Raw genomic sequence first — 57671 nt, 5'->3', positions numbered from 1 at the left:
CTCAGGTTTTTTCTTCTTGTCATCTTCGGTCAGCTCCAGGAAGATCTCTTCGAGGGATACTTTCTTGGACTGCATTTCAAGGATCGGATAATGATGTTCTGCCATCTTAAAGAAAACTTCCTCACGGATATCTGTACTTTCTTCTGTGGAAAGTTTCACTTCCCAGCCTTCCTGATCCTTGGCTGCGTTGATCGCGATCTCCTTGATCCCCTCGATCTCTCCAAGCAGAATACGGATCTTGTCCTTATCTCCTTTGACAAGAAGTGACAGATTGTTGGAACCCTGCGCGAGTTTCCCCAGGTTATCCGGCGTATCGCTGGCAACCAGTTTGCCATGAGAAATGATCAATACATAATCACATACTGCACTTACCTCAGAAAGAATATGAGAACTCAGGATAACGGTATGTTTCTTTTTAAGGCTCTTGATCAGATCGCGGATCTCTATGATCTGCTTCGGGTCAAGTCCTACTGTCGGCTCATCCAGGATGATAACTTCCGGATATCCTAGGATCGCCTGTGCAAGTCCAACTCTCTGTCTGTAACCTTTGGACAGATTTTTGATCAGGCGGTTACGCATATCTGAGATCTTGACCATCTCCATGACTTCTTCAACCATGGATTTCTTTTCGTTTTTTGGGATTTTTTTGAGATCAGCGGCGAAATTCATATATTCGAGCACTGTCATATCGAAATAAAGAGGCGGAATTTCCGGCAGATAACCGATACATTTCTTTGCCTGTTCCGGTTCTTCCAGTATGTCATGACCGTCAATGGTTACCGTTCCTTCCGTAGATGCTATATAACCGGTAATCATGTTCATAGTCGTTGATTTACCAGCTCCGTTCGGCCCGAGAAAGCCGTAGATTTTTCCCTTCTCTATCTTAAAAGAAAGGTGGTCAACTGCTGTATGGTCGCCATAACGTTTGACCAAATTGTTTACTTCAATCACAAAATTCTCCTCCTTTTCTTTACAAACAGAAGATGCTTCCGGGCGAAACAGAGATAGGGGGGGTACCCGGAAACATCTTTTATTACAGAGCGGATCTTACATCCGCTCCTTGAAATATTCTATGAGAAAGTTGTGATAAAAATTGGATAAATCTGTGAGGATTCTGTGAAAAGGAATTTGAGAAATTCAGGATAATTTATGACAAAGGTTCTTTAAGCGGAGTACCCGCTTTGCGTGGATAACGTCCCGGGGTCGCTTTGACCTTCTCGATCACAACGAGGGAGCGCTGGATCTCTGAATCCGGAAGCTGGAAATAGACAACATCCTGGATCCTGCCGCCGAGGATCTTGACTGCTTTCTGTGCCTGCTCTACTTCTTCCTGTACAGTACCTGATTTATAGGAAATAAAAAATCCACCTGTCTTCACATATGGAAGACAGTATTCTGATAAAGTTGCCAGATTGGATACCGCACGGGAAACACAGAGATCATAAGTTTCGCGGTATGCTTTGTTTTTGGCAAATTCTTCGGCTCTGCCGTGGATCGCAGTGATATTCTCCAGTTTCAGAAGCTGGAAAGTCTCCTCAAGGAAGTTCACTCTTTTTTTGAGAGAATCCAGAAGGCAGGCTTCCAGATGCGGGAACGCGATCTTGAGCGGAACGCCCGGAAAACCTGCACCTGTTCCGATATCCATGATCCTGTTTACCTTGCTCATATCCACTGCTTTTACGCAGGCAAGGCTGTCCAGGAAGTGCTTTACCAGCACTTCCTGAAATTCTGTGATACCGGTCAGGTTCATGACTTTATTTTTTTCTACAAGATATTCGTAAAAATCTGTAAACTGCTTTTTCTGGACTTCATCGAGAGTGATGCCAAGTTCCTGGCAGCCTTCTTCCAGTATTGTTAAATCATATGCCATTGATCTGCTCCTTCTTTATGCATTTCGTCTGTACTGTTCCAGATATACAAGAAGCACAGAGATATCTGCCGGAGATACGCCGGAAATTCTGGACGCCTGTCCGATAGATACCGGGCGGTATTCTTCCAGTTTCTGTCTTGCTTCAATACGGAGGCTTCCGACTTTTTCATAATCCAAGTCCTCCGGGATCTTCTTTGCTTCCAGTTTCTTGAACTGTTCTACCTGTTTCATCTGACGCTTGATGTAGCCTTCGTATTTCAGATTGATCTCAACCTGTTCTTTTACGTCCCATGGAAGTTCCGGACGTTCTTTGTCGATCGGCGCAAGGTCTTCATAAGTGAGTTCCGGTCTGCGAATCAGTTCTGCGATGGTTGTTCCGGATTTCAGAAGAGTGCTTCCTTTTTCTTCAAGGAGCTTCTGCACTTCCGGATTTCCTCCGATCGTCGCATGTTCTGTTCGCTCAATTTCTCTTGCGATCGCTGCTTCTTTTTCAAGAAGTTTCTGATAAGTCTCCTCGTCGATCAGACCGACCTGATAACCTTTCTTGCGGAGACGTAAATCTGCATTATCCTGTCTGAGAAGCAGACGGTATTCTGCACGGCTTGTCATCATACGATATGGTTCGTGGTTTTCTTTCGTAACAAGGTCATCGATCAGAACGCCGATATATGCCTCGGAACGGTCAAGGATCAGCTGTTCCTGTCCCTTAACTTCCATAGCCGCATTGATTCCGGCGATCAGTCCCTGTGCAGCTGCTTCTTCATATCCTGAGCTTCCGTTGAACTGTCCGCCGCTGAAAAGTCCCTTGATCTTCTTGAATTCCAGTGTCGGATAAAGCTGCCGCGGATTGATGCAGTCATACTCGATCGCATAGGCGTTCTTTACGATCTTTGCATGCTCCAGTCCCGGTACGGAGTGGTACATCTCATCCTGAACATCTTCAGGAAGGGAGCTTGACATTCCACCGACATACATCTCGTTTGTATAAAGTCCTTCTGGCTCGATAAATACCTGATGGCGTTTCTTATCAGCAAATCTTACTACTTTGTCCTCGATGGACGGGCAGTATCTCGGTCCTGTTCCCTCGATCATTCCGGAATACAGAGGGGAACGGTCAAGGTTTGCACGAATGATCTCGTGTGTTTTTTCGTTTGTGTAGGTAAGCCAGCAGGATTTTTGCTCGATCTGCACGCTTTCCGGGTCTGTGAAAAAAGAGAACGGTACAACTCTCTTATCACCAAACTGTTCTTCCATCTTGGAATAGTCGATGGTATTTCCTGCGATTCGTGCCGGTGTTCCTGTCTTGAAACGGAACATTTCGATTCCAAGTTCCTTGAGTGAATCCGTCAGATAGTTTGCCGCCTGCAGTCCGTTCGGACCTGTATAGTTGCTGACATCACCATAAATACAGCGTGCCTTGAGGTAAGTTCCTGTGCAGAGTACGACCGCCTGGCAGTGATAAACTGCACCTGAATATAATTTTACACCTGTGATCTTTCCATCTTCTACAAGAAGTTTGGTTACTTCTCCCTGTTTGATCGTAAGGTTTGACTGGTTTTCCAGAGTCTTACGCATCTCTGTGCTGTATGCCTGTTTGTCTGCCTGCGCTCTGAGTGAGTGAACTGCAGGTCCCTTGGACTGGTTCAGCATTTTGGACTGAATAAAAGTCTTGTCAATATTTTTGCCCATTTCCCCGCCGAGTGCATCCAGCTCTCTTACCAGATGTCCCTTGGAGCTGCCTCCTACGTTCGGGTTACACGGCATCAGTGCGATACTGTCCACACTGACTGTAAACATTACGGTATCAAGTCCCAGTCTTGCACAGGCAAGAGCTGCTTCACATCCTGCATGACCGGCTCCAACTACAACGATATCACAGTTTTTCTCCAGTCTTCTGTCCTCCATTTTTATCTTCCCTTCTTTTCTAAATTGCGTTTATTTTCCTGTACAGAATTTACTGAAGATCTCATTGACCAGATCCTCCCCTACGGATTCTCCCACGATCCTTCCGAGGCTTTCGTAGGCATTCATAAGGTCGATGGAAAAGAAATCTTCTGCCATTCCCATATCAATACTGTTCTTCACAAGTTCCAGGCTTTCTTTCGCTTCTTCCAGTGCAGCTTTGTGTCTTGCATTTGTGATGTATACTTCATCATTAAAAGAAAGTTCTCCCTGGAAAAACATGTTCTTGATCTCATCTTCCAGTTTACGGATCCCTGTTTCTTCCACTACAGAAACAGGGATCACCGGACTTCCGGTACGCTGCTTTATTTTCTCCATATCTACGACCGGCTCAAGGTCTGTCTTGTTGTAGATCACGATGCTTTTTCTTCCGGAAAGTAATTCTATGATCTCTTCATCGTTTTCGTCAAGTGGTCTGGATGAATCTACAACATACAGGATAAGGTCTGCGTCCTCTGCCATCTGTTTGGCTTTGCCGACTCCGATCTTTTCCACTACATCCTCGGTTTCGCGGATTCCTGCGGTATCGATCACGCGAAGTGTAATTCCGTTCAGAGAAATGTATTCCTCCAGGATATCCCTCGTTGTGCCTTCGATCTCTGTGACGATCGCGCGGTCTTCGCCTACCAGGAAATTGAGGAGGGAAGATTTGCCGGCATTTGGTTTACCGAGGATAACTGTCTTGATCCCCTCCTGGATCATTCTTCCGTCGTCGGCAGTTTTCAACAGGTCCTGGATCTCTTTGGTCTCTTTATCCACAATGACTCTTAATTCCTGTGGATAGCCGGTGAGATCGTAGTGCTCCGGATCATCCAGGGCAGATTCTATATATGCGATCTGGTAGAGCAGTCTGCTCCGGATCTCTTTTACGGCACGCTGTACGGAGCCTTTGAGCTGTTCTACGGAGCTCTTGAGTGCCATGGAGTTTTTGGCCTGAATGACATCCATGACAGCCTCCGCCTGCGACAGATCCAGCCTTCCGTTTAAGAAAGCTCTCTTTGTAAATTCTCCTGGTTCTGCGATCACGGCTCCGTTTTTGAGCACGGTTTCCAGAACCTTCTTCATGGCATAGACTCCGCCATGACAATCTATTTCTACGGTGTCCTCACCAGTATAAGTGTGAGGTCCTCTCATGATCATAACCAGAACTTCATCAACCACATCTTCTCCATCATAGATGAAACCGTAATGGATCGTGTGGCTCTGTACTTCCCTGATATTTTTCTTTCCGTTTTTGGAACGATAGATCCGGGAAATCACATCCATTGCTTCATCTCCGCTGATACGGACGATCCCGATTCCGGACGCACTCATAGCAGTTGAGATCGCAGCGATCGTTTTTTCCATAATTCCTCCTTATAAAAAAAATGTTATCCCAGAAGAAAGCACACGCCAATCACGTGTTATTCACGCTTTCACCTAGAATAACATTTTATATTTCAGTTGTGAACTGTTTTCACTGCTGATTTAATGTTACTGTTCACTTCGTTCACAGTAACTTGGTCAAAATCCATTCCAAATCACCTACGGTGATGGGATTTTGCCCTGTATGTCTCGGGATTTTGCCATATTCATGGCAAAACACCTCGCGGGATACTACCTGTGAGCAGTAACACTTTAGTATCTCTTTAATTTGACAACTACGTGACGGTATGGTTCTTCACCTTCACTTACTGTCTCTACGAATTTATTTCCCTGAAGTGCAGAATGGATGATTCTTCTCTCGTAAGGATTCATTGGCTCGAGAACTACAGATTTTCTTGTTTTCTTGACCTTGTAGGCGATTCCCCTTGCCAGGTTCTCGAGAGTTTCTTTTCTGCGTCTTCTGTAATCCTCTGTATCGAGTTTTACTCTGATATAGTCGGATTTGCCTTTGTTTACAACGAGGCTTGTAAGGTACTGGAGAGAATCAAGTGTCTGTCCTCTCTTACCGATCAGGATTCCCATATCCTGGCCTTCAAAATCGACTTCCAGACAGCCATCTGTTGTGTTATATTTGGATGTGATCTGGACTTCTCCGAGATCCATGGATGCAAATACATCATGAAGGAAAACAGATGCTCTCTCTTCGATCTCTTTGATCTCTGCCGGATCAGTGATGATCTCGATCGGCTTGGATACTCTTACCGGTTTTTCTTTGGCCGGTTTCAGCTCCCTTACTGGTTTCTCTTTGTAAACTCTTTCTTTCGGCTGTTTCTCTCTGACCGGTTTTGCAGGTTTTTCTTCTCTCGCTGCCTCTGGCTTTACTTCTTGTTTATTAGAAGTTCTGGCAGGTGCCTTTGGTGCCGGCTTCGGTGAAGATTTCTTCTGTTCCGGTTTCGGCTCGTCCTTGAATGCATCCAGTTTGACAGAAGCTACGATTTCCTCGAGTTCCTTTTCTTCTGAATGATCCTCTACTTTGCGAGCTTTAATGATCGCAGGCTTACTTCCAATTCCGAAAAATCCGGAACTTCCTTCGCTGATTACCTGAATGTCAAGCTGATCACTGGTCACGCCCAGTTCAATACATGCTTTTGTGATTGCTTCATTTTTGGTTTTTGCTGAAAACTGCATATATTCATTCATGATAAAACCCCGACCTTCCCTCTCTATTTCTTCTTGTTTTTCTCATCAAAAGCTTTGACCATATTTGCTTTTGCGGTAATGCTGCCTTCTTTTGCATGGGAAGCATTCTGGTAAGCTTCTTCTACTTTCTTCGCACGGTTTGCTTCATCAGAACCGCTCATACCTTTGTCGATCTTGTTGATATTCTTTACGCTCTGATGTGCCTGGTTTGTGATCTTCTGCGGCGGAAGTCCTTCTTTTGCACGTTTGGCTTCCATCTTCTTCATATTCTCGTTTACGAGATCATCAATGTTCATCTTGTTCAGGTGACGGTTGATGAGAAGCTGCTGGATACTTCTTACTACGGCACTTGCGATCCAGTAAATACCAAGACCTACCGGGAATGTGAAACAGAAAAATGCAGACATAAGCGGCATTACTGTATTCATAGTCTTCATGGAGCTTGCCATTGCATTATTCTCGCCACCGCCCTGTGTTGCTGCCTGTGGCATAAGCTTCAGGTTGAGCATCTGTGTTGCCCATGACAGAACCGGAATTGCAAGAGCTGCAATGATCAGGATCAGGGATCCTGTTTTGATATAGCTCAGCGGCTGGTCTGCGATGTTGAGCACACCAAAAGTCTGCATCTTCTGGATCTCGGAAGCAGTTTTGCTGATCTGATCTGAGAATCCGGAGAACTGACTGATATCCTGTAAGGATTTCCACTGGGATGGAGACAGAGCATACAGGAAATCTACGATAGAATCTGCATTATCTGTGACCTGTCTTACTCGTGTCATCTTGTTGTCTGTGATAAAGTTATTGACGATATCTGCAAATCCATCTACTGCAAGGATCTGTGTGCAGACACCATTGAACACATTATATACACTGCTTACATAAGCAGGGATATTCTGGATTACCTGATACAGAGCATACAGGATTGGGAGCTGGATAGCGAGCTGAACACAGCTTCCTGTAGGGGATACACCGTATTTCTGATATACCGCCTGGGTTTCCTCCTGCATCTTCATCATTGAATCCTGATCTTTTTTACCCTGATATTTCTTCTGGATTTTCTGGATCTCCGGCTGCATGATCGCACTCAGCTTAGAGAATTTCTGCTGTTTGATCTGCAGAGGAGTCATAAAAAGATAGATCAGAATACTGAAAATAATAATACAAAGGCCAAGGTTCTGAATTCCAACCATATCCAGCACTTTGTAGATACCGTTCATGATCCAGCCCATCACGATTGCGACCTGGCCGATGATCGGGGTACCACTTTTAGTAGCCAAAATCATACTTTCCAATTTACTTGTTCCTCCTGGATGATCTTATGGAACAACTTCATGATTGATCCATTTACCTTTATGGTACGGGATCATATCCCCCATGAGAAAAAGGATTACAACGTAATATTCTCCATATTGCCAGTAATCCTCCCCTGATTGCACCATATTTTTCGATTGCTTCCAAACCATATTGAGAACATGTGGGAATATAAGGACATTTAGTTCTCTTCATCGGTGATATATATTTCTGATAGAGACGAATCATTTTAATAAGAAGTTTCTTCATCAGTATGAACCTCTTCTATGATCTGATGTTTCCCTGCCAGATGCATGAAAGCACTCTCTATCTCCTGATAGCTCCTGCCCTTCGCTGCTGGTCTGGCAATTACAACAATATCAAGATTTCTCCTGAAAAGTTCTTCATTCAGACGATAGCTCTCTCTTACCAGTCTGGTGAGCCTGTGGCGAACCACACTATTCCCTACTTTTTTACTTACTGATATTCCCAGACGATTCTTCATGTACTGATTATCCAGTACGTACATCACCAGATACCGATTTGCTTTTGATGTTCCATGTCTGTATACCTGCTGAAAATCTTTGTTTTTCTTTAAGGACTCTGAATATTTCATCGAATCCCCTTTCTTTATTATAGAAGAAAAGACCACATAACTGCGGTCTTATATCTTAGGCTGATAACTGCTTTCTTCCTTTTAATCTTCTGGCTGCTAATACTTTACGGCCGCCCTTTGTGCTCATACGAGCTCTGAAACCATGAACTTTCGCTCTAGATCTTTTCTTTGGCTGAAATGTCATTTTCATAGGTAAAGCACCTCCTTTATCTATTATCCCTATTCATACTATTATCATAGAACATCGTTTTAATTATATTCATTCTGCACCCGTTCGTCAAGCAAAAATTCACAAAAAATCCAATAAAATTAAGTGTTTCCGACACTTTCAAAATAACCCACACTCAATTGTGGAAACATCTGGTTTACGTAAAGTTATCCACTTTTTGTGGATAACTTGTGGATAACTTAAACTTTTTCGGCTGTTTTATCCTCACATACCCCCATATTTTTACACATATTCCTAAAAAAATCCTTTATTTTACAGCATTCTCTCTGTGGACAAAGTTATACACATTCCACAGGGGTAATTATCCGCCTGTACGGATGTTATGTAAACTTACAGGGGCTTATCCACACTTTCCAACTTATGCACATGTGGATAAAGTGGATAACTTGTGGACAACACCCGATTTTAACCACACAAACCATTTTTTCAGGGGATAATTTTACACAAATAATGATTGATTAACCACTGGATTTATTATAATATATAAAAGGATATCTATGTCCAATTGACCAATTGTAACTGTGAAAGTACTGAACAGTTACGAATAATTTACACACATTCAAAGGAACCAGGAGTTTGAAATATGGATAAAGTTATAGAAAAATGGGATGAAATTCTTCAGACAGTCAAACGTGACTACAATATCAGCGACGTAGCCTTCAATACATGGCTCAAACCGCTCGAAGTCTACGATGTGACTGACAATGTCATCACAATTTTAGTCCCATCTGAACAGGTAGTTCTGATAAACCTTCTTAATAAAAAGTACAAACTTCTTCTCCAGGTTACCATCTGCGAACTGACTGGAATAAGTGAGTGCGATGTCAAATTCATATCTCCTGATGAAGCACCTCAGAAAGATGTTCCTTCTTATGATAATGCAGCACCTGCAATGTCAGATATCGAACGTCGCTGTGAAGATGCACATTTGAATCCGAAATACATTTTTGATACTTTCATTGTCGGAAATAATAACAAATTTGCTCAGGCCGCAGCCCTTGCTGTTGCAGAATCCCCGGGAGATACCTATAATCCGCTGTTTATCTACGGAGGTGCAGGACTTGGCAAGACTCATCTGATGCATTCCATCGCTCATTATATTATTGAACATGATGAAAACAGCAAAGTTTTGTATGTAACCAGTGAAGAATTCACAAATGAACTGATCGAAACGATCCGAAACGGAAATAACTCCGCAATGTCCAAATTCCGTGAAAAATACAGGAATATTGATGTTCTTCTGGTCGATGATATTCAGTTTATTATAGGAAAGGAATCCACACAGGAGGAATTTTTCCACACTTTCAACAGTCTGCACAGTGCCAAGAAACAGATCATCATTTCTTCAGATAAACCACCGAAAGATATGGAAATTCTGGAAGAACGCTTCCGTTCAAGATTCGAATGGGGTCTGATCGCAGATATTACCTTACCTGATTACGAGACCCGAATGGCAATTCTCCACAAAAAAGAAGAGCTCGAAGGCTACAATATCAGCGAAGAAGTCATTAATTACATTGCAACAAACATCAAATCCAATATCCGTGAGCTGGAAGGTGCCTTTAATAAGGTAATGGCAAGTTCCAAACTGGAGAAAAAGGAAGTAACCCTTGAACTTGCCGAGCAGGCACTCAAGGATATCATCTCCCCAAATGAGCAAAAAGTTATCACTCCGGATTATATTATTTCCGTTGTTGCAGAACACTATCATGTAACTGTAGCGGAACTCTGCGGAAACAAGCGTAGTTCCAAGATCGTCATGCCAAGACAGATCGCCATGTATCTCTGCCGTGAGATCATTGACACTTCTCTCAAGACGATCGGCAAAAATCTTGGTAACCGTGATCACACTACAATTATGCACGGAATTGAGAAAATCGAAAAAGAATTAGCAACAAATGATAACCTCAGAAACTCCATCGCTACCTTGAAGAAAAAAATTAATCCACAGGGTTAAGTGACTTATCCACACCCACTTTCAAAGTTATCTGGTAGTTTTACACGTAGTTATACAGTCCTCAAAACCTTTATTTTCAAGGTTTGAAAGACTTTTACACATAATCCCCATCCCCTAAGGCGGCTACGGCGGATATCTATATATTTATATATTTATAAAAGCAATTTTCAAACACGAAGGGAGTTATACACATGAAGATTATCTGTCCCAAAAATAATCTATTAAAAAGCGTAAATATTTCTTTGAAAGCTGTTCCTTCTAAAACAACCATGCCAATCCTTGAATGTATCCTTATGGATGCAACCACAAACCAGATCAAATTTACAACAAATGATATGGAACTGGGCATTGAAACAATCGTAGATGGACAAATCGAAGAAAAAGGAATGGTTGCACTTGATGCCAAAATCTTTTATGAAATCATCAGAAGACTTCCGGACAGTGATGTAACTATCAAAACTGACAACAACTATGTAGCAACGATCACCTGTGAAAAAGCCAAGTTTACAATTCCTGGCAAAGCAGGCGAAGATTTTGCATACCTTCCTGCTATCGAAAAAGACGAAGCACTGACCCTTTCTCAGTTTACTTTGAAAGAGATGATCCGTCAGACTATTTTTTCTATTGCAGTCAATGAAAACAACCGTTTGATGACTGGTGAATTGTTCGAAATCAAAGATAATTGTCTGAAGATTGTTTCTCTGGATGGACACCGTATTTCCATCAGAAAAATGTCATTGAAGCGAAATTATTCAGATCGCAAGATTGTCGTTCCAGGAAAGACACTCAGCGAGATCAGCAAAATCCTCTCTGGAGAAATTGACGATCAGGTTAGTATATATTTCACAAAAAACCACATTTTATTTGAATTTGATCGGACAATTGTGGTATCCAGACTGATTGAGGGAGAATATTTCCGAATTGATCAGATGCTTTCCAGTGATTACGATACAAAGATCAGTGTAAACAAGAAAGAATTCCTGAACTGTATTGACCGTGCAACACTTCTTGTAAGAGAAGGAGATAAGAAACCGATCGTAATTGAGATCAGTGATGGTAAGATGGAGCTGAAGATTGATTCTTCTATGGGATCTATGGATGAAGAGATCGACATTGAAAAAGAGGGTAAAGATATTCTTATCGGATTCAACCCGAAATTCCTGATCGATGCTTTGAAAGTTATTGATGATGAGACGATCCACATGTATCTGATGAATCCAAAAGCACCATGCTTCATCAGAGATGACGAAGAAACATATACTTATCTGATCTTACCAGTTAACATCAGTCAGAATCAGGCCAGATAAGGAGGAGGATTATTTTGGAAATTACGATCAGAGATGAATTTATCAAACTTGGACAGGCTTTGAAACTCGCCGGAGTTGTAGAGGACGGTGTTCAGGCAAAATATGAAATTCAGGATGGAAATGTAAAAGTAAATGGTGAAGTAGATCAGCGGCGTGGACGCAAAGTATACGTTGGTGATGTGATCACTTTTGAAGGTCAGGAAATCAAAGTTATAAAATAATTATGTATATTGAATCTGTACAACTTCAGAATTTTAGAAATTACCGTGAATTGCAGCTTGATTTTGACAAAGGTACAAATATTTTTTACGGAGATAATGCACAGGGAAAAACCAATATCCTGGAATCTGTCTATATCTGTGGAACGACAAAGTCCCACAAGGGCAGCAAGGATAAAGAACTGATACGGTTTGGGGAGGAAGAATCCCACATCCGCATGATGATCAAAAAAGACGGACTTTCCTACAAGATCGACATGCATCTTCGCAAAAACAAGGCAAAGGGAGTTGCAATTAACGGTCTTCCGATAAAAAAGGCAAGAGAACTGTTTGGAATCGTGAATCTTGTCTTTTTTTCACCGGAAGATTTAAATATTATCAAGAATGGTCCGGGGGAAAGACGCAGGTTTATGGACCTTGAACTCTGCCAGCTGGATCAGATCTATCTTACAGATCTGGCTGGATATAATCATATCGTGAACCAGAGAAATAAACTTCTCAAAGATATGTATCATAATCCGGCACTTAAGGATACGCTTGAAATATGGGATCTGCAGATGCTCCAGTACGGGCAGAAAGTCATCAGCAAAAGAAAAGAGTTCGTAAAAGATCTGAATACAGTCATAAAGGAAATCCACAGCAACCTGACAGGGGGAGAGGAACATATTGAAGTACTCTATGAGCCCAGTACGGAGGCTGAATTTTTTGAGGAAACTCTCAAAAAGAACAGAGACAGAGATATCCGGATGAAGATGACTTCCTCCGGACCTCACAGGGATGATCTTTGTTTTATGGTAAACGGGGTGGATATACGAAAGTTTGGCTCACAGGGGCAGCAGAGGACCGCAGCATTATCTTTGAAACTTTCAGAAATTTATCTTGTAAAAGAAAAGATCAAGGATACGCCGGTACTTTTGCTGGATGATGTACTTTCAGAGTTGGACAGCAACCGTCAGACCTATCTTCTTGACTGTATCCATGATATACAGACTCTGATCACCTGTACTGGACTGGATGATTTTGTAAGTCATCAGTTTCACCTGAACAAAGTTTTCAAAGTTGTCAAAGGAGAAGTGTTTGAGCCTGTTTAAAACAGAGTTCTATGGATAAACAGAAAACGTAAGAAACAGTTTTGACAAGGATATTAGTGTATGTTACACTGTTCATAATCTTGGAAAGTTGGTGAATATATTGGACAAAGAGGAATTTCGGATCAAACTTGAAGAAATTAACCGCCTTGTAGAGAAGAAGAACTACAAGGATGCCATGGAAGTTGTAGACAGTATTGACTGGCGTCGTGTAAAGAATGTTCATACCCTTTGTGTTGTTGGTGAGATCTATGCAGCAAACAAGCGGTATGACGACAGCAGGGAGATTTTCCTTCTGGCTTATCACAGAGCTCCTATTGGCAGAAATATTTTGTATCGATTAATCGAAGTATCCCTCAAGATGAAGGATATTGATGAGGCAATGGAATATTATGATGAATTCCTGGAAGTTGCCCCTAATGACAGTACACAGTATGTATTAAAATATAAAATCCGCAAAGCAGAACAGGCTCCGCTCGAAGAGCAGATCAGAATTCTCGAGGATTACAAAGAGAAAGAATTCACAGAGAGATGGTCATACGAGCTGGCTAAATTATATTATCAGAATGGAGATACCAAGAAATGCCTGGATCTCTGTGATGAAATGGTTCTCTGGTTCAGTGATGGTAAGTATGTCATGAAAGCCCTGGATCTTAAGAGTCGTATGGGAATGCTGAGTGGTAAAGAAAAAGAAAAATACGATAAACAGTTTATTCCGAATCTCAAGACAGTGGAGGATTCCGCTGAGAATAAAGAAGAGGTTCAGGATGGAGAAGCGAAAGAACCACGGGCAGAAGCAGCACCGGCAGCAGATGATGATGCACCTGTGATCGACAGCGTAGATATTGATGAGCGTGATGTTAATGGAGCAGAAAGCCTTCAGGAAAAAATCTCCAAGGGAATCCGCGATATCTTTACAGGAAAGAAAAAAGAATCCGAAGAGGAATTTATGAAGGAAGAGGAGGAAGCACCTGCTGAGGAGGTTCCGGAAGAAATGATCAAGGATATTTCTTCAGAAGCAGAACCGACAAATGCACCGGAACTTGAACCGGAAGATGCAGTGATCCCGCCTCCGGCAACACCTGGAACTTCTATTTTCAGCACGATCGAGGAGAAGATAGAAGAAGTTACAAATCAGGAGATCAAGGATGAACAGGAAGAGACACCGGAAGAAGTAACTGAGGAAGTCAGTGAAGAAGAACTTCCGGATGTAGTGATCGAATCTGAGGAAACAGATGCTGAAGAAGCAGAGGAGCTTCCGGAAGCTGAAGAAGAACCGGAAATCGAAGAGGTTGAAATTCCAGAAGAAGAAGTGAAACCGCTGGAGACAGAGGATGACTTTGTTGATTCGGCAGAGGAAGAGGAGACAAAACTTCCTGAACTTGAGATCCCGGAAGCAATGAAGAATGTTGGAATGGAAAATCCATTACATACAGAAATTCCGAAAGCACCGGATATCTGTCTTCCGGGAGCAGAAGATTCTGAGGAGACACCTGATTTTGAATTTAATCTGGAAGATACGATTCTTGCAGCAGCAACTGCACAGGGAATTGAAATTCCGGATGAACCGATAGTGAAAGAAGAACCGGTTCAGGAAGTAAATACTGCAGAAGAGGATGCTGAGGATTATATGTCTGAAGAGGATCTTCGCAGTGCAGAAGAAGAATTCCTGAACGGACCTGTCAAGAAGCAGGATCCGGAAGAAGAAATTTATGATGATCTGGATTCTTATAAGATGGAAGATGACTCTGATGAAGATTTCGGTGAGGAAGACGGCTACGAAGATGAGGATATCAGTGATCTTGAGAAAGAAGAATTCCTTGCAGATCAGTATGAGGATACTGTAAAAGCAGCCAAGACTCCTGAAAAGAAACCAACTCTCAGAAAATCCGGCAGGAAAGCAAAACAGCAGGAACCGGAAGATGACGACATGGAGCAGCTTCTCTATACTGTTGAGCCGAAACGCAAAGCCAGGGATATCATTCCGAGAGAAAAGAAGATGACAGCAGATGAGGAGAAACTCTTTACCTACTTTGCGAAAGTTCCGGGCTTAAGGGAACAGATCGTGGATGCACTTTATGATGCGCAGATCTGTGCTTCTGACAAGACTTCAAAGACAGGAAATATTATTGTGATGGGTGGCCGTGAGACAGGAAAGACAAGACTGATCTCAGGACTGATCCCGGCGATCTGCAAGGAACTGAACCTGGAGGCATCCAAGGTTGCCTATGTATTTGCGGATCAGATCAATGGCAAGAATGTAGCAGAGATTGTTCGTAAGATGTCAGGCGGTTTCCTGGTTATCGAAAACGCCAATCAGCTGGCAAAAGAAACAGTTAATCAGTTGAATAAGGCAATGGAGTTCCGGACTGACGGACTGATCGTGATCATTGAGGATGAAAAGATCGGAATGCGTAAACTGATCGCAAGATTCCCGAAATTTACATCCAAGTTTACATCTATGATCAATATTCCGGTATTTACCAACGATGAACTTGTTAATTTTGCGAAAATCTACACAAGAGAGAACGGATACACCATCGACCAGATGGCAATGCTGTCGCTGTATAACCTGATCAGCACAAGCCAGAAGGAAGATCAGCCGATGAATATCGGTGCGGTCAAGGACATCATTGACAGTGCGATCGCCAAATCAAGAGGAGGTCTTCGTAAACTGATCTCCAAGAAAAAAGTAAATCAGGATGGATACCTGGTACTTTACGAGAAAGATTTTAATTAGTGAGAGGAGAAAATATGGCCAGACCTTATCTTGGAAATCCTAAATATACCATTGAAGTCCTTCAAAAGTACGGTTTTGTATTCCAGAAAAGGTTTGGTCAGAATTTTCTGATCGATACCCATGTTCTGGAGCGTATCATCGAAGCTTCCGAGATCACCAAAGATGATTTTGTACTGGAGATCGGACCGGGAATCGGAACGATGACACAGTATCTTGCAGAGGCAGCAAGAGAAGTAACAGCAGTTGAGATTGACGATGCACTGATTCCGATCCTTAAGGATACACTTAAGGAATGGGACAATGTAACTGTTCTTCACGGAGATATCCTCAAGACAGATATCCGTAAGATCGCAGATGAGAAGAATCAGGGGCGTCCGATCAAGGTCGTTGCAAATCTGCCATATTACATTACGACACCGATCATTATGGGCTTATTCGAAAGCCATGTTCCAGTAGATTCGATCACGGTAATGGTACAGAAAGAAGTGGCAGACAGAATGCAGACAGGTCCTGGTTCCAAGGATTACGGGGCACTTTCACTGGCTGTACAGTATTATGCAGAACCAAAGATCGTTGCAAATGTACCGCCGAATTGCTTTATGCCGCGGCCGAAGGTTGGAAGTGCGGTGATCCGCCTGACGAGACATCAGAATCCGCCGGTAACAACGCTGGATGAGAAATTAATGTTCCGTCTGATTCGTGCATCTTTTAACCAGAGAAGAAAAACTCTGTCAAACAGTCTTAAGAATTCACAGGAACTGCCGTATTCCAAGGAAGAGGTAGAAGCTGCGATCACAGAATGTGGACTTCCGTTGAATATCAGAGGGGAAGCACTGACGCTGGAACAGTTTGCCAGACTGTCAGATACATTTTCGAAATTAAATAAATAAGCAAATAAAAAGCATCCGGTGGCTGGTCGGATGCTTTTTATTATTTATTAAATTTAAAAGGAAGGAGAGTTGATAACCATTTCAGGCTATCAACATATGAAAAAGAAAATTATAAAAATAATGTTGGCTGTATTATTTTTATGGTCTTAGTATAGCCAGAAAATATGATGGAATCGTGTTGAACTTATGAAAAAACAGTGAACAAAGGTCAAAAGTTTTATGAATGACAGCCAGATAAAAAATTTTTACAGCATAGCCGAAAAACTGTGGTATAATGGGCTCGCCTGAGAGAAAAAGCATCGAAACAGGTGTGAAATTCAGGCTGATACATGAGAATGCATGAATTCAGGAGGTAATTACAATGAAAATAAACAAAAAAATCAGTGTACTGGTACTTGCAGGGGCTCTTGCATGTACAACACCGGCGATGGTCTACGCACAGGACAGCTCAGATGTGGTTGACCAGGCCGTAGAGATCCTTCAGGATAACGGAGTGGATGAACTTCTGTCCGATCCGGACAAGGTGGTGGATCTGATCGTTCAGGCTAAGGAAATTCTCGGTCAGGTAGATGTAACAAATGATGAGATCGGCTCAGCTCTTGATGTGGCAGCAGAAAGTGCGGGAATTACACTTTCCGATTCTGAGAAACAGACTCTGATCCAGTTATATGATAAATTCAAGAATACAGATCTGGATGAGGACCAGCTGAGAAGTCAGGTAAATAAGGTTTATAACAAGCTGGATGAGCTTGGGATCACCAAAGAAGATGTCAAAGGAATCATTGGCAAACTGGTCGATTTTGCCAGAAGCATCCTTAACTGACCTCACAGGAAAGACACTAGTACGTTTGTGAAAAACACACAGGATAAAAAATAGAGGAGTCAGAAATTTATAGTATATTTGAATAAAAAAAATGAATATACAGAAATAAAATTGTGCAAATATACGGAAACTTCATTGTTTGTTCATAAAAAGTTCATAATCGACTGTTATTATAAGTACAGTTCGAAGAGAACTTCACTAACAGACGTTGTAATGTTCTTCATTACACATAAATTTTTTCATAATAATCGCCCCGGTAAACCACTGCCGGGGCACTCCTCGTTTATTGAGTCCCTTTTTGGGGACTTTTTTTATTTCCTCCTGCATATAAAATATGCTATAATGAGACTAACTATAGTAAAATGATCAAAAGTATAGACGATATAGATAGATTTTTATACGAGAGGAGAATTGCAGATCATGTCTGAGTCAATGAAAGATTATGAAAAAGAACTGGAAGCTTCCATGAAAACGATCGAGGAAGGCGACATTCTCACAGGAACTGTGATCAGTGTGGATGAAAAAGAAGTGATCCTCGATCTTAAATATTATGCAGAAGGTGTGATCCCGGCAGAGAATTTCAGCAGAGAGCCAGGATTTAACCTCAAAGAAAATGTCCAGGAAGGGGACGAGATTCAGGCTACCGTGATCCGTAAAGATGACGGAAATGGAAATATCCTGCTCTCAAGGGTAGAGGCAGTTGATGTCCTTGCATGGGATAAACTTAAGGAATTAAAGGAATCTGGAGAGGTTCTGGATGTTGTAGTAAAAGGAATCACAAACGCAGGCGTTATCGCTTATGTAGAAGGTGTCAGAGGTTTTATCCCGGCATCCAAACTTGCTCTTGGATATGTTGAGGATACAGAGGCATATCTGAACAAACCGATCCAGGTACAGGTCATCGACGTTGATAAAGAAAGTAAGAAACTGATTCTTTCTGCTAAGGAAATTCTCCGTGAGAAGGCAGAAGAAGAACGCAGAAACAAAGTTTCAAACCTTGAGATCGGGCTTATCACCGAGGGAACAGTAGAGAGCCTTCAGCCATATGGTGCATTTGTAGATCTTGGAAACGGACTTTCCGGTCTGGTGCATATTTCTCAGATCTGCGAGAAGAGGATCAAGAAACCGTCAGAGGTTCTTGCTGTAGGAGACAAGGTCAAAGTCAAAGTCACTGCGATCAAGGACGGAAAGCTCAGTCTCAGCATTAAGGAAGCATCTGATATGATGGCGAAGGAAATCGAAGAAGAAGTTTATGAAGTACCAGATGCAGGAGAAGAGGCAACCACTACACTGGGCTCTCTCTTTGCAAATATCAAACTGGATTGAAAGGACGGCTGGAATGAAAAATCAGGAAAAAATTTTTGTTATAGGACATAAAAATCCGGATACAGATTCTATCTGTTCGGCAATTGCATACTGCGACATCAAAAACAGGACAAGCCAGCACCAGAAATTTATTCCGAAGCGCGCAGGACAGATCAATGAGGAGACAGAGTATGTGCTGAGCCGTTTTGGAGTTCAGCCGCCGGGATATCTGAGTAATATCGGAACCCAGGTCAAGGACATGGATATCCGTATGAGCCCGGATGCAGACAAGGGAATGTCGCTGAAAGCTGCATGGGATATCATGCAGGAGAACAGCATTGTTTCTCTTCCAATCAGAGATAAAGAAGGTGCCCTGGAAGGTCTGATCACGATCGGTGATATTGCGAAGACCTATATGGATACGACTGACAGCTATCTTCTTTCCAGAGCAAGAACACAGTATCAGAAGATCGCAGAGACGATCGACGGAGAAGTGATCGAGGGAAATCCTCATGGATATTTTATCAAGGGAAGAGTTATGGTAGGAACTGCCAACCCGGATAAAATGAAAGAATATATCGAAGAAGATGATATGATCATCATGGGAGACAGAGAAGAGGATCATCTTCAGGCGATTTCCCAGAATGTAAGCTGTATTATCGTGGGACTTGGAATCCAGGTATCAGAGAATGTTATGAAACTCGCACATGAGAAGGATATCATCATTATTTCTTCCCCGTATGATACTTTTACGATCGCGCGACTGATCAACCAGAGTATTCCGGTCAGATATATCATGAAAACAGAAAATCTTGTAACTTTTAATACCGAAGATTTTACAGATGATATCCAGGATGTCATGATCAAGCACCGTCATCGTGCATTCCCGGTCATCAATAAGAAGGGCAAATGTATCGGTACCATATCCAGACGTAATTTCCTGGGCATGCACAAGAAGCAGGTAGTTCTTGTAGACCATAATGAGATCGATCAGGCAGTAGATAATATTGAGAAAGCTGACATTCTTGAGATCATTGACCATCATAAACTTGGAACACTGCAGACGGTTCAGCCGATCAGCTTCCGTAACCAGCCGGTGGGATGTACCGGAACGATCATGTATCAGATCTATGGCGAACAGAAACTTGAGATCTCGCCTAAGATCGCAGGACTTCTGTGCGCAGCGATCATTTCAGATACGCTGATGTTCCGTTCACCGACCTGCACACTGCAGGATAAGATGGCAGCAGGAGCACTGGCACTGATCGCAGATATTTCCATTGAGCAGTTTGCGAAGGAAATGTTCCGTGCAGGAAGCAACCTCAAGGATAAATCACCGGAAGAAATCTTTTATCAGGATTACAAGAAATTTATTGCAGAAGGTGATATCTGCTTTGGCGTTGGACAGATCAGTTCTATGGATTCAGAAGAACTCAAAGAGATCAAAGAAAGACTGCTGCCGTTCATGGTAAGCGAATGCGGACGCCATGGTGTCACCAGAGTTTACTTCATGCTGACGGATATTATAACACAGTCAACGGAACTGCTGTTTTATGGAGAGGGAAGCCGTGAAATGGCAGAAAATGCATTTAAGATGGAGCCGGAAAACGATGCATTCTATCTCGAAGGTGTAGTTTCACGTAAGAAACAGCTGATCCCGCCGCTGATGGAAGCAGCACAGATGTCCGGTGATTATGCATAAAACAAAAGCAAAAGACAGACAGGAGGATTTGTAAATCATGGCAAAACAGACCTGGAAAGCAGGGAATATGCTGTATCCGCTCCCGGCGGTTATGGTGAGCGTTACAGATGGCAAAGGACAGGATGATATTATAACAGTAGCCTGGACAGGTACGATCTGCACAAATCCTCCAATGGTTTATATTTCTGTTCGTCCGAGCCGTTTTTCCCATCATATGCTGATGGAAACGGGAGAATTTGTAATCAATCTGACGACAGAGAAACTTACCAGAGCTACGGATTACTGTGGTGTCCGCTCTGGCAGAGACGTTGATAAATTCAAAGAAACAGGACTTACAAGAGAAAAGGCAGAATTTGTCAAAGCACCTATGATCAAAGAATCTCCGGTATCTATAGAATGCCGTGTTACAGAAGTTAAGAAACTGGGATCTCATGATATGTTTCTTGCGGAAGTACTTGCAGTACATGCGGATGAGGAGTATATGGACGAAAACAACCGCTTTGATCTTAACCGTGCACGTCCGATGGTATATTCTCATGGAGAATATCTTGGTATCGGAAAGAAACTGGGCACATTTGGCTACAGTGTCAAAAAACGGAGAAAAAGTGCGAAAAAATGAGCCTTCCCAAAGAGGGATTGCAGAAAAAGGGCATTTATGCTAAAATGGGCGTTAAGCAATTTGTGAGAAATCAAACAGGAGAACGGACATTTTATGAATAATATAACATTGATAGGAATGCCTGGAGTCGGCAAAAGCACAATAGGCGTTGTACTGGCAAAGGTATTAGGCTATCAGTTCCTTGATTCGGATCTTCTGATCCAGAAACAGGAAAGAAGACGTCTGCGTGAGATCATTGAAGAAGAAGGATACATGGGATTCAAGGAAATTGAGAACCGTGTCAATGCGTCTATTGATGTAAACCATACTGTGATCGCGACAGGCGGAAGCGTAGTGTACTGTGAAGAGGCTATGAATCATCTGAGGTCGATTGGAACAGTTGTATATTTGAAATTATCTTTAGATTCCCTTGCAAAGCGTCTGGGTAATCTGCAGTGCAGAGGCGTACTGTTAAAGGATGGCCAGACATTAAAAGATCTGTACGAGGAACGTACTCCATTATATGAGAAATATGCAGATGTTGTTCTGGACGAAGAAGGGAAAGATTTGGAAGAAAGTCTGCACGATCTTTTGGAAATACTAGAAGAGAATTCAAAGTAACTATTGTTGAAAAGACAATGAAGCGGAAGGGGACAGAGTAAATTTTTATTTACAAATGGCAAATCTGTGTTATAATACAGACTTTGAGGATGAGATTTATCTCTGGCATTCGCTTCGACTTGCGGAGTGAAAATAATTATAGAGGTGCTTTATGGAACAGTATGTAATTAAAGGTGGCAATCCGTTAGTAGGAGAAGTTGAGATCGGTGGTGCGAAGAACGCTGCGCTTGCTATTCTTTCTGCTGCGATCATGACGGATGAAACCATTCTTATTGAGAATCTGCCTGACGTAAGAGACATCAATGTTTTGTTGGAAGCAATTGCCGGGATAGGAGCTCAGGTTGAGCGAATTGACAGGTCTACCGTTAAGATTAACGGATCTACAATTAACGATATCAGTGTAGATTATGAATATATTAAGAAAATCCGTGCGTCATATTATCTTCTTGGCGCATTACTTGGCAAATACAAACACGCTGAGGTTCCGCTTCCGGGCGGATGTAACATCGGAAGCAGACCAATCGATCAGCATCTGAAGGGATTTCGTGCATTAGGTGCAGATGTGAACATCCTTCATGGTGCGATCGTTGCAGAGACAGAGAACCTTCATGGAAGCCATATTTTCCTTGATGTTGTATCTGTAGGTGCGACGATCAACATTATGATGGCAGCTTCTATGGCATCTGGCCGTACTACGATCGAGAATGCAGCGAGAGAGCCGCATGTTGTAGACGTTGCGAACTTCCTGAACAGTATGGGAGCCAACATCAAGGGTGCGGGAACTGATGTTATCCGTATCAAGGGTGTTGAGAAACTTCATCGTACAGAGTATTCTATCATTCCGGACCAGATCGAGGCAGGAACTTTTATGTTTGCTGCTGCCGCAACTGGCGGGGATGTTACAGTTAAGAATGTTATCCCGAAACATCTTGAGGCAACAACTGCCAAACTTGAAGAGATCGGATGTGAGGTTGAAGAATTTGATGATGCAGTACGTGTACGTGCAGGCAAGAGACTTCACCGCACTCATGTCAAGACTCTTCCATATCCAGGATATCCGACAGATATGCAGCCGCAGATCGCTGTTACACTTGCCCTTGCAGAAGGAACAAGTATCGTAACAGAGAGTATCTTTGAAAACCGTTTCAAATATGCGGACGAGCTTTCTAGAATGGGAGCGAATATTAAAGTTGAGGGAAATTCTGCTATTATTGATGGTGTCCGCAAGCTTACAGGCGCAAGAGTCAGTGCACCGGATCTCCGTGCAGGAGCGGCTCTGGTAATTGCAGGTCTGGCAGCGGATGGAATCACAGTAGTAGATGATATTGTTTATATCCAGAGAGGATATGAGAATTTCGAAGAGAAACTGAGAAGTCTCGGCGCAGAGATCGAGAGAGTTTCCAGTGAGAAAGAAATTCAGAAATTCCGTCTTCGCGTAGGTTGATAAAATTTGTCATCCGAGATACTTGACAAGTATATAAAATAAGTTTATTGTATGTACTGCGATAACTTTATAAACGGCCTTTTATTCAGAGTGGTGGAGATACAAAGGATCTGTGAAGCCACGGCAACCCCTCCCTTGAGAGGAAGGTGCCAACCTGAGCGAGTGATCGAACAATAAGAGGATTGAAATCAAATTCAAGACAGTCCTATTGTTGGGGCTGTCTTATTTTGTTATGTACGCAGATAACTTATTGATCAATAGACCAGATAAAAAAGAAAGGAACCAATCATGGAGAAAGAAAAGATTTTATTTACATCCGAATCTGTAACTGAAGGTCATCCGGACAAAATGTGCGATGCCATTTCCGATGCCATTCTTGACGCGATCATGGAAAAAGACCCGATGGGCCGTGTAGCATGCGAGACCGCTACAACAACAGGTCTTGTACTTGTTATGGGAGAGATCACAACAAGCGCTTACGTTGATATCCAGAAAATCGTAAGAGATACAGTAAGAGAGATCGGTTATACCCGTGGAAAATATGGATTTGATGCTGATACATGTGCAGTCATCACTGCAATCGATGAGCAGTCAGCAGATATCGCTCTTGGTGTAGACAAAGCTCTGGAAGCTAAGATGGGAGAAGACGAGATCGATGCGATCGGAGCCGGAGACCAGGGAATCCAGTTCGGATATGCTTCCAATGAAACAGAAGAGTACATGCCATATGCGATCAACATGGCACACAAACTGGCTCGCCAGCTTACAAAAGTCCGCAAAGACGGAACTCTGCCATACTTAAGACCAGACGGAAAAACTCAGGTAACTGTTGAATACAGTGAAGAAGGCAAACCGATCCGTATCGATGCAGTTGTATGCTCTACACAGCATGATCCGGAAGTTACACAGGAGCAGATCCACGAAGACATCAAGAAATATGTATTTGATGAGATCATCCCGACAGACATGGTAGATGATGATACCAAGTACTTCATCAACCCGACAGGACGTTTCGTGATCGGTGGACCTCACGGTGACAGTGGACTTACAGGACGTAAGATCATCGTTGATACTTACGGTGGATCCGGACGTCACGGCGGCGGTGCTTTCTCAGGAAAAGACTGCACAAAGGTTGACCGTTCCGCAGCTTATGCAGCACGTTATGTTGCAAAGAACATCGTTGCAGCAGGACTGGCTGACAAGTGCGAGATCCAGCTTTCCTATGCGATCGGTGTAGCAAAACCGACTTCCATCAATGTAGAAACATTTGGAACAGGAAAACTTTCCAACACCAGACTTGTTGAGATCATCCGTGAGAACTTTGATCTCCGTCCGGCAGGAATCATCCGTATGCTCGACCTGAGAAGACCGATCTACAAACAGACAGCTGCTTACGGACATTTTGGACGTACAGATGTAGATCTTCCGTGGGAAAAACTGGATAAAGTTGACGATCTCAAGAAATATCTGTAAGACACGGTTTTTTCACCGTTTTTATAGAAAATTTAGAGATAGGAATATCGTGATATGATATAATGAACGCATATATAGCGGGTACAGACTCGTTATATGTGCGTTTATTTTTATACAGAGAAGCGGGGATGTGTTATGAAATTAAAACAGAGGATCATACTCGGTTTCCTGATGATCATATTAGTTCCAATGCTGCTGCTGGCGGCTACTTTATACGGGTTCAGCGAAGCGCAGCACAGGAGTACATCTAAGAATGAAGCAGTGCAGGAAGCAGATTATGATATTACGATCGGAGAGACCGGAGTTGACGGTTCGGGCTTACGGATCATGACGAAGGATCTTTTTTTTACGGCACTGGTCATCCTGATATTTACGAGTGTGTCCGTAGGATTGTGGATTTACAGAAGTGTTGCCACACCACTTGTTAAGCTGCGTAAGGCCACGCAGAATATCAAAGACGGAAATCTTGATTTTGTTCTTGATGTGGAAGGGGCGGATGAGTTTGCGGAACTTTGCCGTGATTTTGAGGAAATGAGGAGACGGCTCAAGGAATCCGCAGAAGAAAAACTTGTCCTGGACAAAGAAAACAAAGAACTGATCAGCAATATTTCTCATGATCTCAAGACCCCGATCACAGCCGTTAAGGGCTACGTTGAGGGTATCATGGACGGAGTGGCAGATACCCCGGAAAAGATGGATCGTTATGTCCGTACTATTTATAACAAAACAGTTGAGATGGATCATCTGATCAATGAGCTTACTTTTTATTCCAAGATCGATACAAACCGCATTCCATATACGTTCAGTAAACTGAATGTTGAGGACTATTTTTCAGACTGTGCAGAGGAAGTGGGACTGGAACTGGAAACGAGAGGAATACAGCTCTGCTATGCCAACTACGTAGACAGTGATGTGCAGGTGATCGCAGATGGAGAGCAGATCCGAAGGGTGATCCATAATATCATCAGCAATGCGATTAAATATATGGACAAGGGCAAGGGAATGAAGGGCATCATACAGATCCGTGTCAAGGATGTCGGTGATTTTGTCCAGGTTGAGATCGAAGATAATGGCAAGGGGATCGCAGCCAAAGATCTGCCATATATTTTTGACCGTTTTTACCGGACAGATGTTTCGCGAAATTCTGCCAAGGGAGGCAGTGGGATTGGCCTTTCCATCGTGCGTAAGATCCTGGAGGACCATGGAGGTAAAGTGTGGGCAACCAGCCGCGAGGACATCGGCACGATCATGTACTTTGTTTTGAGAAAATACCAGGAGGTACCTGTAAATGAGTAAAATACTGATTATTGAAGACGAAGAGGCAATTGCAGATCTGGAGAAAGATTATCTGGAACTGTCAGGATTTGATGTTGAGATCGCCACAAGAGGCGATGTAGGGCTTGAGAAAGCTCTGAAAGAAGAATACGACCTGATCATACTTGATCTGATGCTCCCTGAGGTAGATGGATTTGATATCTGCCGTCAGGTGCGCGAGGAGAAGAATATCCCGATCATCATGGTTTCGGCAAAGAAAGACGATATTGACAAGATCCGTGGACTGGGACTTGGGGCAGATGATTACATGACCAAGCCGTTCAGCCCAAGCGAACTTGTTGCCAGGGTAAAGGCACATATGGAAAGATATAACAGACTTGTAGGATCAAATGTTGTCAAGAATGATATTATCGAGATCCGTGGGATCAAGATCGACAAGACAGCGCGAAGAGTCTGGATCAATGGGGAGGAGAAGACATTTACGACCAAGGAATTTGATCTTCTTACATTCCTTGCGGAGAATCCGAACCGCGTATTTACCAAGGCGGAACTGTTCCGTCAGATCTGGGATATGGAATCTGTAGGCGACATTGCAACTGTTACCGTTCATATCAAGAAAATCCGTGAAAAGATTGAATTCAACACAGCCAAGCCGCAGTATATTGAAACCATCTGGGGTGTAGGTTACAGGTTTAAGGTATAAAAATTATGGAAAGATTATATAGAGCATTAGAAATTTACAGCCAGGAAGATTATTATCCATTTCATATGCCGGGGCACAAGAGAAATCCGGACACAGTCAATACAGACCTGCCGTTTGACAGGGATATCACAGAGATAGAGGGATTTGATAATCTTCATCATCCGGAAGGAATTCTAAAAAAAGCGCAGGAAACTGCTGCGAATGTGTATGGTACGAAGGAATGTTATTACAGCGTTAATGGCAGCACAGCGGCACTTCTTGCGGCTGTTTCGGCAGCGGTTCCGAGGAAGGGACAGATCCTTGTTGCGAGGAACTGCCACAAGGCTGTCTATCATGCTCTGTATCTGAGGAATCTGATCCCGACTTATGTCTATCCACAGATGGACCAAAAGTGGTGGATAAACGGAGGAATTTCACCGGATAAGGTGGAAAGAGCACTGGCGGAGAATCCGGAGATCAAGGCAGTGCTTCTCACATCGCCGACGTATGATGGGGTGGTATCAGATATTGAGAAGATTGCAGAGATCGTACACAGATATGAGATTCCGCTGATCGTGGATGAGGCACATGGAGCACATTTTCATTTTTCAAATTATTTCCCGACATCAGCAGCTGAACTGGGAGCGGATCTGGTTATCCAGAGTTTCCACAAGACACTTCCGTCGATGACGCAGACTGCGGTGCTCCATAACTGCAGTGACCGCGTGGACAGCAGACTGATCCGCAGATTTATGGGAATTTATCAGAGCAGCAGCCCGTCGTATATCCTTATGGCGAGTATGGATGCCTGCATGGAAAAAATGTCCTCCGACGGTAATGAGATGTTCCGTGAATTTACAAAGATCCTCGAAAAGGCGAGACGCAGGCTTTCAGAATGCAAGTATATCCGCCTGGTTTCACCGGAGATCGGAACGGCCGGAGTTTTTGATTATGATCGTTCCAAATTACTTTTTTCTACACGCTATGCGTCAATGACGGGAAGTGAACTGGCACAGATCCTTCTGGAGAAATATCACATTCAGGTGGAGATGGAAACGGGGCATTATGTGCTTGCACTGGCAGCAGTTGGTGACAGTGAGGAAGGCTTTGAGAGACTTTGCCAGGCAATCGAGGAGATCGACCAGGAAGAAGCACAGAAGAAAAAAGAAAAAAGAGAAGCAGAAGAACCGAAGGCAGGAAGAACAGCATACACTTCATTGAGCCAGTTCATGTCGATCACGGAGGCAATGGAATCGGAGAGTGAAATCCGCAAACTGGAAGAAAGTGTCGGACGGATATCGGCAGAGTTTGGATATCTCTATCCGCCTGGAATCCCGCTGATCGTACCGGGAGAACAGATTACTGGACAATTTATCCGTAATATGAGAATATACATGGAAGAGGGATTGTATCTGCAGGGACTGGAGGACTATACCAATGAGACCATCCGTGTAGTAGCCCAGAATACTACGAAGGAGCAGGAAATCTGATATTTCATGGGAAAGATTTTTTATATTATGGGAAAAAGTGCCGCCGGTAAGGACCGGATCTATTCTTTACTGGCAGGCAATAAAGAACTGAACCTGAAGAAACTGGTACTGTATACGACCAGACCGATCCGCGCGGGAGAGCAGGATGGAGTTCAGTATTATTTTACAGATGACAGCAGACTTGAGGAATTTAAGAAATCAGGAAAGCTGATCGAAGCCAGAGCCTACCATACTGTTCATGGCATCTGGACATATTTTACAGCAGATGATGGACAGGTAGATCTCTCAGAGGGAAACTATCTTGGAATCGGCACACTGGAATCTTATCAGAAACTTAAGCAATATTACGGGGAAGAACATGTGATCCCGGTTTATATTGAAGTAGAGGACGGAGAGCGATTACAGAGGGCACTTCTTCGGGAGCGGGAGCAGGAGAAACCGAAATACGAAGAGATGTGCAGACGTTTTCTGGCAGATCAGGAGGACTTTTCGGAGGAAAACATCCGGGAGGCAGGAATTAAATTAAGATTTGCTAATGAGAATTTAGAATTGTGTGTCGAAAATATTATAAAATATATAAATTCCCTTTCATAGACAAAAATAGTTTTGAATGGGTAACAAAGTATGCTATAATGTAGGCATGGCGAACAAAGATTCGTATACAGAAACAAGAGAGGTGATTCTGAATGGTTAGTTTCAACAATATTATCGGGCACGAGGAGATTATCAGGCATTTGAAGAATGCCATGACGACAGGAAAGGTATCTCATTCCTATATTTTTACCGGAAGACCTGGATCAGGTAAGAAACTTCTTGCGACGACTTATGCAATGACTCTTCAGTGCGAGGCTGGGGGAACGGAGCCATGTCAGAAGTGTGATTCCTGTAAGAAAGCCCTGGGTAAGAATCATCCGGATATCATCATGGTAAACCATGAGAAGCCGGGAACTATTTCGATAGATGAGATTCGTGATCAGCTGATTCACGATGTAGCAATTAAACCATACTGCAGTCCGCACAAGATCTATATCGTTCCGGATGCGGAGATGATGACAGTACAGGCGCAGAATGCTCTTCTCAAGACAATTGAGGAGCCACCGGAATATGCAGTCATCATGCTGCTGACCAGCAATGCAGATGCACTTCTTCCGACGATCCAGTCCCGTTGTGTCAGACTGGATCTCAAGGTAGTAGATGACAATCTGGTTAAGAAATATCTTATGGAACGTCTTCATGTGCCGGATTATCAGGCAGAGATCGATGCATCTTTTGCACAGGGAAGCATCGGCAAGGCACAGGAGGCAGCAACATCCGAAGAGTTTGGCAAGATGACAGAGAATGCTCTCAGGATCCTGAAGTATGTAAGTACGATGCAGACTTATGAGCTGACTGATGTGATCCGCGAACTTTCCGATGAGAAACAGCATATAGGCGACTATCTGGATATTTTTCAGTTCTGGTTCCGTGATGTTCTGATGTTCAAAGCTACAAGGGAAATAGACAATCTGGTCTTCAAGCAGGAAATTAATTATATAAAGGAACAGGCGAGCCAGCGTTCATATGAAAATCTCGAAAAGATACTGGAAGCACTGGAGAAGGCCAAGGTACGTCTGCGTGCAAATGTAAACTTCGAGCTTGCTCTTGAACTTCTGTTCCTGACGATCAGGGAGAGATAGAATGACAAAAATAGTTGGAATCAGATTCAGAAATGTCGGCAAAATATATTATTTTGATCCGAAGAATTATAAAATGCAGGTGGGCGATCATGTGATCGTAGAGACCGCCCGCGGAGTAGAATTCGGCAGAGTTGTACTTGGACCGAAGGAAGTTGGAGAGGACGAGGTTGTTCATCCGCTCAAAGAAGTCTTGAGAGTAGCGACTCAGGCAGATGAGGACAGAGAGCAGCAGAACCGTATCAAGGAGAAGGATGCCTTCAAGATCTGCCAGAAGAAGATCCGTGAGCATGGTCTGGAGATGAAACTGATCGATGCAGAATATACATTTGATAACAACAAGGTATTGTTTTACTTTACAGCAGATGGAAGAATCGATTTCCGTCAGCTTGTCAAGGATCTGGCGGCAATCTTCAAGACAAGGATCGAGCTGAGACAGATCGGTGTCCGTGATGAGACCAAGATCCTCGGAGGAATCGGAATCTGCGGCAGAAGTCTCTGCTGTCACACGTATCTGTCAGAGTTTGCACCGGTATCTATCAAGATGGCGAAGGAACAGAACCTTTCACTGAACCAGACCAAGATTTCCGGCGTATGCGGCAGACTGATGTGCTGTCTCAAGAACGAACAGGAAACATACGAGGAACTGAATAAGAAACTTCCGGGAATCGGGGACACTGTCACACTTCCGGATGGAATTCAGGGAACTGTACAGAATGTAAATGTTCTTCGCCAGAGAGTCAAAGTCGTTGTCGAAGTAAACGACGAAAAGGAGATTCAGGAATTTCCGGTAAATGAACTGAAATTCCGTCCCCGTAAGAAAAAAGTCAAAGTTTCCGAGAAGGAAATGAGGGAACTGGAAAAACTCGAAGACAGAGAAGGAGATAAAAAATCTCATGGAAAGAAATCCGCAAACTGATCTGGTACATCCGGGAGAGCGGGTCGATGACCTGCAGAATGGATTTTATGTAATTCAGAATCCAGAGAAGTTCTGCTTCGGAATGGATGCGGTTCTTTTGTCCGGCTTTGCAAAGATCAGAAAGAATGCAAGGGTCCTGGATATGGGAACCGGCACAGGGATCATTCCGATCCTGCTCAAAGGCAGAGGCAAGGGAGAACATCTCACAGGACTGGAGATACAGGAAGAATGTGCAGATATGGCCGCACGCAGTGTTGCGTACAATAGTCTGGAATCTGCAATTGATATTGTATGCGGAGATATTAAGGAGGCTGCTGGAATTTTTGGAGCAGCTTCTTTTGATGTAGTAACAAGTAATCCTCCGTATATGATCGGAGAGCATGGACTGCGTAATCCGTATATGGCAAAAGCAATTGCGAGACATGAGGTGCTCTGCACATTGGAGGATGTTGTCAGCCAGGCGTCCAGAGTACTCAAGGACAGGGGACATTTTTTTATGGTGCACCGTCCGTTCCGTCTTGCTGAGATTTTTCAGGTGCTGATGAAATACAAGCTGGAGCCGAAACGCATGCAGCTTGTGTATCCGTACATAGACAGAGAACCAAATATGGTATTGATCGAGGCCTGCAAGGGTGGAAACTCCAGAATCACGGTAGAGCGTCCGCTGATCGTTTATGAGAAGCCGGGAGAGTATACAAAGGCGATCCTGGAAATCTACGGGATGGTCTGATGATTCGGATAAGAATTCAAGAAAGGAACCTGATTTATGAGCGGTAAATTATATCTGTGTGCAACACCTATCGGAAATCTGGAAGATATTACGCTGCGTGTTCTGCGTACTCTCAAAGAAGTAGACCTGATCGCGGCAGAAGATACGAGAAACAGTATCAAGCTTCTGAATCATTTCGAGATCAAAACGCCCATGACCAGTTATCATGAATACAACAAGATCGACAAAGCTTATACACTGATCGAGAAGATGCAGTCAGGAATGAACATTGCACTGATCACGGATGCAGGTACTCCTGGAATTTCAGATCCGGGAGAAGAACTTGCTGCCATGTGTTATGAAGCAGGGATCGAAGTGACCTCACTTCCGGGACCTGCTGCTTGTATTACAGCACTTACTCTGTCAGGGCTTCCGACCAGGAGATTTGCTTTCGAAGCTTTTCTTCCAATGGACAAAAAAGAACGCAGGGAAGTCCTGGATGAACTGGTCAATGAGACAAGGACGATCATTATGTATGAGGCACCACACAAGCTGGTCCGCACACTTAAGGATCTCAAAGAAACTCTTGGCAACCGCAGAATGACACTTTGTCGGGAACTGACGAAGAAACATGAGACTGCTTTTCATACGACGATCGATGAGCTGATCGCTCATTATGAGAACGAAAAGCCATTAGGGGAATGTGTCCTTGTGATCGAGGGCAAGAGCCGCCAGGAACTCAAGGAAGAAGCTGTAGCTTCCTGGGAGGAGATCTCCATCGAGGAACATATGGAAATCTACGAAAAACAGGGGCTTTCCAGGAAGGATGCCATGAAGCAGGTGGCGAAGGACCGAGGGGTATCCAAGAGAGAAATTTATCAATATCTGATCCAGTAAATACGAGAACTGTATTTCCAAAAAATGTGAAATACAGTTCCTTTTTTTATACATTGTTTTTACAGAAAACCGGGATTTTTAATGGAAAGAGAGTTGTTTTTGTGTTATAATAAATTAGTATACGTATGTCCAACAGAGGATATACAACCAGTAATTTTTATATAACATTGAATGACAGGAGGCAGCACATGGGCGGAGAAAATACGGAGTACGGAGCGGACCAGATTCAGATTTTGGAAGGGCTGGAAGCGGTTCGTAAAAGACCGGGTATGTATATTGGAAGTACATCCAGCCGGGGTCTGCATCATCTTGTATACGAAATTGTAGATAATGCGGTAGATGAAGCTCTGGCAGGATATTGTACAGAGATCCAGGTAAGCATCAACCCAGACAACTCCATTACAGTTGTAGATAATGGTCGGGGAATTCCGGTAGGTATCAACCACAAAGCAGGAATTCCGGCAGTTGAGGTTGTATTTACCATTCTGCATGCCGGCGGTAAGTTTGGCGGTGGAGGATATAAGGTATCCGGAGGTCTTCACGGCGTAGGAGCATCCGTTGTAAATGCTCTGTCCGAGTGGCTGGAAGTTACCATATATCACGAAGGCAGAGAATACAAGCAGCGTTATGAGAGAGGACATACAATGTATCCTCTCAAGGTTGTTGGAGAGTGTGATCCGGAGAAATCAGGAACAACTGTTACATTCCTGCCGGATAAGGAAATCTTTGAGGAAACTGTTTATGATTATGATATCCTGAAACAGCGTCTTCGTGAGATGGCTTTCCTTACCAAAGGACTTCGCATTGTCCTCAGAGATGAGAGAGAAGACTCCAAGAAAGAAAAAGTATTCCACTACGAGGGTGGTATCCGTGAATTTGTAACATATCTGAACAAGAGTAAAGAACCTCTGTACCCAGAGGTTATTTACTGTGAGGGAGAGAAGGACGGCGTTTCTGTTGAGGTTGCGATGCAGCACAACGACTCCTATACAGAGAACAGCTATGGATTTGTAAATAACATCAATACACCGGAGGGCGGTACACATATCGTTGGTTTCCGTAATGCACTTACCAAGACTTTTAACGATTATGCGAGAAAGAACAAACTTCTCAAGGACAGTGAACCGAACTTAAGCGGTGATGATATCCGTGAGGGTCTGACTGCGATCGTAAGTGTCAAGATCGAAGAACCACAGTTCGAAGGCCAGACAAAACAGAAACTTGGCAACAGTGAGGCGAGAGGCGCCGTAGACTCTGTTGTCAGCAAGCAGCTTGAAATTTTCCTTGAGCAGAATCCATCTGTAGCCAAGGCTACTGTTGAGAAATCTGTTCTTGCACAGAGAGCAAGAGAAGCAGCACGTAAAGCACGTGACCTTACCAGAAGGAAATCCGCACTCGATGGAATGTCACTTCCGGGTAAACTTGCGGACTGCTCAGACAAGGATCCGAAGAACTGCGAGATCTATATCGTAGAGGGAGATTCCGCAGGCGGTTCTGCCAAGACAGCGAGAAACCGTGCGACACAGGCAATCCTTCCGCTTCGAGGCAAGATCCTCAATGTTGAGAAGGCACGTCTTGACAGAATCTACGGAAATGCAGAGATCAAGGCAATGATCACAGCTTTTGGAACAGGTATCCATGAAGACTTTGATATCAGCAAACTGCGTTATCACAAGATCATCATTATGACCGATGCCGATGTCGATGGCGCACATATTGCGACACTTCTTCTGACTTTCCTTTACAGATTCATGCCGGAACTTATCAAGCAGGGCTATGTATATCTGGCACAGCCGCCGCTGTACAAGGTAGAAAAAAACAAGAAAGTCTGGTATGCCTACGATGATGCGGAACTGAACCGCATCCTTGAGGAGATCGGACGTGATAATAACAACAAGATCCAGCGTTACAAAGGTCTTGGAGAGATGGATGCAGAGCAGCTTTGGGAGACAACCATGGATCCGGAGAAACGAATCCTTCTCAAAGTAACAATGGACGAATCTGCTACATCTGAGATCGATCTGACTTTTACCACTCTTATGGGTGACAAAGTTGAACCAAGACGTGAATTTATTGAAGAAAATGCACGTTTTGTAGAAAATCTGGATATCTAGGAGAATAAAAAATGGAAGACAATATTTTTGACAAAATCCATGAGGTGGATCTGCAGAAGACCATGGAGAAATCTTATATAGATTACGCCATGAGCGTTATCGCCTCACGTGCTCTTCCGGATGTAAGAGATGGTCTGAAGCCGGTACAGAGAAGGGTTCTGTATTCCATGATCGAACTGAACAACGGTCCGGACAAGCCGCATCGTAAATGTGCCCGTATCGTCGGTGATACCATGGGTAAATATCACCCTCATGGAGACAGTTCTATCTATGGAGCACTTGTAAATATGGCACAGGACTGGTCTACCAGATATCCGCTGGTAGATGGTCATGGAAACTTCGGTTCCGTGGATGGTGACGGTGCTGCTGCGATGCGATACACAGAGGCTCGTCTGAGCAAGATCTCCATGGAGATGCTTGCTGATATCAACAAGAATACCGTTGATTTCCAGCCAAACTTTGATGAGACAGAACGGGAGCCGGTTGTACTTCCGTCCCGTTATCCGAACCTTCTTGTAAACGGTACTTCCGGTATCGCAGTTGGTATGGCGACAAATATCCCGCCACACAACTTAAGAGAGGTTATCAATGCAGTTGTCAAGATCATTGACAACATTATCGAGGAAGACAGAGAGACAACGATCGAGGAACTTCTTGAGATCGTCAAAGGACCGGATTTCCCGACAGGAGCAACGATCCTTGGAACAAGAGGAATTGAGGAAGCATATCGTACCGGTCGCGGCAAGATCCGTGTCCGTGCGGTGACAAATATCGAGACACTGCCAAATGGCAAATCACGTATTATCGTCACAGAACTTCCATACCTCGTAAATAAAGCCCGTCTGATCGAAAAGATCGCAGAACTTGTCCGCGACAAGAAGATTGACGGAATCACAGACCTGAATGATCACTCCAGCCGTGAGGGAATGCGAATCTGCATCGACCTCCGCAGGGATGCCAATGCAAATGTTGTCCTGAACCAGCTTTATAAGCATACACAGCTTCAGGATACTTTTGGCGTGATCATGCTTTGCCTTGTTTCCGTAAACGGAAGCCTTCAGCCGAAGGTACTGACTCTTCCGGAGATGCTTAAGCAGTATCTTGCACATCAGGAAGATGTAGTGACAAGAAGAACCAAATACGACCTGAACAAAGCACAGGAACGTGCGCACATTCTGGAAGGTCTGCTCAAAGCACTGGACAATATCGATGAAGTTATCCGTATCATCCGTGCCGCAAGAAACGTTCAGATCGCAAAACAGGAATTAATGGATCGCTTTGAACTGACAGATGTTCAGGCGCAGGCGATCGTAGATATGCGTCTCAGGGCTCTTACCGGTCTGGAAAGAGAGAAGCTGGAAGCAGAATATGCAGAATTAATGGAGAGGATCCGCAAATTACAGGCAATTCTTGCAGACAGAAATACGCTTCTCCGTGTCATCCGTGAGGAGATCCTTGCAATTGCTGAGAAATATGGCGATGACAGAAGAACTGCCATTGGATTTGATGCATATGACATCTCCATGGAGGATATGATCCCGAGAGAAAATACAGTTATCACAATGACCAAACTTGGTTATATTAAACGTATGACCGTAGACAACTTCCGCAGCCAGAACAGAGGCGGCAGAGGAATCAAGGGCATGCAGACACTGGACGATGACTATATCGAAGAACTGATGATGACGACCACGCATCATTATGTGATGTTCTTTACCAATACAGGCCGTGTATACCGTCTTAAAGCATACGAGATTCCGGAAGCAGGAAGAACTGCGAGAGGAACTGCGATTATCAATCTTCTGCAGTTGATGCCGGGAGAGCGCATTACAGCAGTTATCCCGATCAGCAAGTTCGAAGAGGGACATTACCTGATGATGGCAACCCGTAAGGGACTCGTCAAGAAAACTCCGATCCAGGATTATGCAAATGTCCGCAAAGTAGGTCTTGCAGCGATCGCACTTCGCGATGATGATGAACTGATCGAAGTAAAGGCAACGGATGATAAGAAGGACGTTATCCTGGTAACCAAATATGGCCAGTGCATCCGTTTCAAAGAAACAGATGTAAGAAGCACAGGCCGAGTTTCCATGGGGGTTCGCGGTATCAATCTGCTGGATGGTGATGAAGTTGTAGCTATGCAGCTTAACACGCAGGGATATTATCTCCTTGTTGTTTCTGAGAACGGTATGGGCAAGAGAACCTCCATCAGTGAGTTCACCTGCCAGAACAGAGGCGGTAAGGGCGTGAAGTGCTACAAGATCACTGAGAAGACAGGCAATGTTATCGGTGCAAAAGCTGTAAATGAAGAAAATGAGATCATGATGATCACCACAGAGGGAATTATTATCCGTCTGCAGTGCGCTGATATTTCTATTCTGGGAAGAATTACCTCAGGAGTAAAACTGATCAATCTTTCCAAAGGAGTGACCGTTGCAAGCTTTGCGAAAGTCAGAGAGAAAGAAGAAGACAAAGAGAATCAGCAGACAGCAAAAGAACCTGTAAACGAAGCAAATGATGAAGTACAGGAGAGCACGGAAGAATAAAGGGGACGTTAGATCATCATGGAGAAGGAATATGTCACATTAAACAGCGGCAGCAAAACTGCTGCCAGGAGCAGTAAGAATACCAAAAGCCGCCGAAAGACCGGACATTCAAAATCCAACATCAGAAGATCTGCACTCGAAACAAAAAGAACGGGAAGTTCAAGGACTGGCATGCGCAAGGTAAATGGCAGCAGTAAGTCAACCAGTCCCAGAACTTCCAGAAGCAAAAAGAAGAGCAGATCCAGAAAGATGGATATTCCCGTACAGTATATTGCGGGAGGCGCAGTGCTTGTAATTTTGCTCATAGCGATCATTTTTGCTGTGAGAAGCTGCGGTATCAGCCACAAAACACCGGAAAGAGTTGTCAAAGCCCTGATCGAATCCTACGAGAGCGGCAATGAAAATAAGATTAAGAAATGCTATGGAGTGACCAAGGCAGATGACAATCTTCAGGCAGAGATAGATGCAAATATCAAGTATTTTGCAGCGCATTCTCCGGAGAAGATCCAGATCAACAAGTGCGATAAGATATACCAGGATGGTAATTATGCATTTATATATATTACGTATGATCTGGTACTCAAGGACGGACAGAGCTATCCGTGCATCAGTACTTATATGACTCAGAAAAAAGATGACAATAAGTACTATATACTTGCACCATCAGATGTTACCAATGATATGAACAAACAGGCAGCAGAGAAATATGCGCTGTTCATGAAGACAGATGCATATCAGGAATACACCGTTGCCTACGATAAATTTATCAAGAAGAATCCAGGATACGAAGAAAAAATCGCTTCAAAATTAAGTTAAAAGGATCCTGGGGAGGTGTAGCATGAAAAGAATCATAATGATGGTATTACGAAATCTTTTCTTTGTGCCTTATGGATGGTTTATGCTGAACTGGTATGCGGGACATGTGGATGATTATCCGGAAGAAAAGCGTTATGCGCTGCTCAAGAAAATCGACTGCAAGGCGAATACAGGCGGAAACATTACGATCAAGTCCTACGGAGTAGAGAATATTCCGTCGGAGAATGGATTTATGTTTTATCCGAATCATCAGGGACTGTATGACGTTCTGGCGATCCTGGATGCCTGCCCGGTGCCGTTTTCTGTTGTAGCCAAGAAAGAAGTGGGTAATGTTCCATTTCTGAAGCAGGTATTTACCTGTATGAAGGCTTTTATCATGGACAGAGAGGATATCAGACAGTCCATGCAGGTAATCCTCAATGTCACGAAGGAAGTCAGGAGCGGTCGCAATTATCTTATCTTTGCGGAGGGGACCAGAAGCAAGAATGGAAACCATCCGCAGGAATTTAAGGGGGGAAGTTTCAAGGCAGCTATGAAAGCCAGATGCCCGATCGTTCCGGTAGCACTGATCGACACCTACAAGGCGTTTGACACAGGCTCAGCGGCTCCGCTGACCGTTCAGGTACATTTCCTGAAACCGATGTGCTATGACGAATACAAGGATATGAAATCAACAGAGATCGCAGCAGAGGTCAGAAGAAGAGTCGAAGAAACCATTCAGGAATATGGTGGATGGGATTAACTGAATATTTGAGAAACAGACAGCCGGGAGCAGTTAAGCTTCCGGCTGTTTTTGTGTAGTGTGTCCAGATCATTCTTTTTCCCTGGCAAGTGCCTGTTTCATGAGAGTGCAGTCTTTGCTGTATTGACAGACCCCGTATTCGCAGCTTGAATCAAGAAGACGAAGCCCCTCTGGAAACTGCTCGAATTCACAGATTACAGTCTGTGTCATGTCAAAATTCCGACAGTATCCGTTAAAAAATTCCTCAATGATCTCACCCATAAAAATCCCTCTTTTCTTTTATATAGATTTACTTTTTTTTAAGATCCAGTCTATCATAGAATGCTTAAGTTTCCAACAGAAATCCGGGCTACCCCTGCCTTGCGTGAACAGCTGTTTTTTGAACGTCAACTGTGTTTGACTTTAAGCGTGGACAGCCCGTATAGTTAAAGTAGAAAATATATGATGAAAACAAACAAGATTTGGAGGAATCGGGAATGAGCAAAAGTTATTGGATCTGGTATCCGGGAGATTTTGAATTATATCATGGAATGAAGCAGAATTTCAGCCGTGTGGAGAGAGGCTTTGGCTGGCCGGCTTTCTGGAAAAGCGAAGGATTCCGCAACCGTGTGGCTTTTCGCCGTACTTATCATTTGGAAAAAGAAACTTCCTTTACTGTATATTCCAATGCAATCGGGCATGTACTGGCAGGAGAAAAGAAATACCCATTTGGAAAAAAGATCACCTGTGGACCGGGAGAAGTTGCAATCGCTGTTCACGCAGGATGTATTGAGGCTTTTCCATGTATTTATGTAGAAGGTGATGTGATCTGTTCAGACAAAGGCTGGATAGCAGAAGATTATGATCAGGAACCGCAGCCGGCAGGAAGAAGCAGATATTTCACCAGACCGGAACAGAATCCGACAGTCTGGGAATACAGCGAGAAAATATATGAACCAGTCAACGTAACAGAATACAACGGCGGAACGCTCTATGAATTTGAGACAGAGCTGAATGCAGTTCTGGAAGCAGAGTTCAAAAACGGATATCAGCCGATACTGATCTGCTGTGGCGAATCCAGAGAAGAGGCAATCGACCCTGTAAACTGCTACTATAGCTGGCAGCCGGACAAGGAGACTGGCAAATGTCCTTGCTGTGCAGTACATTTTGCATACATTCCGGATTGCAAACCGGGAGAGATCATACTGAAAGCAAATCATCAGTATGTCGACATTCCGGTGAAAGCTGCATTCCACTGCGGAGAGGAACGCCTGAACCAGATCTGGTCTGTGGCAGAGCATACATTCCGCCTCTGCAGCGGCATCTTTTTTATTGATGGTGCCAAACGTGACAAATGGATCTGGTCGGGAGATGCATACCAGAGCTTTTTTGTAAATCGTTATCTGATGGCAGATGCAGATATCGACCAGAGAACGATTCTGGCACTGCGCGGCAATGACCCGATGACGAGACATATCAATACGATCGTAGACTATTCTCTTCTGTGGCTTCTGGGGGTGAATTATCACAATGAAGGATACGGTGACAGGGATTTTCTGGAACTGGTTTATCCAAAGATGGTTTCCCTTATGGAATTCTGCAATGGAAGACGCGATGAACACGGTTTCCTGATCGGAAAGGAAAAAGACTGGATTTATATCGACTGGGCAGACATGGACAAAGATGGCCCGCTCTGTGCAGAACAGATGCTTTATGCGGCATGCTTCCGTGTGATGGCAGAGATCAGCGAAAAGCTTGGCAAGGACGGAAGTGCTTACAGACAGGAGTATGAGAAACTGGCTGCTGCCATTGAAGAGTTTTTTTGGGATGAGGAAAAAGGTGCGTACATCGATTCTTTTACTTCCGGGAAACGAAATGTGACAAGACATGCAAATATTTTTGCTGTATTATTTGCTATCGCAGATAAGGATAAGCAGGAAAAAATCCTCACAAACGTACTCGAAAACGATGAGATCCCGGCGATCACAACACCATATTTTAACTTCTTCGAACTGGATGTACTGTGCCAGATGGGAAAACTGACCGAAGTTTTGGACAAGATCCGTTCCTACTGGGGCGGCATGCTGGATCTTGGAGCAATTACCTTCTGGGAAGAGTACGATCCGTCTGTGCCGAAGGAAGAACAGTACGACATGTACGGTGATCATTTTGGCAAGAGCCTCTGTCATGCATGGGCAGCAAGCCCGATCTATTTCCTGGCAAAATATTTTGCCGGACTGGATCTCGTAAACAGAGAAGAGACGACTTATGTATTAAAACCACAGATGCAGTATTTTACAGAACTGGACTGCACACTCCCGGTGGGAAGCCATGGAACAGTCCGACTGCTCTGGGATGGAGAATATCTGGAAGTGACACCGGCTGCAGACGGTGGAGTTCTGGAACTCGGTGAACAAAAATTTTCTCTGGTCAGAGGAGAAACAAGAAGGGTAAAGATTTGATATGAAAAAAATAGATTTTAACAGAAATTGGACATGCAGATGCCTTACCAGAGATGAGGAACCGTATTCTGTGACACTTCCGCATGATGCGATGCGGAGTGAGCCGCGTACTGAGGAAAGTGTCAGTGAGGGAAACTCCGGCTGGTATCTGGGCGGCGATTACGAATATACGAAACATGTTTTTGTGCCATCAGAGTACAGCGGCAAAAAAGTTCTCATTGAATTCGAGAGTGTTTATCACAATGCGGAAGTTTATATTAATGGAACAAAAGCAGCATACAGACCGTATGGTTATACAAATTTTTATGTAGATACAGAAGGGCTTCTGAAATATGAGGCACAGAATGAGATCCGTGTGATCGCACGAAATTCTGATCAGCCAAACAGCCGCTGGTACTCCGGAACCGGCATCTATCGTCCGGTATATCTTTGGACAGGCGATAAGAAGTACATTCCGGTCAATGGAATCAAGATCCATACAGTAAGCTATGCCCCGGCAGTGATCGAAGTAGAAATCAAGACTTCCTGCCCGGGAATGGTGAAAGTTGAAATCCTGAACAAAGAGCAAAATGTTCTTACAAAAGAAATAGAAAATGATGGACACCCGTCGGTTTTCCGTATGGAGATCCCGAACGCAAAACTCTGGGACTGTAAGCATCCAAATCTTTATACTCTGCGTGCAACATTTGGAGAAGATGTTGTAGAGGAAACATTTGGAATCCGACTTCTTGAATGGAGCCCGGAAAAAGGCCTTACGATCAATGGTAAGAGAGAAATCCTCCGTGGTGCCTGTGTGCATCACGATAATGGTGTGCTGGGTGCCTGCACGTATCCGGAGGCAGAGGAGCGCAGAATCCGTATCCTCAAAGAGAATGGCTATAATGCGATCCGTTCGTCTCATTATCCATGTTCTAAGGATATGCTGGATGCCTGCGACCGTCTGGGAATGCTGGTGATGGATGAATATGTCGATGTCTGGTATATCCATAAGACAAAATATGATTATGTGAATTACCTTGCGAAATGGTGGCAGCAGGACCTCAAGGATATGGTGGAGAAAGATTACAACCATCCGTCTGTTATCATGTATTCTACGGGAAATGAAGTTGCAGAGACTGCACAGAAAAAAGGAATCGAACTCACCGGCAGAATGACTTCTTACCTTCATAAACTGGATCCGCACAGACCAGTAACCTGCGGGATCAACATTTTCTTTAACTTCTTAAGTTCTATGGGAATGGGCGTTTACAGTGATGATAAGGCAGAAAAAAGCGCCCAGTCTGCAAAGCAGGAAGCAGAGAAAAAAGAGAAGAAGAAACCAGTAGGAAGTGAATTTTATAATACCCTTGCCTGTCTGGTCGGAGATTACTTCATGAAGATCGGTGCGACCCTCCCGCCATGTGACTGGAAAACAAAGGATGCATATGCGAACATGGATATCGCAGGATACAACTACGGACTTTTCCGCTACAAACATGACCTGAAGAAATACCCGAAACGTCTGATCCTCGGTACAGAGACTTTCTGCAAGGATGCATACAGTTTCTGGGAAATTGCCAAGAAGAATAAGCGGATCCTGGGAGATTTTGTCTGGTCAGGATGGGAATATATCGGAGAGACCGGAGACGGTGCAGCTGAATACGAAGAATACAAAGGCAAGATGCCGCATACAAGAATGACTGGAAATAACGGAAGAATCGACCTTCTTGGAAAGCCGCGTGCAGAGGCAGCTTACACAAGAGTTGCTTTTGAACGGGAAACAGGTCCGTTTATCGCCGTGAAACCTGTTTATCAGAAAGAAAACCTGAACCTGACAGGATGGGCTCTGACCAAAGCACTGGAGAGCTGGTCATGGCGAGGATGTGCCGGAGAAAAAGCTGAAGTAGAAGTTTTTGCAAGGGCAGCAGAGGTGGAGCTTCTGGTCAATGGAAAGAAAGCTGCACGTGGCAAAGTAAAAAAATGCAGGACTAAATTCCACATTCCATATGAGGATGGCGAGATTACAGCAGTTTCCTATGATAAGAACGGACGTGAGATCAACCGCCAGACACTGATGACAGCAAATAAAGAAACCATGCTTCATATCAAACCGGAACAGGAAACTGTGGAAGCGGGCAGATTGCTGTTTGTTCCATTGCAGTACGGAGACTTTAACGGAATCTGGAAACCGATGGAAAAACATCACCTGAAAGTTACAGTAGAGAATGCTACGCTTGAAGGTCTGGGAAGTGCCTGCTCCTATGTGGAAGGTAACTATGCACAGGATACCGTCGATACTTATTATGGTGAGGCGATGGCTGTAGTCCGTGCCGGAGAAAGCGGATCCGTGAAGATCACGGTCTCTGATGAAGAAAAAACATATACATGTGAGATTCCGGTAACAACACAGAAATAAATTATCATATAGGCAATATAGACAAAAACAAATATCACAATTTGTGCAAGATTCCTTGAAAAATTTTGCTTGTGAAAATTCAATAAAAAAACGCTCCCATTTACGGCTGAAAAAGTGCAGTCTGCGAAAAAAATGGGAGCGTTTTTGGGATTTATGTTAAATTTAGGTCATGGAAATTATGGAAGCACTTGAGCGATGAGGCTTACCCATATTTCAGGGAAAGAAAGGAGATAAAATCATGAGCAGAAAAAATATCTGGCGTGGTATGACTACTCTTACAGCGTCTCTTCTGACCGTTTCTGTTGCGGCAGGACCTGTAGTAGACAGCTATCGTACAGACATCGACAAATTTCTTGGAACCAAGAGCAGTGCTATGGTAACAGACAGTACAGACGAGGATCTGTATACATATAAGTCTGACTATTCCAGCACTACAGAACTTCTGGAGTCCATCGAGGATCTCGGAGAACGTATGAGTGAGGAAGGAACTGTTCTGTTAAAGAACGAGAATAATGCACTTCCGCTGTCAAAAGATGAGACACAGAAGCTGTCCCTTCTTGGATTTTCCAGCTACTATCCGATACAGGGCGGTGACATGGGAAGTTCCTTGACTGAAAATGAAGGAACAGATGCAGATACTGTAGACTTTGTTGAAGCATTAGCTGCAAAAGGATTCAGCATCAATGAAGACCTTCAGAATCTGTACAAGAGTCTGGAATCAGAGTTCAAGACAGAGGTTAATATGTGGGGAAATATCGTAGAATACTACCACATTACAGCACCTGCAACAGACGGCGTATTTGCAAGCAAAGAGCCTTCACAGGAAACAATGGACAGTGTAGACAGCCAGTGGAAAGAATCTATGGATGATTACAATGTCATGCTGGTAACGATCGGACGTTCCTCTACAGAGAACGGAACTTACCTTCCGGGTGTGGACGGCGTAGATGCATCTCAGGATCTGAACCAGACCGATCCGCTTGGATTAAGTGATGATGAGCGTGACCTGATCAATGCTGCAGTTGAAGCAAAAGAAAGCAACGGCGGTAAAGTCATCGTTATGCTGAACAATGCAAACGCAATGGAGATTGATGAGATCAAAAACAATGACGGCGTAGACGCTATCCTGGAAGTAGGTCTTCCGGGAGGCTATGGTTTCTATGGTGTTGCAGATATTCTTTCTGGAGAGGCAAACCCGTCCGGTCATCTGACAGATACCTATGCTGTAACAAATGCCAACTCACCGGCAGCACAGAACTTCGGAAATTATGAGTGGATCAATGCAGATCCGACTGTAAATATCAATGCAGAAGAAGTTGAAGCAGAAGGTATTTATACAGGATATAAATATTACGAAACCAGATATGCAGACACTGTACTTGGACAGGGAAATGCAGATGCAACCGTAGGAAGTTCTACAGGAAAAGCATGGGATTATGATAATGAAGTATCTTATCCATTTGGATATGGTCTTTCCTATACAACCTTCGAACAGACTCTCAAGAGTGTAGATGTAGACCTTGAGAACAGAACGGTAACTGCTGAGGTAGAGGTTAAGAATACCGGTGATGTTGCAGGTAAAGATGTTGTACAGCTTTATACTTCTGTTCCTTATACAGACTATGACATAGAGAACAAAGTAGAAAAATCAGCAGTTCAGCTTCTGGATTATGAAAAAACAGATATGATCGAGCCAGGAGAAAGCCAGACTGTTACCATCACAGCAGATGCACAGGATATGGCAAGCTGGGACAGCACCTGTGATAACGAAGCAGGTACAACCGGTAACTGGATCCTGGACAACGGAACTTATTACTTCACTGTTGGAAACGGTGCACATGAGGCTGTAAACAATGTCCTTGCCGCACAGGATCAGAAAGTTGACGGAAATAAAGACAACGTACAGACATGGGAACTTGGCGATTTTGATTCTTCTTCCTTCGCTGTAACCTTAAATGGTACACCAGTAGAAAATCAGCTCCAGGATGCAGATCTGAACAACTGGATGGAAGACACAGTTACTTATCTCAGCAGAAATGACTGGGAAGGAACCTGGCCGGAAACATACAAAGACCTGACAGCTACAAACGAAATGATCAGTACTATGGCTGATGACTACAGTGATATCGAAGCAAACGGAGATCCGTCTTCTGTAACCTTTGGTGCAGACAATGGAATGACTCTGGCTAACCTCAAAGGAGTAGACGATATTACAGATGAAAGATGGGATGATCTGATGGATCAGATCACTCTGGAAGAATGCCTGATTCGTACAGGACTTGGCGGAACCAGTACAAAAACGATCGAATCTATCACTTCTCCGGAAGCTATCCAGAACGACGGACCGAACGGATTCAACTCCTATCCGCTGGGACAGTATGCAAACTCAGACGATTCCACAGGAGATCCATGCGTGATCGCAGAGGATGATCCGAACCGTGATTACAAAATGGGTGTTATGGCAGTTGAAACTGTAATTGGTCAGACATTCAGCAAACAGCTGGCAGAAGAATGGGGCAAAGTAATCGGTAACTATTCTCTGTGGGCAAACACAGCAATCTGGTGGGGCGTTGGAACAAACCTTCATCGTACACCTTACAATGCACGTAACCACGAGTACTTCTCTGAAGATGCAGTTCTGACAGCTGGTCAGGGTGCAGCAATCATCGAAGCCGGACATGAATATGGCGTACTGATCGCACCGAAACATCTGGCATTCAATGACACTGAAATCAACCGTACAGGTATTGCCGAGTTTATGACAGAGCAGGCTGCCCGTGAAAATGAACTGCGTGGTGTACAGTCCTGTATCGAAGATGCAAATGCGCTTGCTGTAATGACTGCATACAACCGTGTCGGCTGTGTGACAAGTAATGCACATACCGGACTGCTTCTGAACATCGTTCGTAAAGAATGGGGATTCAAGGGTCTGATGTCTGAGGACTTCATTCAGGATCCGACTTATACAAAGATCCGCATGGCAGTACATAATGGTGTAACCATGACATGTAACACCGGTGATAACACAATGGCAGCAGTAGAAGCAGTATGGCCATACTGGAGTGTAGAGAATGCAAGCAAGAGTGAAGAACTTCTGACAGACCTGAAACAGGCAATGCTGTATCAGAACTATGCACTTGCAAATTCCAATGCAATGGATGGCATGGCAACTACTACACATATTGAAAAACTGAATACATGGTACGATAACCTGATCACAGGTCTTCGCGTTGGATTCGGTGTACTGACTGTACTCTGTGCAGCAATGTATCTGCTTGGACTGAAAAAGAAAGAGCAGTAAGGAGGAAAACGAAACTATGGCTGAAAAGAAAAAAATGGGCGCAGGACTGGTCTTAAGTGTAATCACTGCTCTTGTGACTGTTGCAGGACTGGTTCTGTACATGATGAACTGCAAAACAAATTATTTTATAAACAGTGGCGTTAACAATGCGGTTGTAGCCTGCCTGGCTGCAGCTGCGATCCTTGAGATCGTTATGATCGCAGCTTCTATGAGAATGGGAGCAAAACCGGTTCTGGATATCCTTCCAGTAGCGTGTGGTGTACTGACAGCATATGCACTGATTCAGTTTATCAGCAGCAGGATCGCTGCGATCGGATCGATCATGACTTTTGAGAACAACGCTCAGAATATGGCGGATTTAAAGGGTGCAATCATTGGAATGATCGTGTGCGCGGCTGCTCTGATATGTACAATTATTTCTTCCTTCTTCAAAGTAGTAAAGGATTGATTTTATGAGCAAGACAAAGAAAGATTTCTGGAACGGTCCCCTGACCGGTTCCAGGATCAAATCAGATGATGTAAAACTTCCGGAGATGTTGATCGGATATTTTATCGGACCGTTCGGAGCACTTCTGGCTTCCGGTATCTTTACCAGTATCCTTCAGAACTATTTTACAGATGTCCTGAAACTGAACCTGACATTTCTGACAACCTTACAGCTGTTTTCGACCATCCTGATCGTGGCGGCAAACCTGATCGTAGGTCAGCTTATTGAACGCACGAGAACAATGGCAGGAAAGGCAAGACCGTGGATCCTTCTGTCCGCACTGACCCTGTCTATTGCCTCTGTTCTGATGTTTGTAGTTCCTTTTGAGGGAACTGCCAAGATGGTATGGATCGCGATCGCGTACAACCTGTTTTATGCAGTCGCTTATCCGATCTATAATACAGCAAACTCCACACTGATCCCTGTATCTACAAGAGACAGTAAGCAGCGAGGAGCCCTGGCTTCCTTTACCAATGTGGCAGGACTTGCCGTTATGGGTGCAGGTTCCATGGTATTTCCGATCCTGGTTTCTTTCGCCCTGAAAGAAAATCAGCATTTGTGGTTTGTAGCTATGACTGCGATCGCCATTTTCTCTGCACTGACGATCTTCTTACAGTTCAAGTTTACACGTGAGCGTGTAACAGAAGAACAGATGTCTGAGGGAGCAACAGAGGAAGCAAAGGTTAAAACTGCTTCTCTGAAAGAACAGCTTTCTGCAGTTGCCAGTGAAAAAATGTGGTGGATCGTTATGCTGTTCTACATGGGATTCCAGTGGAGCGGCGCGATGAAAAATGGCTCAATGACTTATTTCTGTAAGTGGGTAATGGACAATACTTTCTTCGGTACAGCAGATGCATGGGGCGCTTCACAGTCACTCCTGAGCATCATGGGTGCGGTTCCGATGGCTGTGGCAGCAGTGGTGATCGTACCTCTCTGCAACAAATTTGGAAAACGTATCGTATGTATGGTCGGCATGCTTCTGGGATCTGTCGGCGGTGTAATCGCTATTATGGGTAACGGACAGATCGTTCCTGTAGCAATTGGCGTCGCGCTTAAATGTCTCGGATCCGCTCCGGCATGCTACATGATCCTTGCAATGCTTGCGGATGTTATCGACCATATCGAATACAAATCCGGAATCCGTACAGATGGACTGACAATGTCTATCTACAGCTCCATCATGGTAGCTGCAACTCCTGTATGCAACTCTATTTTCAGTGCGATCTTAAATGCCAGTGGATATGACCAGGCAGCAGATATCGCACTTGGTACTGCGGCACAGACAGCTGCAGCACAGACAGCAATCTCTGTCGGATATATCTGGGTAGAGACAATTGCTTATGTGATCTGTGCAGTTCTGATCTTCTTCTTTACAATAGAGAAGGATCTGACGGAAGAGCAGAAAGCAATTGCAGCGAGAAAAAACAAATAAATAAAGAGCCTAAAAGGGCTGTTACAATGAGGCGGTCTTCTGGTATATATAAGGTTAGTAAGTGTGAAACTGTGCCTTGAATATGCCGGAAGACCGCCAGTCAGTTTAAGTCAGAAATGGAAGGAGGAATTTGATTCATGCGCAAAAGAAAATTGAAAATGGCATCTGGGATATTCCTTCTTCTGCTGATAGCAGGACTGTCCGGATGCGGTCAGAAAAACACGGAGAAAGAAAATCTCTGTCATATCGTTCTGGAAGCCGGAGAAGGCTACCATGTAACAGATCCTGCCAGAACAATAAAATCTGGAAGTGATGTGAGCTTTACGATCACGCTGGATGATAACTGGCAGTTTCTTGGCACAGATTATCATGGCGAGACCGAAATAACAAAAGAGGATGATGGAAAAACAGTAAATCTTGTTTTGCATGAAGTAAATTATTCAGAGAGTATCTGCATTCAGGCCGAAAAAGGAAAATATGAGATTGTCTATGATGCCAATGGCGGACAAAACATTTCAGGAGATTCAGACAGAGTAAGTATCTGTTACCGCGGTACACATCAGCGGATCAATACTTCGACCGGAACGGATCTTTTTGCCAGAGATGGATACACACTGCTTGGATGGAATACCAGAGCCGATGGAACCGGACAGGCAGTGGGGCTCGGAAGCCGGACCGAATGGAAAGAAGGACTTGTGCTGTATGCACAATGGATTCCCTGGACAGGCGAGGCAGATTTTGTATACAAAAAAGTGTCAGGCTTTGCAGTCATAACCAGCTATATCGGAAAGGCACAGCAGATCTGCGTTCCGTCCAGCCTTGGGGGTTTTCCAGTGCGAACCATCCGGGAACAGGCTTTTGCAGACACAGAGTGCAAAACCGTGATCCTTTCACCTGGGATTCATGAAGTTGAAAAGTGGGCATTCAGGAACAGTCGACTGGAACAGCTGTATATCTACGATGATCTGGAGAAAATCAGCGATTATGCATTTCAGGACTGCGATATGCTTCGTACCCTGCATATCAATTCGATCGAGGCTCCAGCTTACAGTGGAAATTATTTCGATACCTTTCAGGATAAATACGATCGTCTGTTGAGTCTGAAGGACAAAAAGAAGATTGTCCTGTTTTCCGGTTCTTCGACGAGATTTGGATACGACAGTGCGATGCTCGATCAGGCTTTTCCTGATTATGAGGTGGTCAATATGGGAGTTTTTGCTTACTCACCGGCACTTCCGCAGCTTGAACTGATCCGGTCCTGCATGAAGGAGGGAGATATTCTTCTGGACTCTCCGGAATTTGATGCGGCAAACAGGCAGTTCTGTTATCAGAAGGAACTGGATTATGCGACATTTGCCATGATGGAATCCAATTATGATGCATTTGCCGATTTAGACCTCAGGGAATATGCACAGGTCTTTACAGCTTTTTCTGCATACCAGACAGCAAGACAGGATATGGAACGAAAAAATTACGATGTCTGTGCTTCAGATTATGATGAGGATGGAAATGAAGTGGAGGAACCAAGTTACAATGAGTATGGGGATTATGTCGTATATCGCCCGAATTCCACGAGTGAAAAACCGATTTACGGACTTCCGGTAAATTATACAGTAAACGCCTTTCCGAAAGAAACGTATATCGATTCTGCGAATGCAGAGTTTCAGAAATTTATGGATCAGGGAATAAAAGTTTATTTTACCTATTCACCCAGAAATAAATATGCACTTTCAAAAGACAGCACGCAGGAGGAAAGAGCCCGCCTGCATGAATATTTTAAGAGTCAGCTGCATGTTCCTGTTATTTCTGAACTTGAGGATTCTTTATATACAGGAATCTATCTGTATGGGACAGATAATCATTTATCTACAGAAGGGGCGCAGATCCGGACCGAAAAAGTGATCCATGATCTGAAAGAACAGCTTGCGAAGGAGGAGAAAAAATGAATTTTATATCGCTGACATTTGTTTTCCTTTTTCCAGTGGTGGTGCTCCTGTACTGGAAGATTCCGTGGAAACACAGAGAACTTTTTCTGCTGGCAGTGAGTTACTTTTTCTATATACGGGAAAGTTCCTGGGCGGGAGGGCTGCTTCTGCTTACAACGGCGGTTACTTATCTGGCGGGAATTGCTATCGAAAAAGGCAGACACAGAAGAACCTGGCTGATTTTTGCTGTGGCTGTGTGCCTGGGACTTCTGACCGGACTGAAATATTCGGTCCCGCCAGTGGGAATCTCATTTTATACTTTCCAGACAATGGCATACGTGATCGATGTATATCGGGGCGAGATTTCTGCGGAAAAAAATCCTGCAAGTTATGCTCTGTTTGTTTCATTCTTTCCACAGCTGGTGGCAGGCCCGATCGAGAGGGCGGGGAATCTCCTCGGACAGCTGAAGGAAAAACATACAAGGAGCCGGGTAGATCTGCTGAATGGTTTCTGGCTGATGCTCCGGGGATTTTACAAAAAAGTTGTCGTGGCAGATTATCTGGCTGTGTATGTTGACAGAGTGTATGCTGCACCGCAGGATGCCGGTGGGATTGGTGCGGTTCTGGGAACCGTGTTTTTTGCCGTTCAGATTTATTGTGATTTTTCCGGATATACAGATATTGCAAGAGGTGCGGCACGTATGATGGGGATACGGCTTATGGAAAATTTCAGGCATCCTTACCGTGCAGTAAGCATACAGGATTTCTGGAAAAGATGGCACATCAGTCTGACGCGCTGGTTTACGGATTATGTATATATTCCACTTGGAGGAAACCGCAGAGGATTTGCGAAGAGATGCCGGAATGTGCTGATCGTTTTCTTGTTGAGTGGATTCTGGCATGGCGCGTCCTGGAATTTTGTTGTGTGGGGACTGATCCATGGAATCTATATGGTTGTGGCTATGTGCTTCTCGCGGATAAGGAAAGATAAAAAGAGGATTCTGCATCCGGCGGCTGGATGGGTTATGACGATGCTTCTTGTGAATATTGCCTGGGTGTTTTTCCGGGCGCCTTCGCTTTTCGGTGCGTGGCAGATTTTGTTGCAGCCGTTTGTGAATCCACTGGGCAGTGGAATCTCGGAGACGATGAGTTTTCTTGGCATTCAGGGCCTGGCGATTCTGCGGCTGCTTGCGACAGGAATTACCTGGGTGCTTCTGGAACGGATTTCCGAGGAAATTGATAAGTACTGCCAGACCAGGAAGGGACTTTGCCTGGCGGCAGCAGGTTTTGTTGTGATAGTGACTGTAATTGAATTTTCATGGCTTGGCATGATGGCATCCGGCGGTGAAAATGCATTTATTTATTTCAGGTTTTAAATATGGATAAAAAAACAGTAAGACGTGTTGTCATAATTGCGCTGGCAGTGCTTCTGGTGGAGCAGATTTTTTTCCTGATCTGTGGGTTTGGACTGCCTGCACAGTATGGGGATACGTTTATGGGAGAACTGAAAAGTAAATATGAGAGATTAAAGGAAACTCCGGGACAGAGAATCGTACTTGTTGGCGGCAGCGGCGTTGCTTTTGACTGTGACAGCGAGATGATCGACGAAATTTTTCCTTCGTATGAGGTTGTCAACTTTGGCATGTATGCAGGACTTGGGACGAAGGCGGTCATGGATCTTTCCGAAGCGTATATTCGTGAAGGGGATATTGTGATCCTTTCCCCGGAACAGAGTGAGCAGACGCTTTCAGATTATTTTAATGGAGAATATATGTGGCAGGCTGCTGACGGAGCTTTTGGGATGCTGCGCCATATAAAGAGTGAAAATTTTGAAGTGATGCTGGGAAATTTCCCGGGATTTGCTCTGGAAAAACTGAACTATGTATGGAAGGGAAAAAATCCTCCGACAGACAGCGTATATCAGAAAAAATCCTTTAATACTTATGGAGATATCAATCTGGATACGTGCAGAGAGAATATACTTCCGGGCGGTTATGATGTGAACCAGAAAGTAAGATTTACAGAAGATGTGGTGCAGCCGGAATTTCTGGAGTATATGAATGTCTGGGCAGAGCGTCTTGAGAAAAAAGGCGCAGCCGTCTGGTACAGATATTGCCCGGTAAACGAGCTGGCAGTGGAAGACGCAGATGATCTGAAATCATATGATGTGTTCCTGCGTCAGAAACTGGATTTTCCGGTTATAGGAAATCCGAAAAACAGCCTGATGGAAGCGGAATGGTTTTTTGACACCAATTTTCATCTGAATCAGGCGGGAAAAGAAGTAAATACTGTGCAGCTGATCCGGGATATCAAAGCGATGCTTGGCGATGACAGGACTGTAAATGTGGAACTTCCGGAGAAACCTCACAGGACATGGGAAGATATATCTACAGAGACAAGGATATGGACTGCAAGAGACAGCGAGGCATATCAGGGCGAAGAAACGATCGTGATTCCGGAGAATGTGACGCAGATCGGGGATTATGCTTTTTCGGGCTGCACAGGTCTTAAGGCAATCGTACTTGAACAGAAAGATCCTTCGAAATGTATCGTGGGTCAGCACCTTCTGGATGGCACCAGTGCGGAGATTCTTGTTCCACAGATGTCCGCGGACAGTTATAAACGAAACTATTTCTGGTCAACATATGCGGGACAGATTCGGGAAAACACAGATCACGCAGAAAAATAAACCAACCACGTTCAAAAGAAATCCGATACGGAAAATCATGATACAATGCAGATACGATAAAAGTGAGACTATAAATTTTGAGTTACGAAATCAGAATTGTGAAATTGAAAATGTGAAATTGGAGGGAAAATATGAAAACAAAACAGGCTGTAAATCCATACATGCCAAGCTGGGAATATGTCCCGGATGCAGAACCACATGTTGTAGGAGACCGTGTGTACGTTTACGGTTCTCATGATATCTTCAACGGACTGAATTTCTGTCTGGGCGATTATGTCTGCTGGTCCGCACCGATAGATGACCTGGGTAACTGGCGTTACGAAGGATGTATTTATAAAAGAGAACAGGATCCGGCGGCACCGAGGATCCGTCTGACAAATGGCCTTGCTGCCCCAGATATGGTACAGGGATCGGATGGGAGATTTTATCTGTACTATTTTATGGGTGGTACAAAGATGATATCCGTAGCTGTATGTGACGAGCCGGCAGGAAAATACGAATTCTACGGATACGTAAAATACAGCGATGGCGTTGCAATCGGTAAGAAGAATGAGCCGTTCCAGTTTGACCCGGGCATCTTTATGGATGACGACGGGAAACTGTATCTGTACACAGGCTTTGCACTGGCAGGAAACCCGATCCTTCTGGATGGCTCCAAACCAACAGAGCATGGACCGATGTGTTTTGAACTCGATCCTTCTGATATGCTGACCGTATTGAACGGACCATCATACATTGGCATTGCAGGTGAAAAGGAGTCTGTCGGAACACCTTATGAGGGTCATTCTTTTCTTGAGGCAAGTTCCATGCGTAAATTCGATGGTACATATTACTTTATTTACAGTACAATGAACAGCCATGAACTCTGCTATGCGACAAGTGACAGTCCGGTAAAGGGATTCCAGTATGGCGGCATTCTGGTAAGTAACGGTGATGTGGGCCTTGAAGGTGTGCCGGATGTGAAGCATGCAAGATTTGATACTGGAAATACACATGGCAGTATCATTGAGCTGAATGGAAAATATTTTGTTTTCTATCACAGACACAGTAACCGCAAACAGTCCTCCCGTCAGGCGATGGCAGAAGAGATCTGTTTCGAAGACGGAAAATTTTATCAGGCAGAGATGACCTCCTGCGGTTTAAATGGCGGACCGCTGGAAGGGAAAGGAACTTACCCGTCCTATATTGTCTGCAACCTTTATGGAAAAAAGGGAACACGTTTCTTAAGCATGATCAAGCATCCGAAGAAAGACTGTCCATATCTGACTCAGGATGGAAAAGACAGAGAGTCCGGACCGGATCAGTACATTGCAAATATGTGCGACGGTGCCCTGGCAGGCTTTAAGTATTTTGACCTCAGGGCAACAAAAGAGATCAGTGTGGCTGTAAAAGGACGCGCAGAAGGAACTCTGTATGTTCGTACCAGTGAGAATGGAAAAGCTGTGGCATCAATTTCTGTCAGTCCGTGCAGAGAAGTCAAAGAATTTAAAGCTCCTCTTAAGGTTTCTGGAAGCAGAGAAGCACTGTTCTTTACCTTTGAAGGAAAAGGAAGTTTTGACTTTATTTCCTTTACTCTGAAATAAAAATATGGAATAAAAAATGCATTGTTTCCTGTGCTTTTTCTTGTTATACTACAAGTATCATTAGAGAAGACCGGGGGATGAAAATGCTTCGTATTGCAACAGTGGAAGATGATACGAACGATCTGGAAGCGTTACGAACTCACCTGAAACGATACGAGAAGGAAAACGGACTGAAATTTCTGATCACAGAGTTTCGGGACGGAGAAGATATCGTGACGGATTATTCTGCGGATTACGATCTTATTCTCATGGATATTGAGATGGCTTTTCTGAACGGAATGAAAGCCGCCGAAAAAATCCGCGAACTGGACAAGGATGTCGTCATTATATTTATAACAAATATGCCTCAGTATGCAATTCAGGGATATAAGGTAAATGCTCTGGACTACATGCTGAAGCCTATTTCGTATTTCTCTTTTTCGGAAAGTATGGGGAGAGCGCTTCACAGAGTAAAAGTACAGGAAAAAGAATTTATCACCATATCGCTGAAAGGCGGCAAAAAGAAACTGGATATTGCACAGATCTGTTATGTGGAGGTACAGGATCATCTTCTGATCTATCATACAACAGAGGGAAGTTTTGTGACCAAAGGCACGATCCGTGACGCGGAAGGCCAGCTGGACGCAAAGCGCTTTTTCCGGTGCAACAGATGCTATCTGGTAAACCTGGAGTACGTGGACAATTATATGGGAAGTGATGTCAGCGTCAATGGAGATACCATACAGGTAAGCAGGAGCAGGCGCAAACCGTTTCTGGATGCATTAAATGAATATTTGAATGAGGTGGGCAAATGAACACAACAGAGGTGCTAAATACACCAGGGTATTACTATGCCATAGCTTATGCTTTATCCGTACTTGTGATCACGTGTACGAATGAAAGGAAAATCGGGAGATGGAAGCTGGCTGCAGTAAGCTGTGTTCAGTTTGCCCTCCTTTTATTTTTTATGACAGCAACAGATGGAGTACGGAGGGAACTGTTTCTTCCATCAATGGTCGTTATCGTAGGGCTTATTCTGGGAGGCATTTATATCTGCAATGATTTTTCGCCCAGAGAGGCAGGCTTTTATTGCGTAAAGGCTTTTATCAACGGAGAGTTTGCAGCTTCTCTGTGCTGGCAGATCTACTATTATATGACGAATGCAAGAGGAATGCATGGAGAATTCTGGAGATGGGCGGAACTGATAGTTGTCTATGCAGTGATCTTTACGATACTGGCATTGATAGAACTCAGTCTCAAAAAAGATCTCGAAGAGATCCATATTACAAGAAGAGAGTTACTGGTGGTCATCATCATTGCGACATCTGTATTTGCGATGAGTAATCTGAGTTATCTTGACCAGGATGGACTGTTCAGTGGAAGTTTTGTCATGGATATCTTTATTATCCGTACACTTGTGGATTTAAGTGGAATTGCTGTGCTGTATGCATATCATGTCCAGGTTAAGGAGATACAGATCCGTTTTGAGAAAGATACCCTTCGGAATATCATGGAGATGCAGTACAAAAATTACCAGTTATCAAAAGAAAATATCGATATGGTAAATCAGAAGTATCATGATCTGAAACACCAGATCAACCTCCTCAAGACGCAGTCCTATGCTCAGGCAGGAAAGTCCACGAGCTATCTGGAGAAGATGGAACGTGAGATCAGAGTATACGAGACACAGAACAAGACCGGAAATCCGATCCTGGATGCTGTGCTGACGAATAAGGCGCTGCTTTGTCAGAATAAAGAAATCGAACTGAAATTTATCGTAGACGGGGGCGCGCTGTCTTTTATGGAAGATATGGATGTGAGTGCATTATTTGGTAATATGCTGGATAATGCCATTGAGAGCGCACAAAAGCAGCAGGAAAAACAAAAACGGTTGATCTGGCTCTATGTAACAAGAGAGAAGCAGTTTGTCCGCATCCGTACAGAGAATTACTGTGACGAAAAGATCCAGTTCAAAAACGGCATGCCGGTAACGACAAAGAAAGACAGGCGGCTTCATGGATATGGTATGAAGAGTATAAAGAGCACCGTAGAAAAATACAATGGATCCGTTGTGGCAGCACAGGAAAACAACTGGTTTGAGCTCAAAATCCTGCTCCCTGCAGCCATGTAAAAACCATATGAAAAAAAGTTAAAATAAATACAAAAAAAGTGTTGACAATGTAAAATGAGTTATGTATAATTAACCATGCGTTTCGGAAAGAAATGCACTTCAAATTGCATAAAGTATTATGAATTCGGAGTCAGGAGAAGTACTCAAGAGGCCGAAGAGGTGCCCCTGCTAAGGGTATAGGTCGGGTAACCGGCGCGAGGGTTCAAATCCCTCCTTCTCCGTTTTGAAGTTAATAACTTCTGAAAAGAAATTAAAAAACTTCAAAAAAGTGCTTGACATTCAGAAATGAATGTGGTAAAGTAAACGAGTTGCTGATGAGCAACGAGATTACGAAAGAGTTCGAAAAAAGTTTTGAAAAAACTTAAAAAAGTTCTTGACAAACAAAAACGAACGTGATAAACTAAATGAGCTGTCGCAAGAGAGCGAAAAGCACAAAAGAACCTTGATAACTAAACAGTGAAACACATACGATTCTCGAAAATTCTTTAAGAATCATCATTCAATAGAATGAACTTTTTATAACAGTAATGACGAGAGATAACTAAGCTAGTTGGTTGTCTTGAGTAATCAAACACTTTATCAGAGAGTTTGATCCTGGCTCAGGATGAACGCTGGCGGCGTGCTTAACACATGCAAGTCGAACGGGAAACCTATTATTGAAACTTCGGTCGATTTAATTTGTTTCTAGTGGCGGACGGGTGAGTAACGCGTGGGTAACCTGCCCTATACAGGGGGATAACAACCAGA

Annotated in this window: 46 protein-coding genes, 1 tRNA gene, 1 rRNA gene and 1 riboswitch (1 of these 49 running past the window's edge); of the genes, 38 read left to right on the top strand and 10 right to left on the bottom strand. The window is 43.8% G+C overall.

Features of this window, described 5'->3' with window-relative positions; all coding sequences use genetic code 11:
• From WMO75_RS06355 to rpmH, 9 genes are all read right to left on the bottom strand, one after another.
• A protein-coding gene (locus WMO75_RS06355) for an ABC transporter ATP-binding protein (protein ID WP_349077787.1) crosses the window boundary here: on the bottom strand, positions 1-951 show its 5' portion. It extends 30 nt beyond the left edge of the window; 951 of the gene's 981 nt are visible here — the first part of the coding sequence; it begins with the start codon at positions 949-951; its stop codon lies beyond the left edge, outside the window.
• A 196-nt stretch (positions 952-1147) separates the two neighbouring features.
• Positions 1148-1870 (bottom strand): 16S rRNA (guanine(527)-N(7))-methyltransferase RsmG, encoded by a 723-nt coding sequence (rsmG, locus tag WMO75_RS06350; RefSeq protein WP_118698521.1) that lies wholly within the window; start codon positions 1868-1870, stop codon positions 1148-1150.
• 15 nt (positions 1871-1885) lie between these two features.
• Positions 1886-3775 (bottom strand): tRNA uridine-5-carboxymethylaminomethyl(34) synthesis enzyme MnmG, encoded by a 1890-nt coding sequence (gene mnmG, locus WMO75_RS06345; RefSeq protein ID WP_118698520.1) that lies wholly within the window; start codon positions 3773-3775, stop codon positions 1886-1888.
• Between the two features lie 30 nt (positions 3776-3805).
• Entirely contained in the window at positions 3806-5179 is a 1374-nt protein-coding gene (mnmE, locus tag WMO75_RS06340; RefSeq protein ID WP_022213275.1) for a tRNA uridine-5-carboxymethylaminomethyl(34) synthesis GTPase MnmE, read from the bottom strand.
• A 270-nt stretch (positions 5180-5449) separates the two neighbouring features.
• Positions 5450-6397 (bottom strand): RNA-binding cell elongation regulator Jag/EloR, encoded by a 948-nt coding sequence (gene jag / locus WMO75_RS06335; protein WP_118698519.1) that lies wholly within the window; start codon positions 6395-6397, stop codon positions 5450-5452.
• 23 nt (positions 6398-6420) lie between these two features.
• Complete coding sequence (locus WMO75_RS06330; RefSeq protein WP_199704977.1) at positions 6421-7680, bottom strand: YidC/Oxa1 family membrane protein insertase; 1260 nt, start codon at positions 7678-7680, stop codon at positions 6421-6423.
• Between the two features lie 67 nt (positions 7681-7747).
• The gene (gene yidD / locus WMO75_RS06325) at positions 7748-7957 is read right to left on the bottom strand and encodes a membrane protein insertion efficiency factor YidD (protein WP_118252502.1); all 210 of its coding nucleotides are present in this window, start codon (positions 7955-7957) and stop codon (positions 7748-7750) included.
• Positions 7938-8303 (bottom strand): ribonuclease P protein component, encoded by a 366-nt coding sequence (gene rnpA / locus WMO75_RS06320; RefSeq protein WP_118252503.1) that lies wholly within the window; start codon positions 8301-8303, stop codon positions 7938-7940. The genes yidD and rnpA overlap by 20 nt, the downstream gene beginning before the upstream one ends.
• Before the next feature lie 55 nt (positions 8304-8358).
• Complete coding sequence (gene rpmH / locus WMO75_RS06315; protein WP_005423866.1) at positions 8359-8493, bottom strand: 50S ribosomal protein L34; 135 nt, start codon at positions 8491-8493, stop codon at positions 8359-8361.
• 622 nt (positions 8494-9115) lie between these two features.
• Between rpmH and dnaA the strand changes: the two genes are divergently transcribed.
• From dnaA to WMO75_RS06190, 25 genes are all read left to right on the top strand, one after another.
• Entirely contained in the window at positions 9116-10489 is a 1374-nt protein-coding gene (gene dnaA, locus WMO75_RS06310; protein ID WP_173906940.1) for a chromosomal replication initiator protein DnaA, read from the top strand.
• 191 nt (positions 10490-10680) lie between these two features.
• Positions 10681-11796 (top strand): DNA polymerase III subunit beta, encoded by a 1116-nt coding sequence (dnaN, locus tag WMO75_RS06305; protein ID WP_349077783.1) that lies wholly within the window; start codon positions 10681-10683, stop codon positions 11794-11796.
• Between the two features lie 11 nt (positions 11797-11807).
• Positions 11808-12017: an RNA-binding S4 domain-containing protein gene (locus tag WMO75_RS06300; protein WP_118698517.1), complete on the top strand. Its 210-nt coding sequence runs from the start codon at positions 11808-11810 to the stop codon at positions 12015-12017.
• A 2-nt stretch (positions 12018-12019) separates the two neighbouring features.
• The gene (gene recF / locus WMO75_RS06295; RefSeq protein WP_022213780.1) at positions 12020-13105 is read left to right on the top strand and encodes a DNA replication/repair protein RecF; all 1086 of its coding nucleotides are present in this window, start codon (positions 12020-12022) and stop codon (positions 13103-13105) included.
• A 91-nt stretch (positions 13106-13196) separates the two neighbouring features.
• A complete protein-coding gene (locus WMO75_RS06290) occupies positions 13197-15842 on the top strand; it encodes a hypothetical protein (RefSeq protein WP_349077780.1) in 2646 nt (881 codons plus the stop codon).
• Positions 15843-15856: 14 nt separating this feature from the next.
• Entirely contained in the window at positions 15857-16732 is an 876-nt protein-coding gene (rsmA, locus tag WMO75_RS06285; RefSeq protein WP_022213316.1) for a 16S rRNA (adenine(1518)-N(6)/adenine(1519)-N(6))-dimethyltransferase RsmA, read from the top strand.
• 361 nt (positions 16733-17093) lie between these two features.
• A complete protein-coding gene (locus WMO75_RS06280; protein ID WP_349077778.1) occupies positions 17094-17555 on the top strand; it encodes a DUF1002 domain-containing protein in 462 nt (153 codons plus the stop codon).
• A gap of 420 nt (positions 17556-17975) precedes the next feature.
• Positions 17976-18881 carry a S1 RNA-binding domain-containing protein gene (locus tag WMO75_RS06275; protein WP_118698514.1) on the top strand — a complete coding sequence of 302 codons (906 nt, stop codon included), beginning with the start codon at positions 17976-17978 and terminating at the stop codon, positions 18879-18881.
• 13 nt (positions 18882-18894) lie between these two features.
• Complete coding sequence (locus WMO75_RS06270; protein WP_022213313.1) at positions 18895-20562, top strand: putative manganese-dependent inorganic diphosphatase; 1668 nt, start codon at positions 18895-18897, stop codon at positions 20560-20562.
• A 37-nt stretch (positions 20563-20599) separates the two neighbouring features.
• Positions 20600-21181, top strand: coding sequence for a flavin reductase family protein (locus tag WMO75_RS06265; protein ID WP_118252505.1), 582 nt, complete (start codon positions 20600-20602; stop codon positions 21179-21181).
• A 93-nt stretch (positions 21182-21274) separates the two neighbouring features.
• A complete protein-coding gene (locus tag WMO75_RS06260) occupies positions 21275-21781 on the top strand; it encodes a shikimate kinase (protein ID WP_022213310.1) in 507 nt (168 codons plus the stop codon).
• 151 nt (positions 21782-21932) lie between these two features.
• Positions 21933-23225, top strand: a complete 1293-nt coding sequence (gene murA / locus WMO75_RS06255; protein ID WP_022213309.1) for a UDP-N-acetylglucosamine 1-carboxyvinyltransferase — start codon at positions 21933-21935, stop codon at positions 23223-23225.
• 78 nt (positions 23226-23303) lie between these two features.
• Positions 23304-23405, top strand: a riboswitch (SAM riboswitch).
• 108 nt (positions 23406-23513) lie between these two features.
• Entirely contained in the window at positions 23514-24698 is a 1185-nt protein-coding gene (gene metK / locus WMO75_RS06250; protein ID WP_022213284.1) for a methionine adenosyltransferase, read from the top strand.
• Between the two features lie 135 nt (positions 24699-24833).
• Positions 24834-25994, top strand: a complete 1161-nt coding sequence (locus WMO75_RS06245; protein WP_022213285.1) for a sensor histidine kinase — start codon at positions 24834-24836, stop codon at positions 25992-25994.
• A complete protein-coding gene (locus tag WMO75_RS06240) occupies positions 25987-26676 on the top strand; it encodes a response regulator transcription factor (RefSeq protein WP_022213286.1) in 690 nt (229 codons plus the stop codon). The genes WMO75_RS06245 and WMO75_RS06240 overlap by 8 nt, the downstream gene beginning before the upstream one ends.
• Positions 26677-26681: 5 nt before the next feature.
• Positions 26682-28145 (top strand): aminotransferase class I/II-fold pyridoxal phosphate-dependent enzyme, encoded by a 1464-nt coding sequence (locus WMO75_RS06235; protein ID WP_303223467.1) that lies wholly within the window; start codon positions 26682-26684, stop codon positions 28143-28145.
• 6 nt (positions 28146-28151) lie between these two features.
• A complete protein-coding gene (locus WMO75_RS06230; RefSeq protein ID WP_022213288.1) occupies positions 28152-28739 on the top strand; it encodes a nucleoside/nucleotide kinase family protein in 588 nt (195 codons plus the stop codon).
• 92 nt (positions 28740-28831) lie between these two features.
• Positions 28832-29821: a DNA polymerase III subunit gene (locus tag WMO75_RS06225; protein WP_022213289.1), complete on the top strand. Its 990-nt coding sequence runs from the start codon at positions 28832-28834 to the stop codon at positions 29819-29821.
• A gap of 1 nt (position 29822) precedes the next feature.
• Positions 29823-30737 carry a PSP1 domain-containing protein gene (locus tag WMO75_RS06220; protein WP_118252508.1) on the top strand — a complete coding sequence of 305 codons (915 nt, stop codon included), beginning with the start codon at positions 29823-29825 and terminating at the stop codon, positions 30735-30737.
• On the top strand, positions 30715-31467 hold the full coding sequence (locus WMO75_RS06215) for a tRNA1(Val) (adenine(37)-N6)-methyltransferase (RefSeq protein WP_022213291.1): 753 nt from the start codon (positions 30715-30717) through the stop codon (positions 31465-31467). Before WMO75_RS06220 ends, WMO75_RS06215 begins: the two co-directional genes overlap by 23 nt.
• Positions 31468-31503: 36 nt before the next feature.
• Entirely contained in the window at positions 31504-32343 is an 840-nt protein-coding gene (gene rsmI / locus WMO75_RS06210; protein ID WP_022213292.1) for a 16S rRNA (cytidine(1402)-2'-O)-methyltransferase, read from the top strand.
• 188 nt (positions 32344-32531) lie between these two features.
• Complete coding sequence (gene gyrB / locus WMO75_RS06205) at positions 32532-34457, top strand: DNA topoisomerase (ATP-hydrolyzing) subunit B (protein ID WP_022213293.1); 1926 nt, start codon at positions 32532-32534, stop codon at positions 34455-34457.
• Positions 34458-34468: 11 nt separating this feature from the next.
• The gene (gyrA, locus tag WMO75_RS06200; protein ID WP_118252509.1) at positions 34469-37003 is read left to right on the top strand and encodes a DNA gyrase subunit A; all 2535 of its coding nucleotides are present in this window, start codon (positions 34469-34471) and stop codon (positions 37001-37003) included.
• A gap of 18 nt (positions 37004-37021) precedes the next feature.
• The gene (locus tag WMO75_RS06195) at positions 37022-37819 is read left to right on the top strand and encodes a hypothetical protein (protein ID WP_227222113.1); all 798 of its coding nucleotides are present in this window, start codon (positions 37022-37024) and stop codon (positions 37817-37819) included.
• Positions 37820-37841: 22 nt separating this feature from the next.
• A complete protein-coding gene (locus WMO75_RS06190; protein WP_118252510.1) occupies positions 37842-38561 on the top strand; it encodes a lysophospholipid acyltransferase family protein in 720 nt (239 codons plus the stop codon).
• Positions 38562-38630: 69 nt separating this feature from the next.
• Here the strand turns inward: WMO75_RS06190 and WMO75_RS06185 are convergent, their stop codons facing one another.
• The gene (locus WMO75_RS06185) at positions 38631-38822 is read right to left on the bottom strand and encodes a hypothetical protein (protein ID WP_022213297.1); all 192 of its coding nucleotides are present in this window, start codon (positions 38820-38822) and stop codon (positions 38631-38633) included.
• A 215-nt stretch (positions 38823-39037) separates the two neighbouring features.
• Here WMO75_RS06185 and WMO75_RS06180 point away from each other — a divergent pair, with 215 nt between their 5' ends.
• The 13 genes from WMO75_RS06180 to WMO75_RS06120 form a co-directional block, all read left to right on the top strand.
• A complete protein-coding gene (locus tag WMO75_RS06180; RefSeq protein WP_349077769.1) occupies positions 39038-41002 on the top strand; it encodes an alpha-L-rhamnosidase-related protein in 1965 nt (654 codons plus the stop codon).
• A 1-nt stretch (position 41003) separates the two neighbouring features.
• Entirely contained in the window at positions 41004-43397 is a 2394-nt protein-coding gene (locus WMO75_RS06175) for a glycoside hydrolase family 2 TIM barrel-domain containing protein (protein ID WP_349077767.1), read from the top strand.
• 238 nt (positions 43398-43635) lie between these two features.
• Positions 43636-46698 (top strand): glycoside hydrolase family 3 C-terminal domain-containing protein, encoded by a 3063-nt coding sequence (locus tag WMO75_RS06170; RefSeq protein ID WP_349077765.1) that lies wholly within the window; start codon positions 43636-43638, stop codon positions 46696-46698.
• A gap of 16 nt (positions 46699-46714) precedes the next feature.
• Complete coding sequence (locus WMO75_RS06165; RefSeq protein WP_349077764.1) at positions 46715-47146, top strand: hypothetical protein; 432 nt, start codon at positions 46715-46717, stop codon at positions 47144-47146.
• 4 nt (positions 47147-47150) lie between these two features.
• The gene (locus WMO75_RS06160; RefSeq protein WP_349077762.1) at positions 47151-48617 is read left to right on the top strand and encodes an MFS transporter; all 1467 of its coding nucleotides are present in this window, start codon (positions 47151-47153) and stop codon (positions 48615-48617) included.
• Between the two features lie 137 nt (positions 48618-48754).
• Positions 48755-50563 (top strand): leucine-rich repeat protein, encoded by a 1809-nt coding sequence (locus WMO75_RS06155; RefSeq protein ID WP_227222107.1) that lies wholly within the window; start codon positions 48755-48757, stop codon positions 50561-50563.
• Positions 50560-51918, top strand: a complete 1359-nt coding sequence (locus WMO75_RS06150) for an MBOAT family O-acyltransferase (protein WP_349077761.1) — start codon at positions 50560-50562, stop codon at positions 51916-51918. The genes WMO75_RS06155 and WMO75_RS06150 overlap by 4 nt, the downstream gene beginning before the upstream one ends.
• 2 nt (positions 51919-51920) lie before the next feature.
• Complete coding sequence (locus WMO75_RS06145; protein WP_349077760.1) at positions 51921-53231, top strand: leucine-rich repeat domain-containing protein; 1311 nt, start codon at positions 51921-51923, stop codon at positions 53229-53231.
• A 131-nt stretch (positions 53232-53362) separates the two neighbouring features.
• Positions 53363-54814, top strand: coding sequence for a family 43 glycosylhydrolase (locus tag WMO75_RS06140; protein WP_118252518.1), 1452 nt, complete (start codon positions 53363-53365; stop codon positions 54812-54814).
• Positions 54815-54897: 83 nt separating this feature from the next.
• Complete coding sequence (locus WMO75_RS06135) at positions 54898-55608, top strand: LytR/AlgR family response regulator transcription factor (RefSeq protein WP_330427633.1); 711 nt, start codon at positions 54898-54900, stop codon at positions 55606-55608.
• Positions 55605-56924 (top strand): ATP-binding protein, encoded by a 1320-nt coding sequence (locus tag WMO75_RS06130; protein ID WP_118252520.1) that lies wholly within the window; start codon positions 55605-55607, stop codon positions 56922-56924. The genes WMO75_RS06135 and WMO75_RS06130 overlap by 4 nt, the downstream gene beginning before the upstream one ends.
• A gap of 133 nt (positions 56925-57057) precedes the next feature.
• A tRNA-Ser gene (locus WMO75_RS06125) sits at positions 57058-57145 on the top strand.
• Positions 57146-57500: 355 nt separating this feature from the next.
• A 16S ribosomal RNA gene (locus WMO75_RS06120) occupies positions 57501-57671 on the top strand; the annotation flags it as partial.

This window comes from Blautia intestinihominis (genome assembly GCF_040096655.1).
Taxonomy (GTDB): domain Bacteria; phylum Bacillota; class Clostridia; order Lachnospirales; family Lachnospiraceae; genus Blautia_A; species Blautia_A intestinihominis.
Note: the sequence above shows the minus strand (reverse complement) of the source record. Positions and strands in the feature narration are given on the sequence as shown.

Excerpts from the sequence above, each read along its gene's own strand:
- gyrA (WP_118252509.1), top strand. The coding sequence starts at position 34,469 with ATGGAAGACAATATTTTTGACAAAATCCATGAGGTGGATCTGCAGAAG.
- WMO75_RS06245 (WP_022213285.1), top strand. The coding sequence starts at position 24,834 with ATGAAATTAAAACAGAGGATCATACTCGGTTTCCTGATGATCATATTA.
- mnmG (WP_118698520.1), bottom strand. The coding sequence starts at position 3,775 with ATGGAGGACAGAAGACTGGAGAAAAACTGTGATATCGTTGTAGTTGGA.
- WMO75_RS06270 (WP_022213313.1), top strand. The coding sequence starts at position 18,895 with ATGAAAAATCAGGAAAAAATTTTTGTTATAGGACATAAAAATCCGGAT.
- rsmA (WP_022213316.1), top strand. The coding sequence starts at position 15,857 with ATGGCCAGACCTTATCTTGGAAATCCTAAATATACCATTGAAGTCCTT.
- WMO75_RS06190 (WP_118252510.1), top strand. The coding sequence starts at position 37,842 with ATGAAAAGAATCATAATGATGGTATTACGAAATCTTTTCTTTGTGCCT.
- gyrB (WP_022213293.1), top strand. The coding sequence starts at position 32,532 with ATGGGCGGAGAAAATACGGAGTACGGAGCGGACCAGATTCAGATTTTG.
- WMO75_RS06265 (WP_118252505.1), top strand. The coding sequence starts at position 20,600 with ATGGCAAAACAGACCTGGAAAGCAGGGAATATGCTGTATCCGCTCCCG.
- WMO75_RS06180 (WP_349077769.1), top strand. The coding sequence starts at position 39,038 with ATGAGCAAAAGTTATTGGATCTGGTATCCGGGAGATTTTGAATTATAT.
- rsmG (WP_118698521.1), bottom strand. The coding sequence starts at position 1,870 with ATGGCATATGATTTAACAATACTGGAAGAAGGCTGCCAGGAACTTGGC.
- WMO75_RS06235 (WP_303223467.1), top strand. The coding sequence starts at position 26,682 with ATGGAAAGATTATATAGAGCATTAGAAATTTACAGCCAGGAAGATTAT.
- dnaN (WP_349077783.1), top strand. The coding sequence starts at position 10,681 with ATGAAGATTATCTGTCCCAAAAATAATCTATTAAAAAGCGTAAATATT.
- recF (WP_022213780.1), top strand. The coding sequence starts at position 12,020 with ATGTATATTGAATCTGTACAACTTCAGAATTTTAGAAATTACCGTGAA.
- WMO75_RS06195 (WP_227222113.1), top strand. The coding sequence starts at position 37,022 with ATGGAGAAGGAATATGTCACATTAAACAGCGGCAGCAAAACTGCTGCC.
- WMO75_RS06155 (WP_227222107.1), top strand. The coding sequence starts at position 48,755 with ATGCGCAAAAGAAAATTGAAAATGGCATCTGGGATATTCCTTCTTCTG.
- mnmE (WP_022213275.1), bottom strand. The coding sequence starts at position 5,179 with ATGGAAAAAACGATCGCTGCGATCTCAACTGCTATGAGTGCGTCCGGA.
- rnpA (WP_118252503.1), bottom strand. The coding sequence starts at position 8,303 with ATGAAATATTCAGAGTCCTTAAAGAAAAACAAAGATTTTCAGCAGGTA.
- rpmH (WP_005423866.1), bottom strand. The coding sequence starts at position 8,493 with ATGAAAATGACATTTCAGCCAAAGAAAAGATCTAGAGCGAAAGTTCAT.
- yidD (WP_118252502.1), bottom strand. The coding sequence starts at position 7,957 with ATGAAGAAACTTCTTATTAAAATGATTCGTCTCTATCAGAAATATATA.
- WMO75_RS06260 (WP_022213310.1), top strand. The coding sequence starts at position 21,275 with ATGAATAATATAACATTGATAGGAATGCCTGGAGTCGGCAAAAGCACA.
- WMO75_RS06215 (WP_022213291.1), top strand. The coding sequence starts at position 30,715 with ATGGAAAGAAATCCGCAAACTGATCTGGTACATCCGGGAGAGCGGGTC.
- jag (WP_118698519.1), bottom strand. The coding sequence starts at position 6,397 with ATGAATGAATATATGCAGTTTTCAGCAAAAACCAAAAATGAAGCAATC.
- WMO75_RS06230 (WP_022213288.1), top strand. The coding sequence starts at position 28,152 with ATGGGAAAGATTTTTTATATTATGGGAAAAAGTGCCGCCGGTAAGGAC.
- WMO75_RS06160 (WP_349077762.1), top strand. The coding sequence starts at position 47,151 with ATGAGCAAGACAAAGAAAGATTTCTGGAACGGTCCCCTGACCGGTTCC.
- WMO75_RS06240 (WP_022213286.1), top strand. The coding sequence starts at position 25,987 with ATGAGTAAAATACTGATTATTGAAGACGAAGAGGCAATTGCAGATCTG.
- WMO75_RS06220 (WP_118252508.1), top strand. The coding sequence starts at position 29,823 with ATGACAAAAATAGTTGGAATCAGATTCAGAAATGTCGGCAAAATATAT.
- murA (WP_022213309.1), top strand. The coding sequence starts at position 21,933 with ATGGAACAGTATGTAATTAAAGGTGGCAATCCGTTAGTAGGAGAAGTT.
- rsmI (WP_022213292.1), top strand. The coding sequence starts at position 31,504 with ATGAGCGGTAAATTATATCTGTGTGCAACACCTATCGGAAATCTGGAA.
- WMO75_RS06140 (WP_118252518.1), top strand. The coding sequence starts at position 53,363 with ATGAAAACAAAACAGGCTGTAAATCCATACATGCCAAGCTGGGAATAT.
- WMO75_RS06185 (WP_022213297.1), bottom strand. The coding sequence starts at position 38,822 with ATGGGTGAGATCATTGAGGAATTTTTTAACGGATACTGTCGGAATTTT.
- WMO75_RS06165 (WP_349077764.1), top strand. The coding sequence starts at position 46,715 with ATGGCTGAAAAGAAAAAAATGGGCGCAGGACTGGTCTTAAGTGTAATC.
- WMO75_RS06170 (WP_349077765.1), top strand. The coding sequence starts at position 43,636 with ATGAGCAGAAAAAATATCTGGCGTGGTATGACTACTCTTACAGCGTCT.
- WMO75_RS06330 (WP_199704977.1), bottom strand. The coding sequence starts at position 7,680 with ATGATTTTGGCTACTAAAAGTGGTACCCCGATCATCGGCCAGGTCGCA.
- WMO75_RS06150 (WP_349077761.1), top strand. The coding sequence starts at position 50,560 with ATGAATTTTATATCGCTGACATTTGTTTTCCTTTTTCCAGTGGTGGTG.
- WMO75_RS06225 (WP_022213289.1), top strand. The coding sequence starts at position 28,832 with ATGGTTAGTTTCAACAATATTATCGGGCACGAGGAGATTATCAGGCAT.
- WMO75_RS06175 (WP_349077767.1), top strand. The coding sequence starts at position 41,004 with ATGAAAAAAATAGATTTTAACAGAAATTGGACATGCAGATGCCTTACC.
- metK (WP_022213284.1), top strand. The coding sequence starts at position 23,514 with ATGGAGAAAGAAAAGATTTTATTTACATCCGAATCTGTAACTGAAGGT.
- WMO75_RS06280 (WP_349077778.1), top strand. The coding sequence starts at position 17,094 with ATGAAAATAAACAAAAAAATCAGTGTACTGGTACTTGCAGGGGCTCTT.
- WMO75_RS06275 (WP_118698514.1), top strand. The coding sequence starts at position 17,976 with ATGTCTGAGTCAATGAAAGATTATGAAAAAGAACTGGAAGCTTCCATG.
- WMO75_RS06145 (WP_349077760.1), top strand. The coding sequence starts at position 51,921 with ATGGATAAAAAAACAGTAAGACGTGTTGTCATAATTGCGCTGGCAGTG.
- dnaA (WP_173906940.1), top strand. The coding sequence starts at position 9,116 with ATGGATAAAGTTATAGAAAAATGGGATGAAATTCTTCAGACAGTCAAA.
- WMO75_RS06135 (WP_330427633.1), top strand. The coding sequence starts at position 54,898 with ATGCTTCGTATTGCAACAGTGGAAGATGATACGAACGATCTGGAAGCG.
- WMO75_RS06130 (WP_118252520.1), top strand. The coding sequence starts at position 55,605 with ATGAACACAACAGAGGTGCTAAATACACCAGGGTATTACTATGCCATA.